This window comes from Streptomyces sp. CNZ287 (assembly GCF_007827615.1).
In genome coordinates this window covers 1-57,671 of record NZ_VISV01000025.1, presented here as the reverse complement: position 1 = coordinate 57,671, position 57,671 = coordinate 1, and the positions used below count along the sequence as shown (strand labels likewise).

The 57,671-nt window shown below is 70.0% G+C and carries 43 protein-coding genes and 4 pseudogenes (1 of these 47 running past the window's edge); 26 read left to right on the top strand and 21 right to left on the bottom strand.

The window, feature by feature from the left end; genetic code table 11:
- A protein-coding gene (locus FB457_RS31850) for a hypothetical protein (protein ID WP_047019631.1) crosses the window boundary here: on the top strand, positions 1-84 show its final stretch. The gene continues 303 nt to the left of window position 1, outside the view; the window shows 84 of its 387 coding nt (coding positions 304-387); the start codon falls outside the window, past its left edge; its stop codon occupies positions 82-84.
- Between the two features lie 99 nt (positions 85-183).
- On the opposite strand, the gene FB457_RS31845 is transcribed toward FB457_RS31850, so the two are convergent.
- The 6 genes from FB457_RS31845 to FB457_RS31820 form a co-directional block, all read right to left on the bottom strand.
- Complete coding sequence (locus tag FB457_RS31845; RefSeq protein ID WP_486589212.1) at positions 184-1,326, bottom strand: glycoside hydrolase family 43 protein; 1,143 nt, start codon at positions 1,324-1,326, stop codon at positions 184-186.
- Positions 1,327-1,518: 192 nt separating this feature from the next.
- The gene (locus tag FB457_RS31840) at positions 1,519-4,443 is read right to left on the bottom strand and encodes a polysaccharide lyase family 8 super-sandwich domain-containing protein (RefSeq protein WP_145784099.1); all 2,925 of its coding nucleotides are present in this window, start codon (positions 4,441-4,443) and stop codon (positions 1,519-1,521) included.
- 39 nt (positions 4,444-4,482) lie between these two features.
- Entirely contained in the window at positions 4,483-5,562 is a 1,080-nt protein-coding gene (locus FB457_RS31835) for a glycoside hydrolase family 130 protein (protein WP_047019633.1), read from the bottom strand.
- A gap of 2 nt (positions 5,563-5,564) precedes the next feature.
- Positions 5,565-6,401 (bottom strand): carbohydrate ABC transporter permease, encoded by an 837-nt coding sequence (locus tag FB457_RS31830; RefSeq protein WP_047019634.1) that lies wholly within the window; start codon positions 6,399-6,401, stop codon positions 5,565-5,567.
- Position 6,402: 1 nt separating this feature from the next.
- Complete coding sequence (locus FB457_RS31825) at positions 6,403-7,419, bottom strand: carbohydrate ABC transporter permease (RefSeq protein WP_047019635.1); 1,017 nt, start codon at positions 7,417-7,419, stop codon at positions 6,403-6,405.
- 14 nt (positions 7,420-7,433) lie between these two features.
- Positions 7,434-8,726 (bottom strand): type 2 periplasmic-binding domain-containing protein, encoded by a 1,293-nt coding sequence (locus tag FB457_RS31820; protein ID WP_486589211.1) that lies wholly within the window; start codon positions 8,724-8,726, stop codon positions 7,434-7,436.
- Between the two features lie 234 nt (positions 8,727-8,960).
- Between FB457_RS31820 and FB457_RS31815 the strand changes: the two genes are divergently transcribed.
- From FB457_RS31815 to FB457_RS31795, 5 genes are all read left to right on the top strand, one after another.
- On the top strand, positions 8,961-10,052 hold the full coding sequence (locus tag FB457_RS31815; RefSeq protein WP_047019637.1) for a LacI family DNA-binding transcriptional regulator: 1,092 nt from the start codon (positions 8,961-8,963) through the stop codon (positions 10,050-10,052).
- Between the two features lie 371 nt (positions 10,053-10,423).
- Entirely contained in the window at positions 10,424-12,613 is a 2,190-nt protein-coding gene (locus tag FB457_RS31810; protein ID WP_145784096.1) for a polysaccharide lyase family 8 super-sandwich domain-containing protein, read from the top strand.
- A gap of 445 nt (positions 12,614-13,058) precedes the next feature.
- Positions 13,059-13,883, top strand: a complete 825-nt coding sequence (locus tag FB457_RS31805; protein WP_145784093.1) for a choice-of-anchor R domain-containing protein — start codon at positions 13,059-13,061, stop codon at positions 13,881-13,883.
- 825 nt (positions 13,884-14,708) lie between these two features.
- Complete coding sequence (locus FB457_RS35525; protein ID WP_186462075.1) at positions 14,709-14,882, top strand: hypothetical protein; 174 nt, start codon at positions 14,709-14,711, stop codon at positions 14,880-14,882.
- Between the two features lie 476 nt (positions 14,883-15,358).
- On the top strand, positions 15,359-15,916 hold the full coding sequence (locus FB457_RS31795) for a DapH/DapD/GlmU-related protein (RefSeq protein WP_047019639.1): 558 nt from the start codon (positions 15,359-15,361) through the stop codon (positions 15,914-15,916).
- Between the two features lie 82 nt (positions 15,917-15,998).
- Here FB457_RS31795 and FB457_RS31790 read toward each other — a convergent pair whose 3' ends face one another.
- Positions 15,999-17,096, bottom strand: coding sequence for a M23 family metallopeptidase (locus tag FB457_RS31790; protein ID WP_047019640.1), 1,098 nt, complete (start codon positions 17,094-17,096; stop codon positions 15,999-16,001).
- A gap of 380 nt (positions 17,097-17,476) precedes the next feature.
- Here FB457_RS31790 and FB457_RS31785 point away from each other — a divergent pair, with 380 nt between their 5' ends.
- On the top strand, positions 17,477-18,421 hold the full coding sequence (locus FB457_RS31785; protein WP_047019641.1) for a S1 family peptidase: 945 nt from the start codon (positions 17,477-17,479) through the stop codon (positions 18,419-18,421).
- Between the two features lie 47 nt (positions 18,422-18,468).
- Here FB457_RS31785 and FB457_RS35520 read toward each other — a convergent pair whose 3' ends face one another.
- The 3 genes and pseudogenes from FB457_RS35520 to FB457_RS31780 all read right to left on the bottom strand — a co-directional run.
- Entirely contained in the window at positions 18,469-18,861 is a 393-nt protein-coding gene (locus FB457_RS35520) for a hypothetical protein (protein ID WP_164492499.1), read from the bottom strand.
- Positions 18,862-18,934: 73 nt separating this feature from the next.
- Positions 18,935-19,087, bottom strand: coding sequence for a hypothetical protein (locus tag FB457_RS35515; RefSeq protein WP_164492625.1), 153 nt, complete (start codon positions 19,085-19,087; stop codon positions 18,935-18,937).
- Positions 19,088-19,221: 134 nt separating this feature from the next.
- Positions 19,222-19,989 (bottom strand): annotated as a pseudogene (locus tag FB457_RS31780) (GH12 family glycosyl hydrolase domain-containing protein); the annotation flags it as partial.
- Positions 19,990-20,414: 425 nt separating this feature from the next.
- Between FB457_RS31780 and FB457_RS31775 the strand changes: the two are divergent.
- Positions 20,415-20,690: a hypothetical protein gene (locus FB457_RS31775; RefSeq protein WP_186462078.1), complete on the top strand. Its 276-nt coding sequence runs from the start codon at positions 20,415-20,417 to the stop codon at positions 20,688-20,690.
- Here FB457_RS31775 and FB457_RS31770 read toward each other — a convergent pair.
- The 5 genes from FB457_RS31770 to FB457_RS31750 all read right to left on the bottom strand — a co-directional run bounded on the left by FB457_RS31770 (position 20,627) and on the right by FB457_RS31750 (position 27,260).
- Positions 20,627-20,878: a GntR family transcriptional regulator gene (locus tag FB457_RS31770; protein WP_367648453.1), complete on the bottom strand. Its 252-nt coding sequence runs from the start codon at positions 20,876-20,878 to the stop codon at positions 20,627-20,629. The two genes, FB457_RS31775 and FB457_RS31770, sit on opposite strands and share 64 nt — an antisense overlap.
- Entirely contained in the window at positions 20,875-22,362 is a 1,488-nt protein-coding gene (locus FB457_RS31765) for an NAD-dependent succinate-semialdehyde dehydrogenase (RefSeq protein ID WP_253911563.1), read from the bottom strand. Before FB457_RS31765 ends, FB457_RS31770 begins: the two co-directional genes overlap by 4 nt.
- A gap of 16 nt (positions 22,363-22,378) precedes the next feature.
- Entirely contained in the window at positions 22,379-25,225 is a 2,847-nt protein-coding gene (locus FB457_RS31760) for an FAD-linked oxidase C-terminal domain-containing protein (protein ID WP_145784089.1), read from the bottom strand.
- Positions 25,222-26,487, bottom strand: coding sequence for an aspartate aminotransferase family protein (locus FB457_RS31755; RefSeq protein ID WP_047019644.1), 1,266 nt, complete (start codon positions 26,485-26,487; stop codon positions 25,222-25,224). Before FB457_RS31755 ends, FB457_RS31760 begins: the two co-directional genes overlap by 4 nt.
- Before the next feature lie 95 nt (positions 26,488-26,582).
- Positions 26,583-27,260, bottom strand: a complete 678-nt coding sequence (locus FB457_RS31750; protein WP_047019645.1) for an HAD family hydrolase — start codon at positions 27,258-27,260, stop codon at positions 26,583-26,585.
- A 564-nt stretch (positions 27,261-27,824) separates the two neighbouring features.
- Here FB457_RS31750 and FB457_RS31745 point away from each other — a divergent pair.
- The 5 genes from FB457_RS31745 to FB457_RS31725 are packed head-to-tail and all read left to right on the top strand — an operon-like array spanning position 27,825 to position 32,540.
- The gene (locus FB457_RS31745) at positions 27,825-28,961 is read left to right on the top strand and encodes a branched-chain amino acid ABC transporter substrate-binding protein (RefSeq protein ID WP_253911564.1); all 1,137 of its coding nucleotides are present in this window, start codon (positions 27,825-27,827) and stop codon (positions 28,959-28,961) included.
- 18 nt (positions 28,962-28,979) lie between these two features.
- Entirely contained in the window at positions 28,980-29,879 is a 900-nt protein-coding gene (locus FB457_RS31740) for a branched-chain amino acid ABC transporter permease (RefSeq protein WP_047019647.1), read from the top strand.
- Positions 29,879-30,991 (top strand): branched-chain amino acid ABC transporter permease, encoded by a 1,113-nt coding sequence (locus FB457_RS31735; RefSeq protein WP_052770597.1) that lies wholly within the window; start codon positions 29,879-29,881, stop codon positions 30,989-30,991. The genes FB457_RS31740 and FB457_RS31735 overlap by 1 nt, the downstream gene beginning before the upstream one ends.
- On the top strand, positions 30,988-31,830 hold the full coding sequence (locus FB457_RS31730; RefSeq protein ID WP_145784087.1) for an ABC transporter ATP-binding protein: 843 nt from the start codon (positions 30,988-30,990) through the stop codon (positions 31,828-31,830). Before FB457_RS31735 ends, FB457_RS31730 begins: the two co-directional genes overlap by 4 nt.
- Positions 31,827-32,540, top strand: a complete 714-nt coding sequence (locus tag FB457_RS31725) for an ABC transporter ATP-binding protein (RefSeq protein ID WP_145784085.1) — start codon at positions 31,827-31,829, stop codon at positions 32,538-32,540. Before FB457_RS31730 ends, FB457_RS31725 begins: the two co-directional genes overlap by 4 nt.
- A 782-nt stretch (positions 32,541-33,322) precedes the next feature.
- Here FB457_RS31725 and FB457_RS31720 read toward each other — a convergent pair.
- The 3 genes from FB457_RS31720 to FB457_RS31710 form a co-directional block, all read right to left on the bottom strand.
- Positions 33,323-33,847: a hypothetical protein gene (locus FB457_RS31720; RefSeq protein ID WP_216725740.1), complete on the bottom strand. Its 525-nt coding sequence runs from the start codon at positions 33,845-33,847 to the stop codon at positions 33,323-33,325.
- Entirely contained in the window at positions 33,844-34,278 is a 435-nt protein-coding gene (locus FB457_RS31715) for a MarR family winged helix-turn-helix transcriptional regulator (RefSeq protein ID WP_047019650.1), read from the bottom strand. The genes FB457_RS31720 and FB457_RS31715 overlap by 4 nt, the downstream gene beginning before the upstream one ends.
- A gap of 383 nt (positions 34,279-34,661) precedes the next feature.
- Positions 34,662-34,997 (bottom strand): hypothetical protein, encoded by a 336-nt coding sequence (locus FB457_RS31710; RefSeq protein ID WP_186462074.1) that lies wholly within the window; start codon positions 34,995-34,997, stop codon positions 34,662-34,664.
- 389 nt (positions 34,998-35,386) lie between these two features.
- On the opposite strand from FB457_RS31710, the gene FB457_RS31705 reads away from it, so the two are divergent.
- A complete protein-coding gene (locus tag FB457_RS31705) occupies positions 35,387-36,562 on the top strand; it encodes a PucR family transcriptional regulator (protein WP_145784083.1) in 1,176 nt (391 codons plus the stop codon).
- Between the two features lie 128 nt (positions 36,563-36,690).
- Positions 36,691-36,847, top strand: a pseudogene (locus FB457_RS31700) (IS5/IS1182 family transposase); the annotation flags it as partial.
- A 543-nt stretch (positions 36,848-37,390) separates the two neighbouring features.
- Here the strand turns inward: FB457_RS31700 and FB457_RS31695 are convergent.
- Positions 37,391-38,662 carry a phospholipase D-like domain-containing protein gene (locus tag FB457_RS31695; RefSeq protein ID WP_145784081.1) on the bottom strand — a complete coding sequence of 424 codons (1,272 nt, stop codon included), beginning with the start codon at positions 38,660-38,662 and terminating at the stop codon, positions 37,391-37,393.
- A 389-nt stretch (positions 38,663-39,051) separates the two neighbouring features.
- Between FB457_RS31695 and FB457_RS31690 the strand changes: the two are divergent.
- The 11 genes and pseudogenes from FB457_RS31690 to FB457_RS36585 all read left to right on the top strand — a co-directional run bounded on the left by FB457_RS31690 (position 39,052) and on the right by FB457_RS36585 (position 53,489).
- Positions 39,052-39,968 (top strand): annotated as a pseudogene (locus FB457_RS31690) (IS982 family transposase).
- 148 nt (positions 39,969-40,116) lie between these two features.
- Entirely contained in the window at positions 40,117-40,302 is a 186-nt protein-coding gene (locus FB457_RS31685) for a hypothetical protein (protein ID WP_047014206.1), read from the top strand.
- A gap of 685 nt (positions 40,303-40,987) precedes the next feature.
- The gene (gene mobF, locus FB457_RS31680) at positions 40,988-42,430 is read left to right on the top strand and encodes a MobF family relaxase (protein ID WP_145784079.1); all 1,443 of its coding nucleotides are present in this window, start codon (positions 40,988-40,990) and stop codon (positions 42,428-42,430) included.
- Between the two features lie 604 nt (positions 42,431-43,034).
- Complete coding sequence (locus FB457_RS31675) at positions 43,035-43,859, top strand: IclR family transcriptional regulator (protein WP_047014205.1); 825 nt, start codon at positions 43,035-43,037, stop codon at positions 43,857-43,859.
- Positions 43,852-45,204, top strand: coding sequence for an FAD-dependent oxidoreductase (locus FB457_RS31670; RefSeq protein WP_047014204.1), 1,353 nt, complete (start codon positions 43,852-43,854; stop codon positions 45,202-45,204). Before FB457_RS31675 ends, FB457_RS31670 begins: the two co-directional genes overlap by 8 nt.
- Before the next feature lie 16 nt (positions 45,205-45,220).
- Complete coding sequence (locus FB457_RS31665; RefSeq protein ID WP_145784077.1) at positions 45,221-46,513, top strand: extracellular solute-binding protein; 1,293 nt, start codon at positions 45,221-45,223, stop codon at positions 46,511-46,513.
- A gap of 137 nt (positions 46,514-46,650) precedes the next feature.
- Complete coding sequence (locus FB457_RS31660) at positions 46,651-47,460, top strand: carbohydrate ABC transporter permease (protein ID WP_253911098.1); 810 nt, start codon at positions 46,651-46,653, stop codon at positions 47,458-47,460.
- Positions 47,457-48,311 (top strand): carbohydrate ABC transporter permease, encoded by an 855-nt coding sequence (locus FB457_RS31655; protein ID WP_486589210.1) that lies wholly within the window; start codon positions 47,457-47,459, stop codon positions 48,309-48,311. The genes FB457_RS31660 and FB457_RS31655 overlap by 4 nt, the downstream gene beginning before the upstream one ends.
- Before the next feature lie 12 nt (positions 48,312-48,323).
- Positions 48,324-50,351: a glycoside hydrolase family protein gene (locus FB457_RS35510; RefSeq protein ID WP_186462073.1), complete on the top strand. Its 2,028-nt coding sequence runs from the start codon at positions 48,324-48,326 to the stop codon at positions 50,349-50,351.
- A complete protein-coding gene (locus FB457_RS31645) occupies positions 50,348-52,792 on the top strand; it encodes a family 78 glycoside hydrolase catalytic domain (RefSeq protein ID WP_107086071.1) in 2,445 nt (814 codons plus the stop codon). Before FB457_RS35510 ends, FB457_RS31645 begins: the two co-directional genes overlap by 4 nt.
- Before the next feature lie 180 nt (positions 52,793-52,972).
- A pseudogene (locus FB457_RS36585) lies at positions 52,973-53,489 on the top strand (hypothetical protein).
- Here FB457_RS36585 and FB457_RS31635 read toward each other — a convergent pair.
- Together FB457_RS31635 and FB457_RS31625 are read right to left on the bottom strand one after the other, a co-directional pair.
- Complete coding sequence (locus tag FB457_RS31635; protein ID WP_145784075.1) at positions 53,422-54,237, bottom strand: IS5 family transposase; 816 nt, start codon at positions 54,235-54,237, stop codon at positions 53,422-53,424. The pseudogene FB457_RS36585 and the gene FB457_RS31635 overlap by 68 nt on opposite strands.
- Before the next feature lie 324 nt (positions 54,238-54,561).
- Complete coding sequence (locus FB457_RS31625) at positions 54,562-57,039, bottom strand: DEAD/DEAH box helicase (protein WP_145784073.1); 2,478 nt, start codon at positions 57,037-57,039, stop codon at positions 54,562-54,564.
- Positions 57,040-57,671: the final 632 nt, after the last annotated feature.

The following is a 57,671-nucleotide window of genomic DNA, read 5'->3' as shown; positions in this document are numbered from 1 at the left end:
CCCACACCGACGCGGAACGACGACGGCGCCGGTGCACCGGGAGTGCCGTCCACCGGGATTCCCCCGTCCACCGACTCCCGGTAGCAGGGCGGTGCGCCCGGGCCACGGCACGAGGCTCCGTCCCGCGTCCCCGCCACGTGCGCGGTCGCACACCGGGGCAGGGCGGCAGAGCCGCCGCACCGCCTACTCGAAGAACTTCAGGCTGTAGCCCACGTTGGTGGTGCTTCCGGGGACGTTGGCGCGCCGGTACGTGGTGTTGCTCCACCAGACCGCCGTCCCGGAGTACCAGAAGCGGTTGGACCACGTGTACGGGGTGCCCTTGGCCACCGCGTGGAACATCGTGGGGAAGCGGTTGCCGGATGGCGGGCCGGCGTTCACGTCGCCCTGCGGAAGGATGAACGTGTGGTGGCCGGGACCGTTGACGTTCACCGTCGGTGTCCAGCCGGACATCATGGACGGGGCGTGCGAGCCGAAGAGGCAGCCGTTGCTCTTGTACCAGTCCCAGACGTAGGTGGGATCGCCGCCGGCCCTCAGCCGCAGGTCGGCGATGCAGTACTTGTCGCTCCAACTGCCGTTCGCGGAGTAGACGACGTGCAACTGGCCATCGGGATCGACGATCGGCTGGGGCGCTTCGTTGATGTACGGGTTGCCCACGACGCGCTCCCACGGCTCACGCGGCTGCGAGATGATGTAGCGCCCGCCGGTGGACGCCGTGGGGCTGCTCATCCGGGCGACGTAGAGGTTCTGTTCGACGTTGGTGTCGCCGGCCCAGCCCGACCACACGAACCAGCGCTGCCCGCCGAACGTGAAGGGCACCCCGTCGATGGCCCACTTGTCGCCGGGCAGGGCGACCTTCACGGCCGCGGAGTATCCGGACGTCGGGTTCGGGGAGCCGATGTGGTACATCCGGTGGGCCGCGCCGCGGCCGGCGGCGAAGTAGATGCGGTACTGGCCGTCGTGGTGGACGATCTCCGGCGCCCAGACCTCGCCCAGATTCGCGGTGTCCTGCCACACCTGATGCTTGGGGGCGGTGGCCACGGCCTCCGGCGTCGACGCCGTCCGCACCGCGATGCCGCCGTCCACCGATTTGGCGGAGACGTAGAGGCTGCCCACCCTGATGACGCTAGGGTCGGCGCCGCCGACCAGGGCACGGCCGAGCGTGGAGGGCGGATCCGCCTTCGCCGCCGTCACTGCTGCCGCCTCCCCCTGGGCCGCCGGGCCGGCGGGTCCGTCGCCGGGCCGGGTGGCGGTGGCGGTCTGTCCGAGGGCGAGTACGCCGATCAGCCCTAACGGGACGGCACCGGCGAGCCAACGGGAAGGGCGCATCACGTCTCCTTCTGGCGTGTACATGACTGAGAGCGCTCTCAACTGTCACAGCGGCGGGGAACCCTGTCAAGGAACGGAGCCGCGGCACTGCGAGCAGGCGCGGTGCGCAGGGTGGAACGGCGCCACCCCGTCGCGGCGTGTCCGCGCAGGGTGGCGCTCGCTCCCACCCGGAGCCGGCGCGGGGATGCCGGGCTAACGTCCGTACACCTCGAACGAGAACAGCGAGTACCCGTACTGGGTGTTGCGCTGCGTCCCGTACATGCGGACGTATCGCGCATCGGCGGAGACGGGGATCGTCTCCACCCCGCCCGGTCCGCTGGTCGTGGAGTGGACGTCGGTCCAGTCGCCGCCGTCGTCCGAGACCTGGAGCCGGTAGCTCTTGGCGCTGGCCGTCTCCCAGTGGAGTTTCACGGTGCCGATGGCCGTCGTGGACCCCAGGTCGACGCTCAGCCACTGCGGGTCCGAGTAGTCGGATCCCCAGCGGGTGGTGTCCTGCCCGTCCGTGGCGTTGGCCGGGGCCAGTTCGGCGACGCGGGTGGAGGAGGCGGTGGCGGGCTTGCCGCGTGCCAGGTCCACAGCCGCGTGGACCTCCAGGCCCCGCAGCGAGAAGCCCCGCCTGGTGTGCCGCTTGGTGAGGTTCAGGCGGACGAACCGCACCGGCTGGGGGGTGATGGCCAGGGTCCGGGTGCCGCCCGTACCCGAGGTGGTCGAGTGGACGGTCCGCCAGCTTTCCCCGTCGGGGGAGACCTCGACGGCGTACGCCTGCGCAAAGGCCGTGTCCCAGTGCAGCGCCACCGCGTCGGCCATCTGCGGCGTCAGCAGGTCGACCATCGCCCATTCGTCGTCCGAAGGCGCCGAGCCCCAGCGGGTGCGGGGGTTGCCGTCGGTGAGGAAGTGGGCCCCGACGGAGGTGTCCTGTTCGGAGGAGGTGAGCACCGGGCGGCGCAGGGCGACGTCGTTCGCCGTTGCGCCGAGGGTGACTCCCGCTCCCTGGCGGTCGCCGTCGGGGAGGGTGGCGGTTCCGCGGGTGACCTCTCCGAACCGGGTGAGGGTGACGGCGACGGTGACGCCGGGTGCCTGCGGGGCGGAGACGGTGATGACGGGCGCGCCGGTTCCCGACTCGTCGAGGATGACCATGCAGGGCACGTCGACGGCGAGGGTCACCCCCTTGCGGATCTCTGCGGTGCCGGGGGAGTAGAAGAGGAGCTGGGAGATGCCCAGACCGTCGTGGCGTACGCCTTGCAGGGACGTGGTGTTGGCGAGCACCCGCACGGGCAGGTGGTGCGCGTATGCCACGGCCTGGCCCTGGTTGACGCCGGGCCGGACGACGTAGGCGTATGTCGCGCCGCTCGGCTCCGTGCCGTGGTCGAGCCAGAGGCCGAACACGTTCTCGGTGACGGGGGCGGGGTCCTGGCCGGTGGCGATGTCGGCCCAGGACCCGGTGACGGTCTCGTTCCTGACGGTCATGGCGACCGGCTCGAAGAAGGCGTATCCGGTGCCGTCGTGGTAGGCCCACGTTCCGGTACGGGTGCGGGTGGCCCCCGGCTCGACGGTGGTTCCGGCGGCGACGACGCTGCCCACCCGGCGTGCCTGGTTGAGCGTGGTCACGACGGGGTTCGGGTCGGTGGAGGTGATGCCCGCGCCGAGTGCGACGAACTCGTCGTCGAAGCAGAAGTAGCCCTTCCGGGCGGTGGTGCCGTACTTCTCCATGTCCAGGGCCGCGGCGCCGTAGAGCCCGTTGTCCACGCCGCCGACGAAGGTGGTCGACTGCCGGTAGGGGTTGCTCGCGTCCAGGGGGACCACGACCGCGGGGTTGGTGCATCCGGGCAGGCGGGACCAGTCCCACACGGGGAACAGGTTGCGGTACTCGTCTCCCCTGCGGGCGATGAACGTGGTGCCGAAGGGGACCCAGTACAGGTAGTTCAGTCTTCGGGGGTTGGAGGAGCGCCACTCGGAGCCGATGGTGCGCGCGGAGACCATCTTGACGGTCACGCCCCAGTCGGGGCGCTTGTGGGCGGCGAAGTCCGAGCGCCAGAAGTACTTGTGGCCCCTCAGCCCGGTGTCGCTGCTCTGGAGGGCGATGTTGCGCCGCAGCCGGGCGAAGTGGCCGGCCTGTCCCGGCAGTACGTCGTCCATCCGCCGGAGGGCTTCGAGGGTGCGCTCGGCGTTGCTGCGGTACCGCGGGGCGGGGTTGAGGAAGACGTTGAACTCGGCGTGGTCCCCGTTGATCATCCAGCGGGTGCCGTCCAGGACCCAGCTCGCGTAGTCGTAGACCGACGCGGGTGAGAAGGCGTAGGAGGTGCGTCGCAGGACGTACAGCCACTGCGCGACGTCGGTGAGCATGCTGCGGCCGTACCCGGCCGAGTAGAGCTGGTCTCCGTGCTGGTGGTAGCTGAGGTCGCTCTGGATGCCGTCGCCCGTGTTGAGGAGGATCGCGCGGGCCATGGCGTCGCGGCCGGAGGCGACGAGGGCGGGGTCAGGCGTGAGCAGACCGCGGAAGATGACGTTCTGCGCGTACCAGACGGCGTTCTGGCCGGTGCCCGACGAACTGCTCTGCAGGACGCCGACGATGTCCGCCGTGCGGGCGGCGTCGAGCTGTCCGTGCAGGAGCAGGCCGATACGCCCCAGGCGGAGCTGGATGCCGATGCCCCGCTCCCACCAGTTGACGTTGGTCGGCTTGACCTGGAACCAGTGCTCGACGCCCTTCGCCACGCCGGCCAGCAGCGCGGGGTCGCGGTGGCGCGGCCCGGCCGGGTTGGCGTACGCGGCGGCCATGGCCTGCATCCGGTCCAGCGCCCGGTACGGCGACCACGCCGCCCCGTTGGCGGCGCTGTTGGTGGCGGAGTAGTCCACGTCGCTCCACGAGCCGTCGGCCCGCTGGGCGGACAGGTACTCCATGGCCTGGCTCTGGTACGTCCATTCCACCCGGGCGGTGGTGCCGTCGTCGAGCCAGTCGTGTGCGAGGTAGATACCGAGCAGGGTCGAGCGGATGTCAGCGAGGTCGCCGGTGGTGCCGGCGAACGCCGGCGGTACGCGGCCCAGCGGGCCGCCGGCCGTGATCAGCGCGGCGAGCGCCGCGCTGGAGGAACCCAGAAAGACTCGGCGTGAAACGGTCACGACGAGACTCCTCTCTGCGAGGTGGGGGCGGGACGGGGGTTACGGGGCGGTGCGCTCGAGTGCTGCGACGCCGATGGAGCTGTCGGCCATCCCGTAGAAGACGTACGGGATGCCTTCGATCTCCTCGACGGCGGTGGGGAAGACGACGTTGCCGAGAGTGCCCTCGGTCTCCTCCCGGATCTGCGGGGACAGCCACGGCTGCGGGCTGCGTGCCAGCACCCGGGACGGATCGAGGGCGTCGAGCAGGATGCCGCCGGCCCGGTAGACGGAGCCGTGGCTCAGTTCGAAGCCCTTGGCGACAGGGCCGGTGACCCCGTGGTGGATGAGCAGCCAGCCCTCGGGAACGCGCAGCGGCGGCGGCCCGGCTCCGATCTTGGCCTCCTCGAACGGCATCTGAGGGCCCGCGACCGGCGCGGCATGGGTGAGCGAGGTGAGCGCGGAGAGGTCGGCGCGGACCGCGCCGGCGTCCGCGTAGGCGATCCAGATCGACGGCCGGGGGTCGGTGACCCCGGCCGGGGCCGGGGCGCCTTCGCCGGGCCGCAGCCAGTCCAGCTCCCACATCGGCCGGTGCAGCATGGCGAAGCAGGGCCGCCCGTTCGGTCCCGGCAGCACCTCGGGGAAGAACACCAGGTCCTTGTTGGGGAAGAAGTTCAGGTCGGTGGAGAGGCCCGGCCGGTACGCGAAGTGCAGCGGCCCCAGGCGCCGCCAGTGGACGGTGTCGTCGGAGACGGCCAGGGCCGGACGGGGGCCGAGAGGGCCGTAGGCGACGTAGGTCATGACGTGCACGCCGAGGTCCGCGAGGAAGGTGATGCGCGGGTCCTCCACACCGGCGTTGCGTGCACCGCGCTCGAAGCCCTCGTCCGGGGCCAGGACCACGCCCTGGCGTTCGACGCCGACCGGGACGCCGTCTTCGATCACGACGCGGGCCCGGGCGATGCGGGAGACGTTCCCGGCCGAGACGATCCGCGGGAAGAGGTAGAGGTGGCCGTCGGGTCCCCAGGCGGTGGCGGGGTTGAGGACGCCCTCGGCCTCCAGCGGGTCGGCCGGATCGGCGGTCATGAGGACGCCGATGCGCTTCAGGGCGTAGGGGAGTGCGGTTTCGGCGTTGAGCTGGGTCATACCTACCCTTTGATCGCGGAGCCGAGGTTGGCGGAGGTGAAGTGGCGCTGAAAGAGCAGGAACAGCACCACGGCCGGGACCGCCAGGACGCACGCGCCGGCCAGCACGGCGCCCATGGGGTTGGCCTGGAAGGTGGAGTTGGCCTGGGAGAAGTTGGCCAGGCTCACCGCGAGGGGCTGCATGTCCGGGTTCTTGGTGATCAGGAACGGCCACAGGAACTCGTTCCACGGGCCGATGAAGGTCACCAGCATCGCGGTGAGGATCGCCGGCCGTACCAGCGGCACCGCGACCGAGCGCAGGATGCGCAGTTCGCCGGCGCCGTCCATGCGGGCCGCGTCGAAGATCTCCCTCGGTATCTGCAGGAAGTACTGGCGGAAGATGAGCACGGCGACGGAGTTGACGGCGAACGGAAGGATCATCCCGGCGTAGCTGTCGGCCAGGTGGAAGTAGCGCACCACCATCACGTAGAGCGGGATCATCAGCAGCTGGAACGGGATCGCCTGGACCAGCAGCACCAGGGCGAAGACGAGGCCGCGACCGCGGAAGTGCAGGATCGCCAGCGCGTATCCGGCGAGGAGCCCGAAGACCAGGGTGCAGGCCACGACCCCGGCGGTCATGATGAGCGAGTTGAGCAGGGCGGTGGTGAGGCTGAAGGAATCGTCGATCCCGGAGAGGTTGGCCAGGGTCAGGTTGGACGGGTCGGGCAGCAGCCCGCCCAGGCTCGTGTCGCGCTTCTTCTGCAGCGCGCCGATGAGCATGTAGTAGAACGGCAGCAGCGCGGCGACGGCGCCCAGACCGAGCGCGCCGTAACGCAGCAGGCGCAGCAGCGTACGGGCCATGTCAGTTCCTCTCCATGACGCGCCGGGAGATGGTGGCGAGGATGAGCACCGCCGTGACGAGGATCAGCCCGATCGCGGCGGCCGCGTCCGGTTCGCCCTGTTCCAGGCCGCGCTGGTAGATCAGCAGCGCCGGGGTGAGCGAGGCGCCGTTCGGGCCGCCGCCGGTGAGGAGGAACGGTTCGGTGAAGATCTGCCCGGAGGTGATCAGCGACAGGAGGATGACCAGGGAGGTCACCGGCCGTACGGCCGGCAGCGTGACCGCGCGGAAGGCCTGCCAGCGCCCCGCGCCGTCGGTGAGCGCCGCCTCGTGCAGCTCGCGCGGCACGTTCTGCAGCGCGGCCAGATACAGCAGGACGTAGAACCCGAGCTGCTTCCACGTCACGTAGAGCGCGATGAGAGGCATCACCAGGTGCTTGTTCGCGAGCCACGACGGTTCCGGCGCCCAGGCGCCGAGCGCGTGGTTGACCGCGCCGGAGCCGTTGAAGAGGAAGAGCCACACGGCGAGGGTGGCCACCGACGCGGTGACGTACGGCACGTAGTAGGAGACGCGGAAGAACACCCGCCATCGCGTGGCCGAGTTGAGCGCCGCCGCCAGCGACAGGGCCAGCACGACGGTCAGCGGAATGTTGATCGCCATGAAGACGCCCAGGTTCCGGAAGGCGCGCCGGGTGTCCCCGTCTCCCAGGACCGCGGTGAAGTTGTCGAACCCGACGAAGGGGTGCGGGACCGACACCCCCGGGGCGGTGAAGAAGTAGTCGTGGAAGGCCATCCAGACGCCGAAGCCGAACGGGATCGCGAAGACGACCAGGACGAAGACCGTGTACGGGGCGGTGAGCGCGAGCCCCAACGGGTGCCTGCCCAGCCAGCGCTCGACGCGGTGTGCCCGCCCGGGCCGTGGCGGCCGGCCGGCCCGGGCGCTCGCGCGGGGAGCGGGGGGCGGTGAGCCCTTGAGCTGCGGCCCGGAGGGCGAGCCGCCGCCGGCCCGCGCCTCCTGCCGATGGGGATGCGGTGCGGTCATGGTGGTGCGCCTCGTCAGCCGTTGGCCTGGTCGTCGATGGTCTGGGCGGCCTCGCCGAAGGCGTCCTCCACGTCCCCCTTGCCGGACAGCACGGTGTCGTCCCACGCCTTGCGGAAGGTCGTCCACACCTCGCTGGAGCCGGGGATGTTCGGCACGTCGACGGCGCGCGGGACGGCGTCGGCGAAGGGCTCGTAGAACGGGTTCTTCTTCAGGAAGCCGGCGGCGACGGTCGTCACATCGGTGCGGGTGGGGAACTGGCCGGTCTCCTCGAGCAGCGCCGCGTCGTTCTCCTCGCTCATGGAGAACTTGGCGAAGTCCCAGGCGGTCTGCTGGTTGCGGCACGAGGTGAACATCCCGACGTTCTTCGAGTCGGCGAACGTCGACGTCTCCTCCGCGCCGGCTGCGGTGGGCAGCGGCACCACGCCGTACTCCACCTTGCCGTCGAACTGCCCCTTGCCCCACGGCCCGGCGATGCCCATGGCGGCCGCCCCGTCGGCGAACGGGCCCGCCCACATGTCGCCGCTGTACGCCTCCGGGGAGGAGTAGCCCTTGGCGTACATCTCCTGCCAGAAGCCGAGGGTCTGCAGGCCGGCCTCGCCGGTGAAGGTGGCCTTGCCGTCCTCGACGAGCTGGGTGCCGCCGGAGTTCGCCAGATACAGCGGGTAGAAGTCGAAGAGCGAGTTGGTGTAATCGCTGGTCGCCGGGGGATACAGCGCGAAGTCCGCCGCCTTGGCGCTCTTGATCGCCTCGGCCGCCGCCAGTACGTCGTCGTAGGTGCGCAGCTTGGGATGCTCCGCGTCCAGCCCGGCCTTGGCGAAGGCTTCCTTGTTGTAATAGAGCATGAACGGGTTGGTCTTCCAGGGCATTTGATACAGCGAGCCGTCCGGGGACCGGAAGCCGTCCACCGCGTCGCCCGAGCGCTGCTCGATGAACGACTCGGCGTCCTTGAACGTCTTGGAGAGGTTCACCAGCCCGCCCTGTTTCTCGAACGCGGAGACCGCGGCGGGGGCGGTGTTGTAGACGAGGCAGGGTGTGTTGCCCGCGGTGATCGCCGCGCCTATGACGTCCTCGGTGGACTTGCCCGCGGGCACCGCCCGGGCGGTAACCTTCTCCTCGGGGTGCTCGGCGTTCCAGGCGTCGACGGCGGCCTTGGCCCACGCCTGCTCCTGCTCATTGGTCGAGTACCAGATATCGATCGGCCCCGCTGTCGGCTTGCCGCCGCCGGAGTCGTCGGATCCGCAGGCGGACAGTGGCAGGACCACCGCCGCGGCCGTCACCAGCACCGCAATGCGCGTATGACGCTTCATAGGGCCTGACCCCTTCATGGTGTGAGGGTGGAGAGATGCCGGACGTGACGGCGGCTGCCCGTCCCACGCCGTCGTCGACCGGTCCCGGCCAGATGATCGAGCCGGGGTGACGGGCGCCATTCAAACCGGTTTAAAATGTGAGCGTCAAGGGACCGCACGAAACGTTCCGGTCATCGGCCGGGCCTCCGCACCCGGAGCCCGCCCGCACCGGACGGCGGCAAGGAGGGGAACAGCATGACCCACCAGCACCCCGAGCCGGGCGCGGCGCAGACCGGCGCGGAGCCCGCGGCGCCGGCGCCCCCGCGCCGGCGCAGCCGCCCCACCATCGGGGACGTCGCGGCGCTGGCCCGGGTGTCCAAGGCGACTGTGTCCTTCGTCGTCAACGGGCGCGCCGGCGTCAGTACGCACGCGCGGCAACGGGTCCTGGAAGCGGCCGCCGAGCTGGGCTGGCAGCCCAGCGCCGGGGCCCGGGCGCTGTCCACCCGGCGCGCCCAGGCCCTCGGCCTGGTGATCCGCCGGCCTCCCGAACTGCTCAGCACCGACCCGTTCTTCCCGCAGTTCGTCGCGGGCGTCGAAAGCGGGCTGTCCCCCCTCGACTACGCCCTGGTCCTCCAGGTCGTCGAGACCGAGGAGGCCGAGCACAACGCGTACGAGCGCCTGAGTCACGACGGCCGGGCCGACGGCGTGTTCCTCACCGATCTGCAACTCGGCGACCGGCGCCCGGCGCTCACCGACCGGCTGGGCCTGGCCGCGTTGATCATCGGCCCGGACCGGCCGGACAGCCCGGTGCCGGCGATCGGTGTCGACGACGCCGAAGGGGTTCGCCGCGCCGTCGGGCACCTGCATGCGCTCGGCCATCGCCGCATCGGGCACGTCAGCGGCGCCGAGGGCTACGTGCACGCCGAGGCCCGCCGGCGCGCCTGGGCGACCGCCCTCGCCGACGCAGGAGTGCCCGAAGGGCCGCTGGAGGCCGGGGACTTCACCGGCGCCGGCGGCGCCCGCGCCACCCACGCCCTGCTCGACCTGCCCGAGCCGCCGACCGCCATCCTCTACGCCAACGACCTGATGGCCATCGCCGGGATCGCCGCGGCGACCGGTCGCGGACTGAGCGTCCCGGGGGATCTGTCGGTGGTGGGATTCGACGACATCCCGCTGGCCGAGTACATCGCCCCGCCGCTGAGCACCGTCCGCCAGGACGTGATCGCCTGGGGCCGTGCCGCGGCGCGGCAACTGGTCTCCCTCACCCAGGGGCATCCCTTCCAGGCGCCCGCACTGCCGCCGGTGGAGTTCGTGGCCCGCGCGAGCACGGCGCCGCCGGCGCGCTGAGCCGGCGGACCCACCGACCCGGCCGCGCTGGCGCCGCGACTGCGGTGCAGGCCGCGGCCTGCCCGCTCCGGCGGTGCGCCGTGCGCCTGCTGCCGGACGTGCCGAGCCGCAGGAAGCCGGTGCGTCAGCGCGGTTCCCGGCACCCCCTGGGCCGCGCGACGCCGCCCCGGCACTCACTCTCGTCGTGCCGCGACTGTTGACGTCCGCGGGGCGTAGCCGGTAACTGTTTACGCATCACTTCAAACCGGTTTAGAAACGGGGCGAACCTACCCCCGGCCGTGACCGAATCAGCACCCGGAAGCGCTAGTCGGCGGACGGGCGCACACCTCCCGGCAGCGTTGTCACCACCGGGTGCGCATCAAGGAGTCCGCATGCCTGAAAACGGAGCCGCACCCCTTCTCGACCGACGCCGAGTCCTGCTCGGCGGACTCGGACTTGCCGCGGGCGTGGCCGGTCTGACGCTGTCAGCCCCGGCTATCGCGCGCGCCGCCGAAGCCGCCGGAAACCGCGCGGCGGCGGACGACATTCAGCTCATCATCGAGCGCATTCAGCAGCGCTTCCTCGCCCAGGGCGACCAGATCAAGCTCGCCAACTTCATCTATCTCGCCCGTACGTCGGAGGCCCTGACGTACGCCGAGTCGCTGCGGGCCGATGGCTCGTGGCCGAATGTGGACTACGCCGACACCACCAGTTCCGCGAACGGCCGGGTCTGGTCGCCTTATCACGCGCTCTACCGCATGATGGCGATGGCACACGCCTACCGCGATCCGGACGCCCCGGGCTACGGAAAGCCGGAGATCGTCGAGGCGCTGAACCGCGCACTTCTGTACTGGGACAGCGTGAAACCCACCAGCACGAATTGGTGGGAGGTCGAGATCGGCAAGTCCATGGCCATGGGCCGCGTGTCGATCTTCGTCGGCGATGAACTCAGCGCCGAGGCACGCGAGGTGGCGTACGCGCACAACACCGGCCGGCTCGACCCGGTCGGGGCGAACGGCTCCTGGCGGACGGAGAACTACCTCTACGAGGCCGTCGCCAAGCGCTCCACCGCCGACATCGAGCAGGGCTACGACACCATGGCGCAGACGATCGCGGTCGACGGCAGCGGCGGCGTCAAGGAGGCCGTGCAGGTCGACTCGAGCTTCTGGGCGCACGGTGCGCAGCTCTACAGCGAGGGCTACGGCATGGCGCTGTTCACCATCGTCGCCGCGTGGGCCGACGTCTCGCGCGGCACGAGCTTCGCCCTCTCCGACGAGGAAGTCGACGCCATCGCCTTCTACATCCTCGACGGGACGCGCTGGCTGATCCGCGGGGAGATCGGGATGATGTACCTCGGGTACCGCCCCGCCAACACCATCGACGGCGTCACGAGTTATGCGGCGGACTTCCTGGAGCCGCTCGACCGGATGGTGCGGGCCGACGAGGGCAACTCGGCGGCGTACCGGAAGCTCGCCGACAACATCCGGGGGAAGACCCGGGAAAACGGTGTCACCGGGCACAAGTACTTCTGGCGCTCGGAGTTCTCCTCGCACCTGCGCGCGGGGTACGGAATCTTCACCAGGATCAACTCCCCGCGCATGGTCGGCAGCGAGTACCGCTCCACCTTCCGGCCGGAAGTCGGCAACGAGATCGACTGGAACGCGCAGGGCGCCACCTCGATCCAGGTCACGAACCGGGAATACGACGACCTCGTACCCGCCTTCGACTGGTTCCACTACCCGGGTGTCACCGCGCCGTACGCCAAGGTGACGTCGACGGCGGGAAAGCGCAACGCCGGCAGCTTCACCGGCGGTGTCTCCGACGGGCGCTACGGAGCCGTCGCCTTCACGCTGGACCGGTCCTCGACCACCGGCCGCAAGAGCTACTTCTACTTCGACGACGAGATGGTCGCTCTCGGCGCGGGAATCACTTCCACCTCCGAACATGCCGTCCACACGACCGTCAACCAGGGCGCGGCCCGGGGCAACGCGACCGTCGGCGGCAAGACGGTGCGCCCGGGGACCGACTCCGCGGCGACCGGTGCCTCGTGGGCGTACAACGACGAGATCGGTTACGTATTCCCCGAAGGAGGACCCCTCAGGGTCTCGAACAAAGGGCAGAGCGGGAGCTGGATCGACCGCGATCCGGTGGCGCGGAATGCCTTCACGCTCTACTTCGATCACGGCCGGGCCCCGGAGGGAGCCGGATACGCCTACATCGTCCTGCCCGGCGCATCTCCGGCGAAGGTACGGGCCTACGCGGCCGGGCCGGCGGTCAGGATCCTCCGCAACGACGAGCAGGTCCAGGCGGTCCGCCACCCGGGGCTGCGGCTGACGATGGCCACCTTCCATGCCGCAGGCTCCCTCGACCTGGGTGCGGGCCGTACGCTGCGGGTCGATCAGCCCGCCGTCGTCATGCTCGAGGAGTCCGGCGGCTCGGCCGTGGTGAGCGTCGCCAATCCCGACCAGCCCGGCCTGACCGTCTCCGTCGCCCTCGCCGCCCCCGGCCGCACCCGCCGGGCCGGCTTCGAGCTGGGCTCCGGCGCGAACCTCGGCAAGACGGTGACGCAGCCCCTCACGTGACCCCGCCGGAGTACCGCCGCCCGGTCCGGCGCGCCGTCGGGCCGGGCGGCGGTCGCTGCCGTAGCGACTTCACGTACACAGTCGCCGCGGGACGTTTGCCGTCGCCGGAGCAATCCCGTATCGCAGGCTTGACGACCCACGAGGAGACGCCCATCCTCGTCGGGTCGGTGGTGTAGTCCAATCTTGCCGCGGTCCACCGGCAGGATCCGCTGCACCATCACGCCGTGTGCCTTCGCAAACCTGGGCACGTGCGGATGCCTGATGCAGCGAGCAGGACGTCAGGGCATCGGCGCCATCGCGGCTCTCCGGCGCCTGAGGCGACACCTGGAGGTTGATCGTGCACAGTGCTTCGACTCTCGTGCCGGTGAGGGCCCCGCCCTCCCGGCCGCATGCATCGCTGGGCGGCGCTGCTCGCGCTGGCGATGGTCCCCGTGGCGCCGCAGGGGTGGCCCCGCGACGCGGCCGCCGCGGCGCCCGCGTACGACGGGCAGCCGCGATTCGACACCGCCTCTTCAGCATCAAGGGCCCGGACAACGCCGCGGCCCAGGAGTTCACCACGGATGACAGCCGGGTGGAGAAGGCGTCCCTCTACCTGGCGAGCCGTGCCGCCTCGGGCACCGTCACGGTGGAGGTCCGGACGGCGCGTGAGGACCCCGGGTCCGCGATCTCGTCGAGCACACGAGACCTCGCGCAGCTCGGCGGCGGGGGAGCGGGATGGCTCGACTTCCCGCTCGGCGCCGACGTCACTCCCGGAACGACCTACTACCTGTTCGCGCAAGCGACCACGACGGAGAGCAAGGCGATCGCCTGGCTCGGCACCAGGTCACCGGTCGGGGGATCGCTCACGAGCTGGAACTACGACCTCCCGGTGCTCGGAGGCTGGCGGGCCTACACCACCCGTACCGCCTTCTTCCTCAACCCGGCCGGCGCCGAGGGCTGCGGGGACCCGGACGCCTGCTACCGCGCCGTGCCCGACCACGTCTTCGCCGCCTCCACGGCGGGCCTGTACTCCAACGGGAAGACCACGGAAGCCATCACCCCCGTGCAGGCGTACGGCTCCGAGTACGTGCGGGACAGCAACGTGCTTCGGCTGCCCAGCGGCCGCTGGCGCTACCTTCCCGCGGGCGGGTCCGAGCCGGTGACGGTGCGCGCGAACGACCCCGGCGCACGGCGCCAGATCAGCGAGTCGCGCGCCTGGCTGAAGCGCGGCACCGTCAACGCAGGACGGGACCGCAACGCAAGGCCGCCGCACGGGCCTTGCTCTCCATGAAGGCGCTCCTCCAGCCCAACGGTGCTTCCGCCGCCGCCTGGTACTCCATCGGGGAGTACTCCTGGCCCCGCGACTCCAGCTACGTCGCCGCTGCGTTCGCGCACGCGGGACACACCGAGGACGCCTACCGGATCCTCACGTACAACGCCTCCACCCAGCGCCCGGACGGCACCTGGGAAGCACGTACCACCCTGGACGGCGCGGGACCGCCCGACAGCCGTCACTCGCAGCTCGACGCGAACGGCTGGGTCCCCTGGTCCACATGGCAGTGGTACCAGGACGCTCCGCGGCAGACCCGCGACGCGGACCTCAAGAAGCTGTACCCGGCGATCGAAAAGGCGGCCGACTACGCTGCCGCGTCCCTGGACGGGGACGGACTGCCGCCGGCTTCGCCGGACTACTGGGAACTCGGCACCGGCACCCCGGACATCGGAACTGCCGCACCGCTGCTCAGCGGCCTCAACGCCGTGGCGGACCTGGCCCGGGCCCTCGGCCACGACGACCACGCGGCGACATGGGCAGAGGCCGCGGGCAAGCTCTCGGACGCGATCGCCGAGCGCTTCGCCCCCCTCGGCTACCAGCGCACGGTGGACGGGCTGCACGGCCGCGACGGCGCGGCCGCTTTCATGGCACCGCCCTTCAACACCGCGCCCGCCGACCTGCCGGACGCACTCGACTCGACCCACGACGCCCTGCTGCGCCCGAACGGCGGTGTCGTCCCCGGCGACGACCGGGCCACGACTGGGGCACGTCGACCTGGACACCGAGTACATCGTTCTTCGACTCGCATGAGCGGGCATCGGCGAGCGGGAGAAGGCCGGCCGCGTGCTCGACTGGGTCCTCTCCAAGCGCAACGTCCTCGGCGAGCTGCCCGAGAAGGTCGACGACGGCAACCCGGCGTCGGTCGTTCCCCTCGGCTGGACGGACTCCCTGTTCGTCCTCACCCTGCTCCAGCTCGACCGCGACGACGCCCTCCCCGTGCCACCCCAGGCACGCTAGCGCCCGCCGTGCCCCTGCCCCTGTCCCCGCTTCGGCCGGGACAGGGGCAGGCTCGGTGACACGGCTGATAATGCAGGGCAGCACCCGCCTGACGCGTACCCCGGCAAAGCGAAGCTTTCGAGACGGAACCTCCCGCCGTCTCGGTGACTGCCCCCGCCTGAGATGATCGGCACGACCGAAGGGTTGAACGCAGAGGTGGAGAGCCTTGATCATTCCCATACTGCTTGGCGTCCTGGCGCTCGTTCTCGGGGGGTGCGCATGTGTGGTGTGGTCGGCACGTGGAGGCGGCCCCCGGTGGGTCCGCGCCGCGGCGCCCCTGATGCTCGCCGCGGGAAATGCGGAGCGCGGCTCCGCGGGCGGCCGGCGCCGCGGTAGCAACGGCAATACCAGCGGCGGCGACTGGATGATCGCTTCCAAGACAGTGGCCGTAGACGGTCGATGAACCCCAGTCACCGGTACGCGGAAGGGATCGTGGCATGCCCGGCGACCGTCTCATGCGCATCCACAGCGCCGAGTTCCGGGCCATGGCCGAGAGGGTCCTGCGCGTCACCGAACTCACTTCCCGCCTGAATATCCTGCCTTTCGAAGACGAAGCGGGCAAGGCGGACCTGTTCAAACAGATCCTCGGCAAGCCTCTGCCGCCGGGAGTGACGATCTATCCGCCCTTCTACACGGACCACGGCCTCAACCTCGACCTCGCCGAACGCGTCTTCATCAACCAGAACTGCACGTTCCTCGACTACGCCGGCATCCGCCTCGGCGAGCGCGTGATGATCGGGCCGAAGGCCACGTTCATCACCAGCGGCCACCCGGTCGATCCCGGGGAGCGGCGGCTGTATCTCACCGGCGCACCCATCAACGTCGCGGAGAACGTGTGGATCGGTGCCGGCGCCACCATCCTGCCCGGTGTCACCATCGGCCGCGACGCCGTGGTCGCCGCCGGCGCGGTCGTGGCCGACGACGTTCCGCCGGCAAGCCTGGTGACCGGCAGCAAGGCAACCGTGCACCGAACGTGGGTCTCGGGTGAGGAATGACGCTCTGCCAGGAGCTGCGCCCCTCGGAGCCCCCGCCACGTGCCGTGCGAGGGCCCCAAGGGTGTGAGTTGCTGAACGGCTGTCAGCTGGTGCGGTTGTAGATCGCTGTGCCGGGGCAGCCGGAGTAGCCGAGGCGGGTTCCGCAGCCGGTGTACTGGCTGGAGCCGTTCCACCAGGTCCAGCCGCCGATGGTGCGGCCGTTCAGCCAGGTGTACTGGCCGACGAGGTTCGCGTCGTACGTACGCAGGCTCCAGTGCACGTGGGCGCCGGTCGCCGAACCGCCGGCGCAGACATCGGTGCCTATGGTGCCGAGCAGGGCGCTGGACCCGATCGATGTCCCGTTGTAGTAGGTGGTGTTCCACATGTGGTAGTAGTCCGTCGAGAAGCCGCCGGGGTGGATCACCCTGGTCCAGCCGCCGCCGGCACCGCACATCGAGGTCGCGGTGCCTTCACGGGACGATCGGACCCGGCCGCTGGCGTTGCCGCCGGCGAAGTCGAGGCTGCTCCAGTAGCCGGTCCCGCCGGTGTGGGAGTGCGGGCCGCCGGTCACGGTCATGTAGTAGTCGGGCATCCAAGGCAGGAGCAGCCCGCCGGTGTTGGCGGTGGCCCTCGTCGGAGACGCCGTCTTGTCCGGGGTCGTCCTGCGCTGCGCGTAGTCCGTCATGGCTCTCCGCTCGGCCTTGCCGACCAGCGGTGATGTCGCCACGTGGGCGGCGAACTCGCGGTCGCCCTCGAGACCGGCGACCCAGCGCCCGTTCTCGCGGTGGGCGAGGTAGAGCCAGCCCTCCGGCTGGCCGTGGGCCTTGCGCGAGGCTTCGACGTACGCCACACCGCGGGCCCATCCGGGCGAGACGGTGCGGACGTCGACGACCACCTTGCGGCCCTCGGCGGCGAGTTTGCTGACGGCCTTCGCCGGGGCGAGGCCCTTGGCGTCGTGGGACCGGGAGAGGACATCGGCGGAGACGGCGTCGATCAGCGCTTTGCGGCCGGCGCCGAGACGGTCGGCGACCTTGTCCGGCATCTTCACGGTGACACCGGCGGACGGCGACGTGGCGGACGCCGGCGTCGCGCGGGGTGTCGCGGAGTCCGGGGAGGTGGCCAGCGCCGAGGGCGCGGTGGCGACCAGCCCGGTGATGGCGAGAGCGGCGAGGGTGGTTCTCACGGACAGCTTGGAGAGCAAGGGTGGTACCCCATTTCCGTTCGCGAGGCCCTGTCGGGTGAACAGGTCAGCGGATTCTGACACAGCACGGTCACGCTCTGCGAGGCGTTGAAGTCACGGAATTTCCTGAATGAGCGACCAATTGGACCCTTGCATGTCATTTCCGGTTAACCAGCCGGCTTGCTGCCGGCTCGCCGTGGTTGCGCGAATTACCCTGACGCCTGCCACGGCCTGAGAGGCCGCTCTCTCGGACCGGGTGGCGGGAACCGTGCAACGGGCGGGGCGGTGGCCTGAAGAGGGCCTTGGCAACACGGGGTGCGATGAGAGAATTCCTATTGTCAGGGACATGTCGTCACATGCGGTACGTCCCACCCGGTTCCGACTCCTCGTAGGAGGAAGACGTGAGCACCGAGCGCACCAACCCCCTCAGACGCACAGCCCGGCGCTTCCGGCGGCCCGTGACCGCCCTGACCGCCCTGGCCGTGCTCGCCCTCCCGGCGGGTCTGGGGCTGGCCGGCCCGCAGGCGGCGCAGGCCCAGCCGCGGACGTTCAGCACCGGCGAACTCGCGGCGGCGGGCGACGCCGTCCTTGCCGCCGACATCGCCGGAACGGCCTGGGGCGTCGACCAGGCGACGGGCACCGTCCTGGTCACGGTGGACGAGCGCGTGTCGGCCGCTGAGATCGCCGAGCTGCGCAGGAGCGCGGGTGCGCAGGCCGGCGCCCTCACCTTCGAGCGGACCGCGGGTACGTTCCGGCCGTATCTCCAGGGCGGCGAGCCGGTCTGGAGCACTACCGGCCGCTGTACCGCCGGCTTCAACGTACGGGTCAGCAACGCCGACTACTTCGTGACCGCGGGCCACTGCACCGCCGGCTTCCCCACCTGGTACACGAACTCGTCGCGCACCACGCTCGTCGGCCCGACCGCGGCGAGCAGCTACCCGGGCAACGACTTCGGCATCGTGCGGTACACCAATCCCGCGGTGCCCCGGCCCGGGACGGTCAACTGCAACGGCACGATCATCGACATCACCGGCCCGGCGAACCTGGTTGTCGGCCAGAGCGTTTCGATGGCCGGCGGCGCCACCGGCTGCCACGGCGGGGGCATCACCGGCATCAACGTCACGGTGAACTACGGCGACGCGATCGTCAGCGGGCTCATCCGCACCACCCTGTGCTGCGGGCCCGGTGACAGCGGCTCTCCGGTGTTCACCCTCACCGGGGACGGCACGACGGCGCTGGCCGTCGGGGTGCTCTCGGGCGGCTCCGGCAACTGCACCTCAGGCGGTACGTCCTTCGTCCAGCCGATCAACGAGATCCTCACGGCCTACGGCGCCGTCCTCACCTGACCGGACGGGTTCGCAGCGCCGCGGGCGCCGGGTCCGGAGCGGCGTTGTCAGATGACCACCTGGACGCCGGGGATGTCCAGGTGGGTGACCGGCGTGCCGTCCGGGCGGTGGCAGCCCTCGGTGATCACCCTCTCGAGGTTCCCGAACCTTGAGAGGGCGCACCGGTCGGGCGAGAACACACAGTGGTAGAGCTGGAGATGTTTCAGAGCAGGGGGGCCTCCTTGCGCCTCGGCAACCCAGGCGCTCACATCGCCCCCGACGAGGGTCAGGTTCGTCAGGCCGGTCAGGCCGTCGAGTTCTCGCAGTGGATGGACCGCTGCGGAGTCCTTGTAGTGCAGCGTCAGAACCTCCTCCCGCAGCCCCTCCACCCTCACCCGGGCAGCCGCCTCCCGCTCCTCCAGCATTCCCAGCACCGAAGCCACCGCGCACTCCTCGGTCATGAAGCGGACAGAAGACGCCGCATGCCTCCCTCACTCCGAGTGAAACCATGCCTGACCAGCGGAAATCAAGGGATCACGTTCGGTTGAGATAGGGCTTCTCATGCAGCTCGATCTGCGTTTGGCGGTTCTCTTCCTGGCTGGCGTCGGTGTCCTCGTTCTTGATCTCGTCGCCGGACTGCTGGCGCTGGGCGGTGAACGAGCCCTTCGAGTGCCTGGAGGTCAGCACCCGAACGCCATACCTTAGGCGCTTTCCGCACCGACCGCCCTCACGCTGAACTGAGCCCGCTACCGCCGGGCGGTCGCGCGCGTACCACTCGACGAGGACGGACGTACCGGGAACTCCTCCGGGCGCGCCTGTCAGTTCACCGAGGCCGAGAACGAGTTCACACCGAGGCCGGTGCCACCCTCCCAGGGTTCGAAGCCGGCCTGAACGCTGGTGAGATACCACTGGTCCGTGGCCAGCCCGGCCCCGATCGCATGGTCGATGAAGGCCGTCAGGTCGAAGCTGAGGCTGTTCACCGCGGAGGGGGCGACGAAGGAGATCACGTCATTCGAGCCGTTGCTGCCGGTCCACACCTCCCACGTGCGGCCCGCGACCTCGGCGGTGCCGGTCTGCGAGCCGATGGGCTGGATCGGTCCGACGCGGTTGAGCCAGATCATGATCTCGGTCTGACTCACCCCGTCCGTCTGCGGCTCCGGGTCCAGCCAGATGTCGAACGAGGCGTTGTAGACGGCATTGTCGACGAAGGTGTACGAGATGTCGCTGGGCGCGTTGGAGATCGCCCCGATCTGCCGCGGCAGGTTGGTGCCCGGCGAGCAGTTGGTGTAGTGACAGCCGAGGAAGACCGACGGATACGACTTCGGCGCACCGTTGGTGGGGGTGCTGCCGTCCGCTCGCGTGATCTGGAAGCCGCTGTCAGTCGTGTTGATGCATTGCGTCTGATCCGTTCCCCAGGCATTGTTCTGCACCACGTACTTGTCCTGGATCGTGGTAGTTCCGTACTTCTCGCAGATCTCCGCCTGAGCGGCCGGGGACGCCTCTGCGGTCGTCAGAAAGGCGGCCGTGGACCCGAGGGCGACGAGCGCTGCCACTCCGAGAGCGTGTATGCGTGATTTCCGTGAGCTCATCCTTGGTGCTCCTTCAGGTGGGGGGTATGGGAGCGCTCCCAGTCGTAGGGACGATAGAAGGCCTCGCGGCGGTTGACAAGACTCAGGACCCGTACGTGCCACCGGGCATGCCGATGACGTGGCCGTCCTCCACGAGCCCGGATCCGGACGCGCGGCGAGAGGCGGGTCCGGAACGAGCGGGCTCCAGGGCTCTCGGCTGCAGCGACGCGCGGCCTGAGGGCGTCGGTCGGACCCGGTTGGCGCTGGGTCTGCCGTGCCTCGCCGTGGTTGCCACGCCGAGGATGGCTTTCCTCGTGCGGCGCCTGCACGGCCCCGCGCGTCCCGGATGAAGCCCGGCCTGTCAACCGGTCGGGAGCATTGACTCGTTCGAGCGGACTGGCGCCGTGGCGGGCGCACGAGCGTGTCGCGGCGTGCAGCCCCCCGGCATGAAGAAGATCAGTAACGGCCTGCTGGCCGTACTCGCACCCTTTGCGGCGATCCTGACCGGCCCGGTCGGACCCGCCGCCGCGGCGCCGGTCGCCGAGCGGGCCCGGGTGACGGACCCGGTGACCCTCCCGGCTCCGGCCCCGGCGCGGGTGACGCTCCCGGTGCGTACCGCGACCGAGCAACTGCCCGTCGCCGACGAATCCCGGGAGGGCTACGACGGGACCTGTTCCGCCACTGGATCGACGCCGACCGCGACGGCTGCAACACCAGGATGAAAGTCCTCCTGGCCGCGGCTGACTCCCAGACGGGCCCCGAGCTGCGACTCGGTCATTCTGCTGCCCGGCACGAACGCGCCGGAGACGATCTGTTCCCGCAGCCGGTCCGCGACGAGCGCCGGAGTGCTCCGCGGGTTGACGGGGGTGAGCTCGTCGAGCCCTGGCTGCGACACCTTTGCCGTATTCATGACGCCGAGCGGTCTCGCACGGGTGCAGCGATGTACTTGTACTCCAGGAACTCCTCGATGCCGACCCGTCCGCCTTCCCGGCCCAGGCCGGACTGCTTGACCCCGCCGAAGGGGGCGGCTGGGTTGGAGACTAGGCCGGTGTTGAGGCCGACCATGCCGACCTCCAGGCGTTCGCCGACGTCCAGGGCGCGGTCGAGGTCCTGGGTGAAGAGGTAGCCGACGAGTCCCCAGTCGGTGTCGTTGGCCAGGCGTACGGCCTCGTCCTCGTCGTCGAAGGCGATGACCGGGGCGACGGGGCCGAAGATCTCCGTGGTCAGCATGTCGCTGTCCGGGCTGACCTGGGCCAGGACGGTCGGTGGGTAGAAGTGACCGGCGTCCTGCGGGGCGACGCCGGCGGCGACGACCTTGGCGCCCTTGGCCACCGCGTCCTCGACAAGGGACTTCGCCTTCTGCTTACTGGCGGCGTCGATGAGGGGACCGACCTGGACACCGTCGCGGGTGCCAGGACCGACGGTGAGGGCGGCCATGCGCGAGGCGAGGCGCTCGGCGAACTCGTCGGCGACGGAGCGGTGGACGAACAGCCGGTTGGCCGCCGTGCACGCCTCGCCCATGTTGCGCATCTTCGCCATCATCGCGCCTTCGACAGCGACATCGAGGTCGGCGTCCGCGAAGACGATGAAGGGGGCGTTGCCGCCCAGCTCCATGGACGTCCGGATGACCGTCTCCGCGCACTGGGCGATCAGCAGCCGGCCAACGGCGGTGGAGCCGGTAAAGGACAGCTTGCGGATGCTGCCGCCGCGCAGTGCCGGTTCGACGACCTCCGCGGCCCGGGTGGTGGTGACGACGTTGAGGACGCCGTCGGGCAGCCCGGCCTCCTGGAGGATGCGGGCCAGCGCGAGACTGGACAGGGGGGTCTGGGGAGCGGGCTTGAGGATCATCGTGCAGCCGGCGGCCACCGCGGGGCCGATCTTGCGGGTGCCCATCGCCAGGGGAAAGTTCCACGGGGTGATCAGCATGCAGGGGCCGACAGGCTGCCGCATGACCATGATGCGGTGGCGGCCGTCAGGCGTAGTCGTCATGCCTCCGTCGATGCGGACGGCTTCCTCGGAGAACCAGCGGAAGAACTCGGCGGCGTACGCCACCTCACCGCGCGCCTCGGCGAGCGGCTTGCCCATCTCCAGGGTCATCAGCATCGCCAGCTCGTCGGTGCGCTCCAGGATCAGCTCGTAGGCACGGCGCAGGATGTCGCTGCGCACCCGCGGCGCGGTCCGCGCCCAGCACTCCTGGACGGCGACCGCGGCCTCGACCGCGCGGGCGCTGTCGGCCGCACGGCCGTCGGCGACCTCACATAGCTGTGTCCCGGTGGCGGGGTTCTCCACGGCGAAGGTCCAGCCGTCTGCTGCCGGGACCCACTGGCCCGCGATGAACAGCTGCCTGGGCACCTCCGCGATGACGTCCGTCTTGGTGTCCTTGGTGTTGGCCATGACGTGTCTCCAAAGCTCAGGAAAGCGAAGGGGATTGGGGGTCGTCCAGCAGTTGTGCCAGGTGGGTGGCGCCGGGGCGGTCGTCACCAACGAGGTGCTCGATCTGCATCTGGCAGCTGAACCCGTCGGCCAGGACCGGCGTCTCAAGCGCGGCGGCTTCCAGCCGGGGGCGCAGCGCCTGGTCAGCGACGGCGACCGAGACGTCATAGTGCTCGTTCTCGAAGCCGAAGTTGCCGGCCGCACCGCAGCAGCCGGTGGCCTCAGTGACCTTCTCGACGCCCAGGTCACGCAACAGGTCGCGCTGCTGTCCGGCGCCGAAGACGGCGTACTGGTGGCAGTGGGTCTGAAGCACCACCTCGTCGGGTACCTGCCGGGGTTTCCACCCTGCGGCGACGCGCTCGGCCAGCGCTCCGGTGAAGGTCTGTACCCGGACAGCGACCCGGCGTGCCGCGTCGCTGTCCACCAGCTCCGGCAGATCCTTGGCGAGGGCGGCGGCGCAACTGGGTTCCGTGACCACGATCGGTCCCTCGGTCGCGTCAAGGGTGGCGGCCGTACGGGCCAACATGCGCCGCGCGATGCCGATTTGACCGGTGGTGATCCAGGTTAGGCCGCAGCAGACGTCCCCTCGCGCCTGGGTGGGCAGCCCGGCGTCGGCGAGAACGCGGGAGGCGGCTCCGGCCAGTTCGGGACGGAAGGCCCGCGTGAACGAGTCCACCACAAGGACCGCCGCAGGTGCCTGCGCCGTCTCCGCCACACCGCGCCGCCATGCGCGCCGCCCGTGGAACGCGGGCAGGCTCCGTTTCGGCGTCACTCCGCCCAGGCGGGCGATCCACGGCCCGAAGCGGCTGCCCATCACCGCGTTGACCAGCCTCGGCATGCGTCCGGCGAGCGCCGTCCACAGCGGGAGCCAGCCAAGCGAGTAGTGCGACAGAGGGCGCGGGCGCCACTTGTAGTGGTGGTGCAGGAACTCCGACTTGTACGTCGCCATGTCGACGCCGACCGGGCAGTCGCTGGAGCACGCCTTGCACGACAGGCACAGGTCGAGCGCCTCACGGGTCTCCCGGGAGCGCCAGCCGCCGGGCAGCGCTCCGCGCAGCATCTCCTGCAGCGTCCGCGCCCGGCCTCGGGTGGAGTGCTGTTCGTCGCCGGTGGCCCGGTAGCTGGGGCACATCACGCCGCCGGTGTGGCTGCGGCAACGGCCCACGCCCACACAGCGGTTGGCGGCGGCGGTGATGCCGTCCGGGTCTTCCAGGAAGGCGAACACCGTCGAGAGTGCGGTGGTCCGGCCCGTGCCCAGGGCGAGGTCCGCGTCCAGCGGGCGGGGGTCGACAAGGATGCCCGGGTTGAGCAGGCCCTCGGGGTCCCAGGCGTGCTTGAAGGCCGCGAAGGCGTCCAGCATCGGCCGGTCGTACATCACGGACAGCAGCTCACTGCGGGCCCGGCCGTCGCCGTGCTCGCCGGAGAGAGTTCCTCCGTGCCGTACGACGAGTCGGGCAGCGTCGGTGAGGAAGGCACGCATGACGGCGCGGCCCTCGTCGGTGTCGGGACGGAAGTCGAGCCGAGCGTGGGCGCAGCCGGCGCCGAAGTGGCCGTACAGCACGCCGGTGAGCCGGTGCTCGGCCATCAGGGCGCGGAAGTCGCGTAGATAGGCGGCCAGTTGGCCGGGGGCGACGGCTGCGTCCTCCCAGCCGGGCCAGGACGCCCTGCCATCGGTCAGCCGGGCGGCCAGGCCCGCGCCGTCCTCACGTACCCGCCACAGCGAGGCGCGTTCGGCCCGGTCGGTGATCAGCCGGCCGGAAACCATCCGGCCCGCGGTCTTCAACTCGTCCAGGAGTCGTTCGGCCTCGGCGGTGACCTGCCGGGGGTCGTCCCCGTCGAGGTCGACGTACAGCCATGCCCGGCCCTCAGGCAGTCTGGTCACCGAGGATGCACCCCGGCGGTGGCGCATGGTGGCCACGATCGCCTCGTCCAGGCCCTCGACGGCGGCCGGGGAGAACTTCAGGATCAGCGGGACATCCTCGGCCGCATCGACGACATCGTCGTAACCGAGTGCGATGAGCAGCGCGGTCGGCGGTTTCGGCATCAGCCGTACGGTGGCGGAGACCACCGTGGCGCAGGTCCCCTCGGTGCCGGCGAGGACCCGTACGACGTCGAAGCCGTTCTCGGGCAGCAGGTGCTGGAGCTGGTAGCCGGAGACCTGGCGCGTGATACGGCCGAGGTTCAGGCGGATCGCTGCAAGGTTGGTGTCGACGATGCCGCGCAGGGCGGAGGTGAGCTCGGCCACTCGCTCCCGGCCCGCCTCGTCCACGGCGTGGAGGCCGTCGCGGTCGGCGACCACACGGGTGCCGTCGGCCAGAACCAAGTCCAGGGTGAGAAGGTGCTCCCCGGTACGGCCGTAGCGCACGGAGTGGTTGCCGCACGCATCGTTGGCGATCATGCCGCCAATGGTGCAGCGGCTGTGCGAGGACGGGTCCGGGCCGAAGACCAACCCGTAGGCGCCGGCGGCGTTCTGGAGGTCGTCCAGGACGATGCCGGCCTCGACGCGCGCGGTCTGCGCGGAGGCGTCGATGTCGAGGACGCGGTGCATGTGACGCGACAGGTCCAGGACTAGGCCGGTGCCGACGGCGTTCCCAGCCATGCTGGTGCCCGCACCGCGGGTGGTGACGGGTACGCCGAGTCGGTGGCAGACCTGGTGCGCGCCGTAGACCTCGTCGGCGTCGACGGGGAACGCCACGGCCAGCGGCGGCACTCGGTAGTTGGACGCGTCGTAGGCGTACTGCGCGCGCCGCCCGCCGGTGGTGTCGATCCGCAGGGACGGCACCTCCCGGCGCAGCGCCGTCACCAGCTCTTCCACGGCGATCACGAGGAGCCTGCCGTGCCCGTTTCCACGGCGGCCCGCCAGGCGGCGAGGCCCTCGTCGACAGCCGTCTCGTCGATGACCAGCGCCGGGATCATCCGCACGACGTTGTTCCAGGGACCGCACATCAACAGCAGCAGCCCCTCCTCGGCGGCGGCCTGCTGCACCCGCGCGGCGGTAACCGGGTCGGGAGAGCCGTCGGCGGTGACGAACTCGTTGGCGAGCATCAGGCCCAGACCGCGGACGTCGGCGATCCCCGGAGTGTCGGCGGCGACCTCCTCCAGGCCGGCGCGCAGCCGCTGTCCCATGGCGTCAGCGTTCTCCACCAGCTTTTCGTCGCGGATCACGTCGAGGGTGGCGACCGCGGCCGCGCACGCGACGGCGTTGCCGCCATAGGTGCCGCCCTGCGAGCCGGGGAGGACCTTGCTCATCAGCTCCTGGGAGGAGGCGATGCCGGACAGCGGGAAGCCGCTGGCCAGCCCCTTGGCGATGGTGATGACGTCCGGGCGGACATCCTCGGCGTGGTCGTGGCCCCAGAAGCGGCCGGTGCGGCCGAAGCCGGTCTGGATCTCGTCCATCACCAGCACGATGCCGTGCCGATCGGCGCGCTGGCGCAGCCCGCGCAGGAAGGCGGGGTCGGCCTGGATGTAGCCGCCCTCGCCGAGGACGGGCTCGACGGTGAAGGCCGCCGTCTCCTGCGGAGCGGTGACGGTCTGGAGCAGGTAGTCGAGCTCGCTGAGCGCGAAGCGGGTCGCAGTCTCCTGGTCCCAGCCGTAGCGGAAGGCCGTCGGGAACGGGGCGATGGCGACACCCGACATCAGCGGCGAGAACCCTGTGCGGAACTTCGTGCCGGATGTCGTCATCGACGCGGCGGCGACGGTACGTCCGTGGAAGCCTCCGTGGAAGACGACGATGTTGGGACGGCCGGTGGCCTGCCGGGCCAGCCGCAGCGCCGCCTCGACGGCCTCACTGCCGGAGTTGGAGAAGAACAGGCTGTCCAGGCCGGCGGGCAGCACGTCCCCGAGCCGCTCGACCAGTTGCCGAAGTGGCCTGTGCATTACGGTGGTGTACTGGCCGTGGATGAGCTTGCCGACCTGCTCCTGCGCGGCGGCGACCACACGCGGGTGGCAGTGACCCGTGCTGGTGACGCCGATGCCAGCGGTGAAGTCCAGATAGCGGCGGCCGTCGGCGCCGTAGAGGTAGACGCCCTCGCCGCGCTCGGCAGTGACGGGGGTGGCTTGGCGCAGGTGCGGGGACAAGCTGGTCAAGGCGGACTCCTTGTACACGGCGTGCGGGGCGGGCTGAGGGCGTGCCGGGCCCCGGGGGCACGTGGACGGCGCCCGGCATGGATCGAGCGCGAGGGTCAGCCGTTGACATACTGGTGGACCTCGTTGACGGTGGCCGTCAGATCGGTCAGGTCGCGACGGACGGCGTGCGCGATCGACGGGTCGTTCTTCTCGTCGAGACGGTTGATCCACACCCGGGAGATGTCGAGCTGGCTGGCCGGCACCATGTCGTGGAAGTAGCTCTGCGCCACATGCACCCAGCGGTCACGGGTGACTCCGAGGGACTGCTCGAAGTGCTGGAAGTGGTTGTGGGTCGGTTTGTAGGCGCCGGAGTCCTCGGCGGTGACGATCGCGTCGAACTGGATCTGCAGGCGGCGCTGGGTCTCGCCGATGATGACGCGGTCGCAGTTAGTGAGCAGGGCGAGGTTCCAGCCGGCCTCCTGGAGCTCGCGCAGGGCCTGGCGGGTCTCGGGGAAGACCGGCCAGAACGGGATGCCGGTCGTCAGCACGCGGGCGTCGTCCTCCACCAGCTCGATCCCCACTTCGTCCGCCGTCCGCTGCAGCGCCTCCGCGAGGACCTCGCTGTAGCGCATGCCGGGGTGCTCCGTCTGCACCGCCGGCTCATGACGGTTGTAGACGTCCAGCAGCTCCCAGCCCCTACCGGGCGCGACCATGTCGATGCCGGTGGCGATGCCGTGACGCCAGTCCACGAGGGTGCCGAAACAGTCGAAGGTGACCCAACGCTTCTCGCTCATTGATCTTTCTCCGGTTCTCGGGAGTTCTCGGACGGGAGGAGCCGGGGGGCCGTGACCACGAGCCGACCGGCGTTGCCAACAGTCGGATCGTTTACGATTCCGCGGCGCGCGTCTTTCGGCAGTCGTCCAGAAAAGTCGGCGCCGGCTTTCAACACGTGCACATGGTTCGCCGTCGCGCCAGCGCTCTACGGTCCTCCGTACCAGCGGCACCTCGCGAAGCCGCCGCCGCCGGCCGAGTGAACGTCGACCGAACGGCAACCTCACGGGTCAAGGGCTGTGCGCCGCCAAGCGCGTTCGCCTGAACCCGAACTCACACGTTCATGTTCGAGGCGTGTGTGACGGGCGGACCGTCACCTCGCATGTGCGTCCCGGACTCCATGTGGTCACGGGTATCCCACCCGCCTCTGTCGAGAGGCCCAGCCACCGGCACTCGACGATTCCTGGCCCGGAGTCCCCGTCCCCTGGAGCGGCAGAAACATGAGTACCCCGAACACCCTTGAGCCTAGAACCGAGAGAACAGCGACCACGGTCGCCTCGTCGGCACGTGGCGTTCGCCGCGGCGCTGTGGCAACGACCGTTGTCGTGCTCGGATTGAGCCTGACCGCATGTGGCGGCAACCTCACATCCGGAGGCTCCACTGACAGCGACTCCGGGACCAAGGGCACCATCAAGCTCGGCATGCTCACCCCGCTGAGCGGCAGCTCCGCTGCCATCGGCCCGAACATGCGGCACGGCGCTCAGCTCTCCGTCGACGAGATCAACGCCAAGGGCGGGGTGGACGGCCGCAAGCTCGAACTCACTGTCGAGGACGAGGCGTGCGACCCGAAAACGGCCGCTGCCGGCGCCGCGAAGCTGGTCAGCGCCGGGATCGACATCTCCGTCGGCGGCTACTGCTCCTCGGCGACCCTGCCCACGCTGAGCATCTTCAACAAGGCGAACATCCCGGTGATCATCCCGGTCGCGAACTCCACGGACCTGGTCGCCCAGAAGCTGCCCAACGTGTTCCTGATCAACGGCACCGGCATCCAGCAGGCACAGGCCGCGTCGCAGTTCCTCAAGGATCAGGGCGCCACCGGTGTCGCGCTCCTGGACGACAACACGTCGTACTCGACCGACATCGCCAAGCGGACCGAGCAGGATCTGAAGTCGCTGGGCGTCAAGGTGGCTGGCCATCAGTCGGTCACCGCGGGCGAGTCGGACTACTCCGGAGCGGTCAACGCGGTCATCAGGGCGAAGGCGGACTTCGTCTATTGGACGGGGTATTACCAGGAGGGCGGCCTGATCATTAAGCAGCTGAAGGCGGCGGGCTACCAGGGCAAGTTCATGGTCGCCGACGGCTCGGTCGACCCCAAGCTGATCGAGATCGCCGGCCAGAGGAACGCGCAGGGTGTGTTCGCGACGATGACGCAGACGCCTCAGACCGTTCCAGGTGGCGCTGCCTGGGCCAAGAAGTACAAGGCCAAGTTCGGCTCCGCGCCCGGCCCGTACTCGACTCAGGCGTACGACGCGGTGCGGGTCGCGGCCGAAGCGGTCAGAGAGTCCGGTTCGACCGACGGCCAGGCGGTGATCAAGGCGCTGGAAGCGATCGACGACTTCGAGATCTTCTCCGGCTCGCTGAAATTCACGTCCGAGCACACGCTCATCGAGGGTGGTTTCCACATCCTCGTCGTCAAGGGCAACGGCTTCACGCTCAACAAGTGACCTGAGGCCGTGTAACACATGAACCACTTCATCCAACTCGTGCTGGACGGCCTGTTCGTAGGGTCCTTCTACGCTCTTGTCGCACTCGGCTACTCGATGGTCTACGGGATCATCAAACTCCTCAACTTCGCCCACGGCGACATCTACATGCTCGGCGCCTTCGCCGGCTTCACCGTGCTCAGCGTTGCCGCCGGTGCGCTGGGCAGCGGGATCGCCGCGCTCGTCGTAGTCATGCTCATCGCGATGGTCGCGACCGGTTCCCTCGGTATCGTCCTGGAGCGGGTGGCCTACCGTCCGCTGCGCAACGCACCACGTCTGTCCGTCCTCATCACCGCGATTGGTGCGAGCTTCGCACTCGAATACGGCGTTGCGGTCGCGTTCGGCCCAAATCCGGAGGTGTACACGCTCGAAGTCGGCAACGGCGCACTGAACATCGCGGGTGCACGGCTCAGCGACGCGCAGCTGGCGATGATGGTGATCGCGGTCGCGCTGATGGTGGCTCTCGACACCCTGGTCCGCAAGACCCGCTCTGGCCGGGCCATGCGGGCGATCGCGCAGGACCCCAAGGCGTGCCTGCTGATGGGCATCAAGGTCGACAACGTCATCTCACGGACCTTCTTCATCGGGTCCGCGCTGGCTGGTGCGGCGGGCGTCATGGCAGGCGCTTACTACGGGAAGATCGACTTCCTGATGGGCTTCATCATCGGGCTCAAGGCGTTTACCGCGGCGGTCATCGGCGGCATCGGGAACCTGCGCGGCGCCATGCTCGGCGCGATCGTGCTCGGTCTGCTGGAGTCCTTCGGCGTCGCGTTCTTCGGCAGCGAGTGGCGTGATGTCTTCGCCTTCGGCTTCCTCATCCTGTTCCTGACCGTGCGCCCGACCGGGCTGCTCGGCGAGCGCGTCACGGAGCGTGTGTGATGAACGACGAGACGACCCTGAACCCCGCCGAGGAGCCCTCGGCATACGTCCGCGCCGTGGAGGAACGCGCACCGGCGAACGTCGCACTCGCCGGGAAGGGAGTCGGGAGCCCGAAACCGAGCCGGGCGACGCTGTCGTCCGTGGTGTCGGGCGCCCTCGGCAGCAAGTGGCTCGGCCTTGTCCTGGCCGTCCTCACGGTGGCATTGCCGTTCGTCAACTCGACGACGTACCTCATTCAGATCGCCACGGGCGCCCTCATCTTCGTGATGCTCGCGGTCGGGCTGAACATCGTGGTCGGGTTCTGCGGACTCCTCGACCTCGGGTACGCCGCGTTCTTCGCGATCGGCGCGTACACCTCGGGCGTGCTGGCGACGAAGTTCGGCTGGCCGATGATCGCGACCATCCCCGTGGTAGTGGTAGTCGCGGTCCTCGGCGGCATCTTCATCGGCGGGCCCACGCTCCGGCTGCGCAGCGACTACCTGGCCATCGTCACCCTCGGTTTCGGGGAGATCATCCGCATCACCGCGAACAACATCGACTTCACCGGCGGACCGAACGGCCTGTACGGCATTCCCGGCTTCGGCGACTTCGGGCTGCGCTCGGACATCGTGGTGTACTGGGTGTCCGCCGTCGTGGTCTGTGCGGCCGTTCTCTTCTCCAGCCGACTCGGGCGCGGCAGGCTCGGCCGGGCGTGGCGCTTCGTCCGCGAGGACGAGGACGCCGCCGAGGCCATGGGTATCCACACCTACAAGGTCAAGTTCGCGGCATACATCGCCGGTGCGGTCTTCGGAGGCATCGCGGGCGTGCTCTTCGCCGCCCAGCAGACGGCGATCTCCCCGCCTAGCTTCAACTTCCTGTGGTCGGCGCTTATCCTCATGGCCGTCGTCCTCGGCGGTATGGGCTCCACGCCCGGTGTCGTCCTCGGCGCCCTGATCATCTCCCTCCTGCCGGAACTGCTGCGCGGCGCGGAGAACTGGCGCTACCTCATCTTCGGCCTGCTGCTGATCGTCGTCATGATCTTCCGTCCGCAGGGACTGCTGCCCGCTCGCACCGGTGAACCGAAGCGGTGCGAACGGCGAGGGCCGACCACCACCCAGGAAGGTGCATCGTGAGCCAAGTGCTACTCGACGTCCGGGACATCGCGGTGCAGTTCGGCGGCGTCCGCGCCGTCGACGGCCTGACCTTCGCCGTCCACGAAGGTGAGGTGCTCTCGGTCATCGGCCCCAACGGCGCTGGCAAGACGAGCGCGTTCAACTGCATCACTGGCTTCTACCGGCCCTCCGCGGGCTCGGTGACGTTCGCGGGCACGGACATCACCGGGAAACGAACGGCTGCTGTCGCCGCGAGCGGGATCGCGCGGACCTTCCAGAACCTGCGGCTGTTCGGGGATCTGACCGTGCTCGACAACGTACGCGCCGGGATGCACGTACGGATCAAGCAGAACGCCTTCGACGCGATGCTTCACACCCCTCGTTACCGGCGTTCCGAGGATGCCGCCACCGACGAGGCGAACCGGTGGCTCAACTTCGTGGGCATGGAGTATGACCGCGCCGCCCAGATCCGCAACCTCCCCTACGGCGAGCAGCGGCGGGTCGAGATCGCCCGCGCCCTGGCCCGGGAGCCGAAGCTGCTCCTGCTGGACGAGCCGGCGGCCGGTCTCAACCACGGGGAGAAGGCTCAACTGCTCGACCTCATGCGGCGTATCGCCGGCCTGGGGACCGCCGTGGTCCTGATCGAGCACGACATGGGCCTGGTGATGGAGGTGTCCGAGCGGATCGTCGTGCTTAGCCACGGCAAGGAGATCGCCGACGGCACACCGGCCGAGATCCGGTCCAACCCGGCCGTGATCGAGGCGTACCTCGGGGCCGACGACGGGGAGGCACATATGGAGGTGGAACGCATCGCGGCCGAGGCGAACCCCGGTGGCCCGACCACGGAGGTGCAGCGGTGAGCACGGTCCTCGACATCAAGGGCCTGGAAGTCGTCTACGGCAAGGTGGAAGCCCTCAGGGGCCTCGATCTCACCGTCGGCGAGAACGAGATCGTCGCGCTGCTCGGCAACAACGGCGCCGGCAAGTCAACGACGGTCTCCACCATCTCCGGCGTGGTGCGGCGCCGGGCCGGTTCGATCACGGCGTACGGAGACGACATCACGGTGGCGACGCCCTGGTCGATCGTCCAACGCGGGATCGTGCACGTGCCGGAGGGCCGGCGGATCTTCTCCCGGCTGACGGTGCACGAGAACCTCCAACTCGGCGGCTACACCGTGAAGGACGGCGCGACGATCGACAAACGGATCAATCGGGTCTACGAGTTGTTCCCGCGCATGGCCGAGCGCCGCAACCAGCAGGGCGGCACCCTGTCCGGCGGCGAGCAGCAGATGCTGGCCATCGGCCGGGCCATGGTCGGGGGACCACGGCTGATCATGCTGGATGAACCGTCCATGGGGCTGGCCCCCCTGGTCGTGGCCCAGGTCATGGACGCCATCGTCTCGATAAACCAGGCGGGAACATCTGTGCTGCTCATCGAACAGAACGCACGGGCCGCCCTCAAGATCGCCCACCGCGGCTACGTCATCGACTCGGGCCGGGTGAAGGTGGCTGGAGCAGCCGATCAACTACGGGCCGACCCGCAGGTCGTGGAGGCGTATCTCGGGGCGTGACACTGCGCTGACCCGAGCCGGGCATGTACGCAGTCCTGCGGACCGCGCGGCGGCCAACAGCCGTGCGGCAGGCCGCTTTGGATGGGTGACCCCGAGCGATCGCTTCGTGGATGCGCTCGGGGCCGGTGTCCCGGGAAGGAACCAGCGCCAGTCGCCGCCGGCCGTCGGAGTCGGTGCCTGCTCGCCCGCGGCGGTGGCGTCGGCGGAGACGGCCCACTCGATCGCCGCCAGATCGCTGACGTCCAGGGCGCCCAGCGCCCGCGAGGCGGTCGGGCCGATGGGTACCGACCAGCGGCACGATGTCCTCGTCGACGTTGCCAGGCATACCCAAAGTGGTTCACTGCGGAGCAGTATGGCGGCGGGAACTCTGCTCGCCGTATACGGGACCCGTGATGGAGCTTAGCCGCTCAACTGGTTGCACCAGCGGTGCACCGGATCGCTGCGCGGATCCGTGGCGCGCCGGCCGGGGGTGCGATGCGCCAGGATCAGCGCGATGGCTGAGCCTTCCACGAGGAGCCACGGTCCGGGCCACCCCCCTGCAGGCCGTGCAGCAGATAGAGGAAACCGATCTGGGCAAGCAGGATGCTTCCGCCGATCCGCACGGTGGCCGGGAGCAGAAACAGGCAAGCGACGACTATCTCCACAATAGCGAACCCGCGGGCAAAGGTGTTGGGAGGACTATCGCGGCGTGCGCGCTGACGCCAAGGGCCGCCAGTCCGGTGACCCCGTGCAGAACCACGCGGGAGTAATGCTGTCGCTTGTGCGGTGACACCTGAGGGTCCTCAGCTGTGTGCGGGGCTGTCGGGGGTGTCGCCGGTGCCGCCCGGCTGGGCAGTGGGGTCGGCGTACCAGGGGAACCCGGCAACATCGGGTTCAATCCAGCCGGTGCGGGCCTGAGGGCTGGCCAGAGTGGCGGAGTGGTAGAAGCGATTGAGGAGTCTTTTGTCGAGCAGCGCGGGGTACTGATCGGTGAAGGCGTCGAAGTCGGGGGCGTCGGACTGGTCTGCGTGGTAGCCCACGAGTTCAACCCAGGCCCGGCTGACGGTGGCGTTGTACTTCTGCGGGGCGCCTGCGTAACGGGTGGTGCTCTGGATGCCGTCACTGACCACGTCGACTGCCGCGCTGGTGCCGTAACGCCGGACGGCCAACCAGGTCAGCTGGAGATGCTGGCGGTGACCGAACCGCTCGGCTGTCGCCATCACCTCCCCCATCAGCTCGGAGAACGGCGAGCCCTTCTCATCAGCACCCTGACCGGCGTGCAGATGCGCCCTGTGGCCCGAGTGCGGGCCGTGGTCGTGTGCGGTCATGACCCTTCCTTGGCCAGTGCGTCCAGAACCGCATAGAAGCCAGCGATTGCCTCGGCGGGCAGGCCGTCGAGTGCGTGGTTCTCCAGGGTGGCCAGGGTATGGGTGATGACGGCGGCCGCCGCGTGCCCGGAATCGGTGAGTTCGATGAGCACGGACCGGCGGTCGCCGGCGCGCGTGCCGCGAGTGATGTGGCCACGGCGCTCCAGCCGGTCCAGCACGCTGGTCAGCGTGGTGGGGCGGGTACCGACCGCGGCCCCCAGCTGGGAAACGGTGCGCCCCTGGCCGTCGGCGAGGTTGGCCAGGGCGTTGATCTCGGAAGTGGTCAGGTCGAGGTCGACGAGTTCGGTGGCGATCAAGTGCAAGGTGGCGTGAGTCGCGCGCTGCAGGCTCAGCAGTGCAGACCGGCTCGATGGTTCGAATTCGGACTTCATGATTTCGGATCTTACGATATCGGATTAATTACTGTCAAGCGCTCCCCTTCCTGGGTTCTCGTGCGGCCGCGACGGACTGTCCTGGCCGCCACCGACCCGGTCCGCGGCATTGTCGCGGCGTCGGCGGACTTCTCAGCCCATACTGGTCAGTGCTGCGCGCTCGCGTTCGGTGAGTTCGGGTCGACGGGCGTATCGGGCCAGGTCAATGGGGCAAGGTCAGGGTCAGGAAGGGCCGTGGCCGTCTCGGAAGCGGCCGTTGATACCGCCGCGGTCACAGCGCGACCGTCCCGGTCGCCTGCTCGCCGAGGCGGGCCAGCTGCGCACCCGCCAGAGGATGCCCCCCTTGCCGCGGACCTTCTTCAACTCGGCGGTGAGATGCTTCTTCATCCGTCGCTCGGCGCGGGCGTTGATCTTGTGGACCAGGGGCGACCAGTGCGTCGGTGATCTCCGCCTGACGAGACGAGCACAGCGCGGCGAGCAGGGTGATCCGTACATCCTCGCTCGTGTCGCGGAAGTCCGAGGAGTACATCCTGATCGCCCGCGCCCGCCAGGCAGCCACCAGTTTCTCCGAGCACCGCAAGCAGTCCGTCGGGCAGCCCGAGCTTGCGCACGTCGTTGAGCTTGGTGATCTCCGTGAGCAGGGAGTTCAGACCCACCGCGCCAGGGTTGCGCTTGAGTGTGGCCAGCAGGGCGGTCCCCGCCTCGTTGTCCTCGGTCACCAGGGACAGCAGCAAGGTGTCGCGGGCTGGGAAGCTCACTGATCGCCGCGGTCTTCGTCAAGGACGTTCCTCAGGGACGGCGGGACCTCGGCGGCCCCGGCTCCCTTGGACGGGGAGGGGCGCCGGGAGTGGCCAGGGAGAGTGCGTTGAAGGTGGTTTGATCGGTACTGACCAACATCAACGGCGCCGTGCTCCCCATCGACAACGGCTGGGTCGGCCGTCTGACACGACCAGTGCACGAGTGGTGCCCTGCCCCTCGGAGCCGGGGCATCCATGCGGTCGTGCGCAATGGAGCACCCTCGTGGTGTCAGTCTGTCTGACAGTATGTTCCCAGCGGTGGGAGGAACAGACGCCGTTCTCTCGCTCTCGGAACGTTGTGGGAGGCCGCCGTGCTACAGGAGCTGCAGGACGTCATCAACGGCATCTCTGCCGAGGTCGGTGTGCCCACATCACTCACCGACACCCGGCTGAACTCCCTCGTCTTCGGCCCCCACGACGATGCGGAGATCGATTCGGTGCGTCGACAGGCGCTGCTTCTTCGGTCGACCCCCGAGTGGGTACGCGAGTGGTTCGGCCGCTACAGCATCCCCACGGCCACCGCCCCGGTCCGCATCCCGGCGGACCCGGAACGCGAGCTGGCCAGCCGGGTCGTGGTCCCCGCTCGCTGGGCATCCACGACCTGCGGGTACATCTGCCTCCTCGACGTCCACCAAGAGCTGGACGAAACCCGCATGACTGCGGTCGTGGAAGCCGCAGCTGAGGTGGGGCGGGTCCTGTACCTGCATCAGCAAGCCCGGCGCAGCGACGCCGACCTGCTCGTCGATCTTGTACGGGGTTCGGCGGCCGTGCGCGGCAAGGCGGTCGATCGTCTGAGTGAGCAGGGCCGGTTTCCTGTCGGCTGGCCGGTCGCCGTCGTATTCCTGCGGCCTGTGGGCGGCGGGGCCGGCACGGACGCTCTGGAGCACTGGCTGTGGCGTGATCATGGCGGTCTGTCTCGGAGGGCCCTGCGCTGTCTCGACGCGGAGGGAGCTGTGATCCTGGCGGCGGTCCCGCCGACCGCGGAGTCCGGGCACAAGGAACGCATCGTCGATCACCTGCTCACTGGTGGCGACGATCTCCCCGAGTTCGTCATCGGCATCGGTGACCCGCAGTCCGATCTGCATGACGCCCATCTGTCGTACGAACATGCTCGGTTGGCCGCGCGGGCCGCGACGGTCTGGCCGGAGACAGGGCCGGTGTGCTCGTGGGACCGGCTCGGCGCGCTGCGCGTCTTGATCGGTACCCCGGACCATCTCCTGCGGGATCTGATGGACCCGCGGGTGGCCCTGCTGGCGGAGGCCCAGTCTTCCCAGGCGAGTCTGATCGACACCCTCGAGACCTATCTCGACTCGGGCTGTGACAACCAGACCACCGCCGCGCGTCTGCACGTGCACCGGGGCACCGTCTACTACCGCCTGGAGAAGGCTGCCTCCTTGTGCGGAATGGATCTGAGCGACGGACTGGACCGGCTCGCCCTGCATCTGGGCATCAAGCTGCTGCGGCTGATCGAGTCGAAGGCCGGCTGAGTGCACCGGCTCTGAACGATTGCCGTACGGCGGGGTCCGCTCTTCGCAACGTGTGTCCGTGGTCCGTGCAGGACGCGGTTCCTCAAGGGTGTCCCGTAGGTGCTGGTCACGGGTGAGGTGATCTTGCCGTGGCTGGTGTGATCACGGCGCCGGAGCCGTCCTGGATAGCCCCGTTCACCGGGCCGAGCCCGCGCCATTTCGGCAAGCTGATCACCGCGCTGTGGCGTGAGGGTGCGGATCCGGTGTGCAAGGGGCCAGCCGTGGAGCCTGCCGCTTGATGATCGGCGTGGTTTTCAGAAGTGTTTCCGAAGCCGGAGAGACCAGGTCAGGGCCCCGGGGTTTGCAGGATGTGGTGGCGTGCCGCACCACGGAGAACTACGGCGTTGTCCCGGGGGCAGTCGGGGGCGTTGTGTCGGCCGGGCACTCGAGGAGGGTTCCGCCTTCCCATCTCAGGTTGTTCATGGAGGTCCAGCCCTGCGTGGTCGTCCCGGCCAGGCGGCCGTAGACCCAGAGGTTGCCGTAGTGGTTGTAGACGTGGCACTAGAAGTAGAACTTCGCGCGCTGGGGACCACTCGCCACGTTCTCGTGCTCCATGGCAGGGGCTGCCTTGAGGTTGTAGGTGCCTGCGAAGTGGCCTACTCCGTCCGAGACGTTGGAGATCGTGACGCTGTCACACGGCGCCTGTGCGCTGGCGGACTCGGCGCTCGAGGTGAGAGTAGATCCGGTGAGCAGGGCAGCGGTTGCGAATAGCGCTGAAAGTCTCTTCTTCATAGGTGGCAGACCTCTCCCTTGGGGTGGAAGGTGTTGCGAAGAGAAGGCGGGGGACTGTCACTTCGATGCGCTCGGAAGTTGAGTACAGGCGCTGTACAACTGACCGAACCACTCCCAGTACCGGGCGTACGTGTCCTCGCCGACAAGTTCAAGCTCGATGTCATCGCTGCGGGGCATCTGGGTGAAGTTGGCGCTCCCGGTGATGACTCGGGAAGTGGGTGTCCCGTTGTACGGGCCCTTGAACATCGTGATCTTCGTGTGCGGCTTTTCCCCGTCCCTGCGGCATACGATGAGGTCGATCGTGGGAACGCTCCGCAATTCGGCTTCGATCTCCGTGCCGAGCTCGCCCCCGATGATGACCGTGATCACACATCCCCTCCGCGCCAATTCCGCCACTTTCTCTGCGATATTGGTGCGGTAATTGGTCCAGTGCGTGAGCGCGAAATCTATCCTGGTGACGTATCTGTTGCCGTCGGGGCCGGGGTACTCGCATCCATTGATCCGGTCGAGGACCTGCCGCACGGGGTCGTCGGTGGCGCTTGTCTGCTTCCGGTGCGGGTAGAACCCGACGCGGTACTTTCCTGCGGCGTAAGACTGGTAGTAGTGATCCGTAGGGGATCCAGCCGCCCGCTCTTGCAGATCCAGGAAGTAGTCCCGGTAGCGGTTGTAGATCTGGTCCTCCGGCGTGCCCGCACTCTGGGTTGCCAGCGTGTACGCGTCGTTGAACGAGACGTTTATGTACCAGTCGTGCAAGTTCGACGAGGACTGGAAGACCGCGTTGCGATAAGTGGTGCCGTCCACCGACAGATTCGTGAAGAGGGCGAACTTGTTGTGCAGATAGCCGGCGCCATCGACGTTCGGTCCTCCTGCGATGCATCCTCGATTGTCCGGGCATCTCATGGCCCAGGAGTCTGCGGTCACATGATTCCCGAGAGCGATTCCTAGCCGATCATAGGTCTCCTCGTGCTCGGCCAGCGCAGAGTCGATGATGACCTTGATCTCCGCGCCTCTGATCCTGGCCTGGGTCAGCGCGCTGAGGACATCCTCCCCCGAAGTGTTCTCCGTGACCATCCACTGGTGCATCGCCAGATGAACCTCGCTGTCCGGTGTCGTGGACTGGAACAGCCGGATGAGCTGGTCGATGACGGCCCTCCGCGCGGACGACCCCGCCGGCGCCGTCGGATCGTTGAAGACCGGCCCGTTGATCACGGGTGGCACGGTCTGTGCGGCCGCTTCGCTCTGGCTCGACACGGCGGGAGTCGCACTCAACGCGCCCCCAGCCATCACCGTGGCCGCCAATGCCGCGACCCATCCCCTGAGCTTGCGCACTGTGTCCCTCCTGACTCGTGAGCCACGGAACCCGGCGACGCCCGATCCGATTAGCCCGGGCATAGCGCGCGAAACGACGATCGGCAGCATGCCATTCACAAGGCAAACAGCTGATACTAATACAGGCCCATTTTCTGTACACCTGCGTCTTGCCGCCATATCGATGCATCCAGTGTGTGGCGTCCGAGGCGGTGCACCAGTTCCTGCACGGCGTCGCGCACTTGCTCGGGCAGGTTCGCGCGCCAGCCCACGCCCTGGCCCGCACAATCGCCTTGATGACAGCGGCTGGGAATCGGCTATGAGGTGCACCAGGACATGCGCGTCGAGCTAGATGAATGAATCCAAGGGATGGTCTGCGGACATGAAGCGAGGGCGTCCAATGTCGGTGTGTGAAGACAGACCTGGACACCCTCGCGACAGCACTCTGTGCCCGGATCGACGATGAGTTGAAGGCTTCGCCGTGGTTGGCTCCGACCCGGCCGGCAGTCGGGATCGCGCCTACGCTCAGCGACGCCGAGTTGCTCACTCTCGCGGTGATGTCCGCGCTGCTCGGCTACACCTCCGAGCGGCGCTGGCTGCGCCGGGCCGACCGCGACTTTCGGCACCTGTTCCCCTACCTGCCCGGCCAGTCCGGCTACAACAAGCGCCTGCGGGCCGCGTCGGGCCTGCTCACATGCGTGATCCGTATCCTGGCGACCGACACGGCGTTGTGGGGCGACGATGTGTGGGTGGTCGACTCCTCACCGGTCGGGTGCGGCTGCTCGCGGGAGACGGCCAAGCGCTCGGACCTGGCCGGCTGGGCCGAGTACGGCTACTGCGCGTCGCACTCGCGGTACTTCTGGGGCCTGCGGCTGCACCTGGTGTGCACCCTGGGCGGGCTGCCGGTCCTGTTCGCGATCACCGGCGCCAAGAGCGACGAGCGCGAGACGCTACGCGACATGCTCGACACCGCGCCGGACGTGATGGCCACCCACCCCGGGCAGACGATCATCGGAGACAAGAACTACTACGGCCGCGACTTCGAGCACGACATCGCGGAGCGTCACCTGACACTGCTGCGACCGGCCCGCAAGGGCGAGACCAAGCCGGCCGGGGCACACCTGTTCAAGCCGCTCCGGCAGGTGATCGAGTCGATCAACCAGACCCTCAAAGGTCAGCTCGACCTGGAACGACACACGGCGGCAAGAGCCCGGCAGGGGTGACGGTGCGGATCCTGACACGCATCCTGGCACTGACCGCGGCGATCTGGCACAACGACAAGACCGGTCAGCCGGTGAAGCGATCACTGATCGCCTACGACTACTGACCGCAACGACACCCCTTGGACTCATTCATCTAGGCGAGTGCGTCCTCCAACTCGTCGTGCTGGTCCCGCAGACCGTCCAGACGGCGGACCTTCACCTCAATGCCGAGGTCCATTCTCCCGCAGCACCAGGTCCGGCCGGGGTCCTGCATTGCGCTGGCCGAAGTCGAACAGCACCCGCGCGGCCGCTGACGTCGCTGGCGCCGCGGAGGCGGAGCTGCGCGACCTCCCCGGCGCCGGGCTCGGGCACGCCTACTTTCAGGACCGCTGCCGCCGCGCGGCCGGCCTGGAAGTGATGGTCACCGACATCGACCACCTCCACGTCGACTTGAGCTGAGGCCCGGTTTCTCCTGGACAACCAGCGGCCGGATACGCCAGTCGCGGTGCCGATCAAGGGTGCCTTTCAGCTTGCCCTTCGGCTCGCCCCTCTACGTGCCTCTCGGGTTGCCTTTCCGGTTGCCTTTCCGGTTGCCTCACAAGGCGCAGAGGAGACGAGGAAGGTGCACGTCAGCGCCCCGGTCAAGGGGGCGCCGGGGCGCCGACAACTTCTCTATGAGGCCCTCTCGCGAGAGGTCCGGACCCGGTGCCGCCGTCCGCGGCGGCCGCCGTCGGCGCCGCGCCTTGAACACGGGGATGCCACCCCGGGCCTTCTGAGGGTGCCGGTCCGCTTGCCGATCCGTCTACCGGTCCGGGTACCTGCCAGACGGGCACAGGGCCCGTCGCATCTTGGGACTGGTCGACCGGGCTTTGTCCTCTTCCGGCGTGGCCTCCGACTTAGCCCCGGGGAGAGGGGCACCGATCAATCCGCCAGCCGGCGGCCGGCCCGGACCGGCGTGCGGCCCGGTTGTCCTGGTGCTTGCACGCCCGCTTCCTCCCGCACCAGAAGGGGGGCCGGTGGCTGCGCCGGCGGGCCGCCCCGCGGATACCGCGGTGCGGGACGGCGGACCGGTTCGCGGCCCGCCCGCTGGCCCTCGTGCCCGCTGCCGCCGTCGCCGCGATGTGGTCGGTGCTGGTCTGGGGTGATGTTGAGCATCGCGCGAGTGGGCGCCGGGTCGGTGTGGCGCTACTACCTCCCCGTCACCGCGGGCGTTCGCCGTCCGCGCCGCGCCCGTCCTCCTCCCTCCGGGCAACTGCGGTTGCCGCTGCCCGGCGTCGGCGATGTCGACGGTGGCAGCGGCCTGGCGGGCGGGGTGCCGCCGCCCGGGGTGTGGACCGGCCGGGCCTGCCCGGCCCTCGGCGTCGCCGGCGTCGCGACCGAGCGGGAGCTGGAGTTGCTGTTCGGCCAGGGCCTGTACCCCCGTGCCGACGCCATCACCGCCGAGTGCCTGGCCGCCGGCCACAGCCCGGCCGCCGTACGCCAGGCGGTCAAGCTTGGCTACGCCGTCCGCGAGCGCACCGGCAAAGGCGGCTCCGTGACGGCCTGGGACATGGTGCTGCGCCCACCGCCGTCGTTCCACCTGCTGTGGGCCCTGGCCGACGACGCAACCCGCCGAATCCTCGAGGACTGCCACCTTCTCGCCGGCGACGACACCCTCGCATCGCTGGAGGAGCGCGGGCTGATCGTGCGCTCCGGCCGGGGCAGCACCGTACGGCGCCGCGCCCGCCCCGGGGTGGCCGCGGTGCGTTTCCGGCACTGGACGAACCGGCACGGCATGCCGCTGCTGCACGACCACTGCCTGATCAGTACCCGGGTGCAGCGCCCCGAGGGCGACTGGTCGAACCTGCACGGCCGCGCGCTGCTGGAACAGGCGGTCGCCGCCGGCACCTTCTACACCCAACGGGTCCTGGAAGAGGCGTGCGAGCGCCTCGGGCTCGCCCTCGTTGAACGGGAGACCACCCGCGGCTTGCGGACCGTACCGGAGATCGCCGGCATCCCCGAGGACCTCATCGCCTGGACCGGCACCCGCAACGAGCAGATCATGTGCCGCCTCGAAGATCTCGCCGCCGAGTACACGGCGCTCTACGGGTACGAGCCCGGGCCGCGGGCTCCGGGTCAAGCTGATGGCCCGGGCCGCCAACGAGACCCGCCCACGCAAGCAGCCGGCGGTGCCGCTGCCGGTGCTGCGGGCCCGCCGCCGTCCGCGTTCGGCGCCGAGCGCATCGACCAGCTGCTCGCGCTCGCACGCCGCGCGGCCGCCGCGATCCGGGCCGCCGCCCGGCCGGTGGTCGACCTGGCCGGTGCTGCCGCCGATGTCGCCGCCGTCGTCTACGTCCACCGCGGCCGCTTCCGCCGCCGGCACCTGCTCGCCGAAGCCCGCCGCCACCTCACCCACGAACTACGCGGCCAGCGCGCCGAGCCCGGCCTTGACGAACGCATCGTCGCCGCCGCCCTCGCCCACTGCTGCGCGCTCACCAAACCTGCCGGGCCGCTGGCCGGCGAGCACACCGCCTACACCCTCACCCTCGCCGACCAGATGCCCCGCCGAACCGCCGTCCGGTGCCCGTATCACCGCCTCCCGCCATGAGTGGGCTCGCCTCGCCAGCCTGCGCCTCCAGGGCATCACCACGAGCGGGCCCGGCAAGAGCACGTACGAAGCCGCCACACCAGGCGCTCTTCTTCCGGCCCCCGCACGCCAGCAGGAAGCCTCCAGCTCCTCCCGAGAAGTTGGCGCCCGATGGGGTGCCAGGGGCCGCATTTCATTCCATCTCATGATGATCACCCCCTCTCAGACACTCCCGGCCGCCCCCTGCGCGCTCGCGCCCATGGCCCGCGCGCACCTGGCCTGATTCCGGCCCCCACTCATCCGCCGGTCCGACCCATAGCCGTCCGGCGAGGGCTGCGCATCCGACCGCCCGCCGGTCCGCCGCGCCCCATCTGCCCCGATCCCTCGCGCCGGGAGAACGGCCCAAGGACGTTTCTGCGTGCGCCCGGCCGGGGAGCACACCCCTCCCGGGCGCAGCGGCCAGCGCCCGCCGCCGGCGGGTGAGTTGCTGCCCAGAGCAGCCTCGGAACGGCCCCGGGCTCTCTTGAAACGTTTCGGTCCGACCTCTTGTCGTGCAGGGGGCGGGGTGCCAAGGTGTGTCCCTGCGACAAAGTCGAACTGCCTTCTATTTTATAGAACGAGGATCATGAGCGACGACGAGGTGCGGCCGAAGCTCCAGCGGGCCGGAGCTGTCAAGAGCCCGATTCAGACGATCGACCGGGTCGCCGCCCTGCTGGAGGCGGTGGCTGGGGCCGGCCCCGCCGGGATCGCGCTGACGCAGGCCACCGATGCGGTCGGGCTGCGAGCCTCCACGGGCCGCACCCTGCTCTCCGCGCTGGTGATGCACGGGCTGGTCGTGCAGATCGAGTCCTCCCGCCGCTACGTACTGGGCCCGCGCTTCTTCGAGCTGAACCGCACCTACACGCTCCAGAACGACCTCGGTGCGGTGGCCGCCCCGGTGCTGCGCGAGCTGTGGGAGACAAGCCAGGAGACCGTGCAGCTGGCCACGCTCCAGCACGGCCGCCGGGTGGACGTGAGCGTGCTCGTCGGACCGCAGCTGCTCAACATCAACCCCACCACCATGCGCTCGGCGTCCGAGCCGGTCGAACCGCTCATCCACACGGCCGCGGGCAAGGTGCTGCTGGCCGGACTGCCGGAGGCCGAGCGCGACCGGCTGCTCGCCTCCGGGCGTACCGCCTTCGACCGGGAGACGGTGCTGGCGGAACTGACGGCGGTGGCCGAGCGGGGCGTAGCGACCAACCACGAGGAGGAGGTCACCGGGGTCTGCGGGATCGCCGCGCCGGTGCGCGACCACAGCGGACGGGTCGTCGCCGCGCTCTGCCTCGGGTACCCCTCGGCCCGGCGCTCCCCGGCCTACGAGGAGCGGCTGCGGGCGGCGACCACCGCGTCCGCCGCCGAGCTGTCGGTCCTGCTGGGCGCCCCGGACGACGAGCGGGGTCACCGTGCGTGAGGACCTCGACGTGCTCGTCGTCGGCGGCGGCCCCGCCGGTATCTGCGCTGCGGCTCAGGCGGCCGGACTGGGCGCACGCACCGGCCTGGTGGAGAAGAACGGCGCGCTGGGCGGGACGACCACGGTCGCCGGCGTCGCGCTGCCGGGCCTCTTCCACGCCTGGGGGCACCAGATCATCGCCGGGATCGGCTGGCGGCTGGTGCGCGAGGCCGCCGCGGTCGGCGGCACCGCGCTGCCGGACTTCTCCCGCTGGGACCTGCCCCACTACCGACTCCAGGTGCCCGTCAACCCCGCCGTCTACGCCGCGCTCGCCGACCGCACCGTCCTCGTCTCCGGGGCCGAGCCGCTGCTGCACACGATGGTTGCCGAGGCCGAGTGGACCGACTCCCGGTGGCGCGTGGTGCTCTGCGGCAAGGAGGGCTTGCGCGAGGTGTGGGCCGGCCGCCTCGTGGACTGCACCGGCGACGCCGACGTGGTGGCGCTGGCCGGACTCGCCCGGCGGCGCAATCCGCGGCAGCAGCCGGGCACCCTGATGGTGCGATTCGGCGGCTACGACCACCTCGCTGTGGACGATCTCGATCTCGCCGCCCTCGACCGGGCCTACGACGCGGCGCTGGCCGAAGGCGTCCTGCGCGCCGAGGACTTCCAGTCGGCCGTCCATCCCCTGGGCAAGCTGCTGCGCCACCGCGGGGAGAACGCCATCCACGTCACCGGCGTGGACGGCGGTACGAGCGACACCCGTACCCAGGCCGAACTCGCCGGTCGCCGGGCCCTGTTGAGGATCTTCCGGTTCCTGCGCGCACAACCGGGCCTGGAGGGGCTGACCATCGACTCCTGGGCGGTGGAGACCGGCATCCGGGAGACGTTCACCATCGACGGCCTCGCCCGGGTCACCGTCGACGACTACCGCGGCGGACGTCTGTGGGACGACGCCGTCTCCTACAGCTTCTACCCCATCGACGTGCACCGCTCCGACGGCGACGGCGTCGACATCCGCCCCCTGGACTACGGAGTGCTGCCGACCATTCCCCGGGACGCCATGGTGCCCCGGGACGGCCCGGGGGCGCTGCTGGTCGCCGGGCGGTCCGTGGCCGGGGACCAGGAGGCCAACTCGGCCTACCGGGTTCAGGCTTCGTGCATGGCCACGGGCCAGGCGGCCGGTACGGTCGCCGCCCTCTCCGCGGCGACGGACACCCCCGTCCAGGACGTCCCCGTCGCCGCGATCCACCGCACCCTGCGAGCCACCGGCGCGATCGTCCCCGGGGACGTCACGGTCGCCCCGCGGCCGCCCACCGGACCGGTCGGTCCCACCCCACCATCCCGCCCAGCCCCGCCCCGCCGGTGAAGGAGAAAACGGAAAAATGAGCACCAGCGTCCGAGCCAGACGGCGCCCCCGCGTCCGGGTCGCACTCGCAGCCGCAGTGGCCGCCGTCCTTGCCCTGCCCAGCTGCGGATTCGTCCGGTCCGGCGACGAAGCCGGCAAATCCACCACCCTGTCCGCCTACACCAGTCCGGAGCAGAACACCGGACTGAAGGAGTTGTACGCCGCATACGAGAAGCAGGAGGGTGTCACCTTCGACGCCTCCCACGCCGCGGCGGAGGAGCTGAACCAGCAGCTGCGCGTCCAACTCACCTCGGGTACCGCGGCCGACGTCATACGCGTCTCCCCGGGGTACTCCAGCCCGGTCTCGGCGGGCGTGCTCGGCCAGACCGACGAGCTGGCCGACCTCTCGGACTCCGCGTGGGCGGACCGGCTCGACGACAGCACCGCCGTGCTGGCGCAGGCCGGGGATCGCACCGTCGCCTACCCGGTGGGCCGCAACGCCATCGTGGCGGCCTACAACAAGGAGGTCTTCGCCGAGCTGGACCTGGAGGTGCCCACCACCTGGAGCGAACTCCTCGACGCCTGCGAGGCGTTGAAGAAGGCGGGCAAGACTCCGATCGCCGCCGGGCTGGTCGAGGGCATCTACCTCCAATTCTACGTCTACGCCCTGGCCGGGACCCTCGTCCACGCCGAGCAGCCCGACCTCGACGAGCGGATGCGCGCGGGGAAGACGAGCTTCGCCAAGGAGCCCGCGTGGACGGAGGTCTTCGACAAGCTCACCAAGCTGTCGGAGTACTTCACCCCTCACGCGCTGGGCACCCCACCCGACCAGGCCCAGCAGGAGCTGGCCCGCGGCAAGGCGGGGATCACGCTGCTGGTCTCGGCCGGGCTCCCCCAGCTCTACGACTACGCACCCGACGGGGCTGAGACGTTCGGCCTCTTCGCGCTGCCCGCCGATGAGGACCCCGGGGCGACGATGCTCCCCACCGCCCCCGACTTCCTCGCTGTCAACGCCGCCTCACCACGGGTGGCGCAGGCCAAGAAGTTCCTCGACTTCCTCTCCCGACCGAAGAACGTGGACCGCTACGCGAAGACCCTGGGCGTCCTGCCCGGCCTCGGCAAGACCCCGGATGCGAAGGACTCCCCGCTGGCCGAGGTGCTCCCGCTGGTGGAAGAGGGCCGTACCGCACCCTACGCCAACTACCTGTGGTCCAACGGAGACACCCAGCAGACGCTGCTCCAGTCCGGGCAGCAGCTGCTGGACGGGAAGATCGACGTCCCGGAGCTGCTGCGCAAGATGGACAAGCAGTACGCGAAGGGCGCCCCGTGACCGCCTCCGCACCGCCTCGTCCGGCCGCGGTCGGACGAGGCCGCCGGCGGCCGGACAGGGGGCGGGGCCCGCGCAGCCCCGGCCGTGCCGGAGCACCCTATCTCTTCGTTCTCCCGGCGCTCCTGGTCTACGGCGTCGTGGTCCTCTACCCGACGGTTGCCGGCGGGCTGTACGCGTTCACCGACTGGACGGGCCGGGCCGGCGGCGCGAACTTCGTCGGCCTGGACAACTTCCGCCAGCTGCTGACGGCGGAGTCCGCGCGCTCCGCCCTGGTCAACACCCTGCTGATCGCCGCGGCCTGCACGGTCGTCCAGACGGCGGCCGGGCTCGGCCTGGCCCTGGCGCTCAACACCCGGCTGCGCAGCCGCAACATACTGCGCACCCTCTTCTTCGCCTCCGCGCTGCTGCCGCCGTTGATCATCGGCTTCCTGTGGCAGTACGTCCTCACTCCCACCGGTCCGCTCAACACCGCCCTGGACGAGGTGGGCCTGGGCGCCCTGAAGCAGAACTGGCTGGGCGACGGTTCCATCGCGCTCGGCTCGGTGATCGCCATCATCATCTGGCAGAACGCCGGACTGACCATGGTCATCTACCTGGCCGGCCTTCAGGGCGTCCCGGCCGAACTGTACGAGGCCGCCGCCATCGACGGCGCCGGGGTCTGGCAGCGGTTCCGCTCGGTCACCCTGCCGCTGCTGCTGCCGGCGACCACGATCGCGCTATCCCTGACCCTCATCGGCAGCCTGAAACTCTTCGACCAGGTCTTCGCCATGACCGGCGGCGGCCCCGGCTACGCCACCGAGACGCTGGCGGTGGTCATGTACAAGGAGGCATTTGTCTCCGGCGAGTTCGGCTACAGCGCGGCCATCGCCCTGGTGCTCACCATGCTGGTCTTCGCCTTCGCCATGGTGCAGCTGCGCACGCTGAGACGCTTCGAGGTGGACACATGAGCGCCACGCACCGCCGCACCGGCATGCGCGGCACCCGCCGGGCGCGCGCCGCGCTGGGCGAGCTGACGATGATCGGCGCGGGGGTGCTGTTCGCATTCCCCTTCTACGTCTTCCTCAGCATCTCCCTGAAAACCCCGGACCAGGTCGCCGCCGACCCGCTGGGCCCGCCCTCCGGGCTGCACCTGGACAACTACACCACCGCCTGGCGCGAGGCCGCGCTCGGCCAGGCGCTGTTCAACTCCACCGTCGTCGCCGTCATCAGCGTCGCCCTGCTCGTCGCGCTGGGGTCGCCGGCCGCCTACACTCTCGCCCGCCGTGCCAGCCGCGTCAGCTACGCCACGTACCTGCTCTTCCTGCTGGGCATCATGATCCCGCTCCAGCTGGGCATGGTGCCGCTCTACCAGCTGATGCGCGACGCCAACCTGCTCCAGACCTACACTTCACTGATCATCTTCAACATCGGCAGTCAGCTGCCGATAACGGTCTTTCTCTACGCTGGCTTCACCCGGGCGCTGCCCCGGGAGTACGAGGAAGCCGCCCGGGTGGACGGCGCCGGCACCCTGCGCACCTTCCTCGCTGTCGTCTTCCCGCTGCTGCGCCCGGTCACCGGCACCGTGGTGATCATCTCCGCGATCAACGTGTGGAACGAGTTCCTCACACCGCTGCTCTACGTCGGCGGCAGCGCCCAGCAGACACTCCCCGTGGCCATCTTCGCCTTCCGCGGCGAGTTCAGCACCAACTGGGGCGTGATCTTCGCCGGCATGGTCCTCGCGATCCTGCCGATCCTGCTCGTCTACTTCCTCCTCCAGAAAACGATCATCAAGGGCTTCGCCTCCGGGCTGAAGGGCTGAAAGGACACCACCATGGCCGAACCCACCACACCGTCCTGCCTCCCCGCCGGCCGCCTCTCCCGTCCCGCGGCCGGGACGGGCCGCTTCATGCCCGGACTCTCCCGCCGCACCCTGCTGGTCGGCGCGGGCGCCGCAGCGCTGCTCACCGCCACCGGCGGGGCGATACCGGCGACCTTCGCCGCGCAGCCGCCCGCCGACCAGCCCACGGCGGCCGAGGCCGGCCTGCCCACGATCGCGCCGCTGCCCGCCGGGGCGCCGGACCGCAGCCTCTTCAGCCACCCAGAACAGCGGCTCGCGCCCTACCTCGTCACCCTGGCACCGATGGTCAACGAGATCGTCACCGACGGCTCCGAGCAGCACGGCTGGATGGCCGGGGGGTGGTGGCGCACCCCCACCGAGCCCTTCAACGCCCGCATCCAGGAACATGTACGCACCCTCGCCTGGTTCGCCACCACCGAACGCCCCTGGAACCCGTACCACGGCGATCCCGCGCTGCTGGCCCGGCTGGACGCGGCACTGGGCCACTACCTCTCGCTCCAGCACGAGAACGGCTCTTGGCCCGAGTACGCTCCGGACGAGCACTCCCGCGCGGCGACCGCCTTCGCCCTCGGCTACCTCTCCAAAACCCTCCAGGACCTGCGGCGCACCGGGCACCTGCCCGAGACGCAGCAGGCGATCGCGGCCGCGCTGCGCCGGGCGGTCACCTGGTTCCTCGACCCGGGCAACACCGGGGTCTGGCAGCACGGGCCCATTGAGTTCGTCAACCAGCCCATGGCCGGTCTCGCCGGGGCCTCCCTCGCGCTGCACCTGGATCCCGCCCCGGCCCTTCGCGCGCAACTGCACGACCGGATCGCGGACATCGTCGCCCGCGGCCAGAGCCCCGCCGGGTACTTCTACGAGCCACGCGGCATGGACATCGCCTACAACCTCAACGTCACCCTCTCCGAAATCGTGGAGATCCTCGACCACCACGACAAGCCCGAACTGGTCGCCATGGTCGAGCGGCTGGCCGACTGGCTCGGCTACAACCTGGTCCGCGAGCCGGACGGCGCGGGCTTCATCGCCAACACCGCCGGCTCCGCGCGCACCCCCATGTACTACCTCGACGACGTCACCGCCGAGCCCCAGCAGCGGGATCTGGGCTCCTGGTTCACCCCGCTCGTCCCGGCGATGGCCGCGTTCTACCCCACCGCCGGGGACCGCACCGCCCAGCGCGCCGCCTGGGCCGCCGACCCCGCCCCCGTCCCGCAGCAGGAGCGTGGGGCCACCAACCCGCGCATCCTCGTCAACATCCCCTACGGCGAGCGCTACCCCTCCGCCGCCGCCAAGGCCGCCGCCATCGCCACCCTGCCCTACCTCGCTTCCCGCCGCTTCACCGAGCTGCGCCGCGACCCGGGCGGCGAGGACTACCTCTTCGTACGCCGCCCCGGCTACTACACGATGGCCCACTATGGCCCGCAGGCGACGAGTCTCGTCCGCTCCGGGCCCTCCCTCATCTGGCACCCCGACGCCGGCACGTTCGTGCACAGCGGCCACAACAGCAACACCGACTGCTGGGCGACCGTGCTGCCGAACGGCGCCACCGACGCCGCCTCGGACCTCGCCGTACGCTACTTCGACGGCGACCCGGCCGACGGCGCGGAGCTGACCGGGAAGGAGGTCGCCGGCGTCCGCGACCTCGGCCTGACCTGGCGCAGCCCGCAGGGCAATGTCACCGGCGCCGCCCTGCTGAGCGACCACTCCATCACCCGGCGCCTCACCATCGTCGGCGAGGCGACCGAGCAAGTACCGTTGGTACTGCGCGCGAACGACCAGTTGGTCTGGATCGGTAGCGGCCCGGTGCGCATCGGCAGCACGGTCAACGCCAGCGGCCTGCGCCTCCGGCGAGGCCGGGTCACCCTGGACATCCGCTGGGAGAAGCCGCTGCAGGCGAGCGTGACGGCGCTGGACCGGACCTACTTCGCCGACGCCCGCGCCCAGGCCCACGTTCTGCGCGTCGCGCACCCGCCCACCGCCGTCTTTCACTACCGCCTGCAATGAGCGTGAAGGTGGGCGGGCTGACCGTCGAGCACACCGCCGAGCCCGTCGGCATCGATGTCGTGCCCCGGTTCGCGTGGCTCGTCACCGACACCACCGGGCGGCCGGTCGCGCCCCTCGCCCACCGGCTGCTGGTGCGCGACCGCGACGGCGTGCGCTGGGACAGCGGCCGGGTGGAGACCACCCGAACCACCGAGATCGTCTACGGCGGGCCGCCCCTTGCCCCCCTGCGCCGCCACCGCTGGACGGTCCAGGTATGGGTGGGCGGGCGGCGGCTGACCGCCGACTCCACCTTCGTCACCGGGGTGGTGGACGGCGACTGGCACGGCGCTTCCTGGCTGGCCGGCCCCGAGGGCGCAACGGCGGCCCCGCTGCTGCGCCGCCCCTTCACCCTGCCCTTCGAGCCCGTCGAGGCGTACCTGGTGGTGGCAGCGGGCGGCTGGGCCCGGGTCGAGCTGGACGGCACGCCCGTCCAGCCCTACCTGCTCAGCCCGGGGTTCACCGACTACGACGTCCGTGTCCAGTACGTCGTCAGCGACGTGACGGCGGCGCTGCGGGCGGGCCGGCACGCGCTCGGCGCCGAACTGGGCCGTGGCTTCCACAGCATGGCCCGGCGCAACACCTGGGACTGGCACACAGCGCCGTGGCACGGACCGCCCCGGATGCGCCTGCTGCTCCTGGCCCGGGACGCGGCGGGCGCCACCTGCGCGGTGGTCTCGGACGGCTCCTGGCGCACCGTCGACGGCCCCACCCGGGCCGACGACCTCTACGCCGGGGAGGACTACGACATCCGCCACGAGCGGCCCGGCTACGCCACCGACGACCACGTCGAGGATGCGGCCTGGCGCCCGGCCCGCGTGGTGCCGGGCCCCCGCGGCCGCCTCTGCCACCAGCGGCAGCCCCCGATCGGGGTCACCGAGACCCTCGCCCCGGCATCCATCACCGAACGGGCGCCGGGGCACTGGGTGTTCGCCTTCCCGCGGGTGCTGGCCGGCTGGGTACGGATGAAGGCCCCCGCCGCCCCCGGCCGCGGCCCGACGACGGTCGAGCTGCGGCACGGGGAACTGCTCCACCCGGACGGCACCGTCCGCGCCGAGGACGACCGCGGCTACTACGACGGGCGGTTCCAGACGCACCGAGTCACCCTCGACGACCGGGCGCTCGACTGGCGGCCGAGCTTCACCTACCAGGGCTTCCAGTACGTGGAGGTACGGGCCCCCGGGCTGACCGGGCCGCCCGCGCTGACCGCGGAGGCGGCCCGCACCCTGGTCCGCCGCACCGGCAGCTTCGCCTGCTCGGACCCGCTGCTCACCCGACTGCACGAGCTGACCTGCCGCACGGTGGCCAACAACCTGCACCACCTGCCCACCGACACCCCCGCCTACGAGAAGAACGGCTGGACCGGTGACGGGATGCTGGGCACCGAGCTGTTCCTGCTCAACTTTGACGCTCACGAACTGGTGGCCAAGTGGCTCACGGACGTCGCCGACTCCCGGCACGGCTGCGGCGCCCCGGCCGTCATCGCCCCCTTCGGCGGCTGGCGCATGGACTGGTCGCCCGCCCCCACCTGGCACGCCGCGCTGGTACTCGGCCCGTGGTGGCTGCACCGCTACACCGGCGACCGCCGCATCCTCGCGGAGCTGTGGCCCGACATGGTCTCCTACCTGGAGTTCGAACTGGCCCGCAGCCCCGGCGGGTTGGCCGACACCACGCTCGGCGACTGGGTGAGCCCGGACACCGACCCCGGGGGCGGCAACCCGCCGGAGGACCGCCAGGTCGCGGCCACGGCATTCCTGCACGCCATGGCGCTCGCCCTGGCCGACACCGCCGACGCCCTCGGCTGGCCGGCTGAGTCCTCACGCTGGCGGCGTACGGCGGCCCGGGTCCGCACCGCGTTCCGGCGCACGTTCGTACGGCCCCCGGGCGGCGGGGACGGGGCGCCGGTAGTTGCGGGCCGGGGAGACGCCGGCTTCCGCCAGGCCCACCACGTGCTGGCGCTGGCCCTGCGGCTGCTGCCGCCCGCGACCGCGCGCCGGGCCGCCGACGCCCTGGCCGCCGACATCCGCGCCCGCGGAGGCCACCTGGCCACCGGCGCGCTCGCCACCAAGTTCCTGCTGCCGACCCTCACCGCCTACGGGCACCTCCAGCTGGCGCACACCGTCGCCACCCGGGTCACCCATCCCAGCTGGGGCTACTGGGTCGAGCGCGGCGCGACCACACTGTGGGAGCACTGGAGCGAGGAATCCCGCTCCCGGGGCCACTACTTCCTGGGCACCCTCGACGACTGGCTCTTCCACACCCTGGCCGGGCTGCGCCCCACCGAGCCCGGCTGGGGCCGCACGGCGCGCGCCCGGCCGCAGCTACCGGAGGGCGTCGACTGGGTCCGCGCCTCGGTCCGCACGCCCTACGGCGTCCTGCGCTGCGACATACATCGGCGGCCATGAATCCATGCCGGGGAATGATGCGTTCCTTGATGCGTTGTTGACCGTTCGTCAAATCCATAGAGGTCGTTCTCTTTCCGAATCTCGTGTGACGTTTTCGCTGGTCAGGTATGAAGTAGCCGCTGCCGCGGGAGCCTGGGCTTGTTGCCGGGCGAGAGGTCGTGGAGGTGGCGGATGCCGTCGATGCGGGCGGTTTTGGAAACGCGGCAGAAGGCCGCAGCCGCGCAGGTGAAGCAACTCGAAGCCGAGTTGGATCGGGTGCGGGCGGCTCTGGCGGACGCCGAGGAGGTGCACCGGCATCGGGCGATCGGCCTGGAGCAGTATCTGGAGGCGCTGGCCGATCAGGACGCACCCGCCGACGTGGCCGGTGGGGTGTCGCGGAGGAAAGCCGGTCGGACCGCGCCGGGCGGTGCCTCACCGGCGACACGCGACCGAGGTGAAAGAGCTGTCGCCGGACTATCAGGCGTTGTTGGCCGCCGCGGATGGTGCGGGAGACGACGGGCTCGGTGCCCGGCAGGCGGCGGTGGTGCTGGGCTGGGACAGTGCATCCGCCTCCCGTGTCGAAGGAGCGAGGGCTCGGCTGAAGCGGCTGGTGGAACGAGGCTGGCTGGTGGAGCCGAATCCGGGCAGGTTCACGCTGCTGCCCCCGCTGCCGGAACAGGACGCCGCTGGTCCCGGGCGGCCAGGCGGCGGCTCATGAGCATGGTCATCGACCACAGGACGACGGCTTCACTGGTGTCGGTGCGCCGCTCGTAGTCACGGACCAGGCGCCGGCTGCGCAGGCACCAGGCAAATGATCGTTCCACGACCCAGCGGCGGGGCAGCACCTCAAAGCCGCGGATGTCGTCGCTGCGACGGACGATGTCGAGAACGACTCCGAACTGTGCCGCACTCCAGTCGACGAGGTGGCCGGTATAGCCACCATCGGCCCAGACGCGTGCCAGCCGCCCGAAGCGGCCCTTGGCCGTCGGCAGCAGGATGCGGGCGGCGTCCCGGTCGGTGGTCGACGCCGGTGTGACCAGCACGGCTAGGAGAAGCCCAAGGGTGTCGGTGAGCATGTGGTGCTTGCGTCCGTTGATCTTCTTGCCGGCGTCGAAACCCCGTGAGGTGAGGGCGACGGTGGCGTCCGCCTTCACCGACTGCGAATCGATGACCGCCGCACTCGGCTCCTCCTGGCGGCCTTCGGCATCTCGGACGGCACCGCGCAGGCGGTCATGCAGCTCGGCCACGAGTCCCGTATCCCGCCAGCGGGCGAAGAAGGCATACACCCGTGGCCAGGGCGGGAAGTCCGAGGGCATCGCCCGCCACTTGATGCCGTTGTCGACCAGGTAGCGCACCGCGTCGATCATCTGCCGGTGGCAGTAGCCCTCCGGCCGCCCACCCCGGCCGGCCAGCCATCCCGGCACCGGCAGCAGGTCCCGCACCAGGGCCCACTCGGCATCGCTCATGTCCGAGCCGTACCGGGGCCGGCGCCCCGGACGGTCGGCAGCGTTCCCGAACCTGTGGGCGAGACAGTCACACCCAGGAGTGGACCAACTGGACCCGGCAACCGTGACCACGCGACACTTCGACAACAGGGCCTCTTGCTCCTCGCTGGACTCGACATCCGCGAGCTACCAAGAGGCCCTTCTTCCATGCACCCGCACCGGCAGACTCACCCAGACCAGGCCCCTGTTCGAACCCCACCGACCACCCGAGCGGATAGAGAACAGCCAGTTAGACCCGGCGCAGCCAAACCGTCACCCGAGGATCCACCACCCGCTCCGGCGTCCTCATGTCCACCTGAGTCCGAGTTCGTTCAGGGCTTCGGCGCGTTCCGGCGTCAGCGTCCCGCGGCGGCTCTTGACGTTCGACAGCCAGACCCCCAGCCGAACGCTCGCTTCTTCTCCGGTTACCGGGTCGACCACCTGTTCGGTGTGCTTCCGGCTCACTGCGTCGAGGGTGCCTTCGCGTTCCAGGTACTGCCGTGCGGCGGCCAGGCCGCGTTCGAAGGCTGCGGCCCTCGCTCCGCCCTTCGGGGGCGCTGTGTGCCCGTCTGCGGGCCGTAGGGCGGCCGCGACGCCCAACTCCGCGAGCCGGTGCTGCTGTTCGGTGTTGAGGCCGTCCCAGCCCTCCTGTTGCCGCTTGAGCCACCGCCCGACGTCCTCACCCCCGACCCGTACGCCGACCACCAGCTCTTCGAGAGAAGCCCCACCGTCCAAGCAGGTGCGGACCTTGACGTAGTGGCGCTGCCAGTCCACGGTCCAGCCGAGCTCGCGCGGGTTCCATTCCGGGTCGATCTCCGCCAGGTCCGCGCGCCGCTGGGCGGCCTTGATGGGGTCCTTGCCCAGCCCGCCGGGGCGGCGGAGGTTGGTGAGCCACTGCCCGACCGGCTTCCCTGCCGCCGCGGCGCCCTGGGGAGCGCACAGCGTGCCGTGCTCGGCGTAGTACGCCCGGGCGGCGGCGAGGTTCTCCTCCCACGCCAGATCCGGCGCCGACCACACCATGCCGATCTCATCGAGGCGCCGGCGGCGGTCCCGCCCCTCGCCATCGTCCATCCGCCCGGCCGCGTACTCCGTGCGCTGGTCCGAGATCCACCGCCCAGTCGGGTAGTCGCTCCCGGGCTCCCGGTACGTCAGCGGCACCCGAACGTGCCCGTGCTCGCGCTGGAACCGCACCGCCGCGGCGAACCCCCGCGCCCAGGTCTCACGCACCGGGTTGATCACCTGCATGTCCACGAACCGCCGGATCGCCTCCGGGCTCCGCTTCGAGGAGAAGCGGAGCAGCAGCCGGTGCTCTTCCTCGTCTTCAGCCGGCGCCGTGCCGATCGACTCGGACGGCTCCACCGGCGACGTGTGGTCCTGCGGAACCGCGAGCATTTCGACCATCTTGGAATCGTGCGCCCTGAGCGCCTGCATCACATTCACGAGAGGCTTGTACGAGCCGGAGGCGTACATTTCCTCCGGGCTTTCCCCGTTCTCCAGGAATACCGGCACGATGATGGTCGCCATTTTCCCCTGACGCGGTTTCTGCCGCAGCGCCCGGCCGATCGCCTGGACGATATCCACCACCGACCCCTTCGGGTCGATGATGGCGACCGAGTCCACCGCTGGGACGTCGACGCCCTCGCCGAGGACACGGCAGTTGGACAGCACAGCCTGCCGGACCGGCCGGCCGTGGCGGTCGATGCGGTCGCCGAACTGGCGCAGGACCTCGCGGCGGTGCTCGGCTTCGTGCTCGCCGTGCAGCCAGTCCGCCCACACCAGCCGCCGCGCCGGGTACCGCTCGGGATCCATGGCGTGCAGCTTCGCGGCCACGCCCGGCAGGCCGGCCGCCCATGCTTCGGCCTCCATCGTCCGATGATGAAAAGTGATCATCGTCTTCAGGTCGTGCTCGGCAGCGGCTTCGAGGACCGCGGTCTGCAGCGCGGCCATCCGCTTGCCCCGCACCTGCTCGCTGCGCTTCTCCTCCCCGCGCAACTGCCCGTCGGCCAGCTCCGGATCGCGCAGCTCGGCGACCACGATCTGAAACTGCGCCAGCAGCTCGAGGCGCACAGCCTCGGCGAGCGGCAACTCGTACACCGTCGGCCCGAACACCGCCGGATCGTCCATGGACGCCGCCATCTCCTCCGGCAACGCCTCCCGCACACCCTCCCGCACCTCAACCGCCGGCCGCGCCTCCCAAATCCGCGGCGTAGCCGTCAGGTACAGCCGCCGGTCAGCCGGAAGCAGCGCCTGGTCATGCACGTCGGCCCACGCCTTGCCCATAGAGCCGGAGGTGCGGTGGGCTTCGTCGACGACGACCAGGTCCCAGCGATCGAGCTGCTGGCCGTACGCACCCTCGTGGGCCTCGATGAGCACCGGCAGGCTGGAGTACGTGCCGAACACGGTCACATGGGACTTGCCGGCCAGCCACAGGGCGAGCTGGATCGGATTGGTCGTCACCCGCACGCCGGCGTTCCACAGCACCGGGTCGTCGGTGAGCGAGCACACCGCCACCGACATCCCGTCCCGCCCCTCGGCCTGCCAGGCCGCCACGGTCTGCGACAGCAGATCCAGGGTGGGCACGAGGACCAGGACGCGGCCGTACGGAGCGATGCGCATCGCCGCGTGCGCCGCCGTGATCGTCTTACCGGTACCGCACGCGGACACCACCGTCGCCCGCAACCCGTCCGGCGGGAAGGACTTCCCAGGCTTCGGCTCCAACGCCCTTACCGCGGCGTCCGTAGCTTCCACTTGATGCGGACGAAGAGTGCTCGGTCCCGTGTGCATCAATTCCTCCCCTGAGGCGAGAGCGTATGCTGCTGGAGCTGCTGAATTCGGATCTATGGAGGCGATGTTGGAGCCTCGCGCCCGGCGATTCGATCAGCCGCTGACAGGGCTCCGGAGGTAGCGGCTATCGCGGGATTCTACATGAAGCATCTGAACGATGCACTGCGCTGGTAGTGCTTCCCTCGATCGGGTGGGAGTGGCACGCTCTTCGCGTGCGGTCCATCGAGCAGGTGACGATCACAACCGGCTGGACCTGGAGCCTCCCCGGGCCCAGTCAAGGCATCCGCACGGGGGCACGGCGAGACTCTGCGGCTCCGACCCCCGTCGTTCCTGATCTGCCGTCAACTAGGGGTGTGGCCTGGTTTTCGGGACTTCACATGGCGCATCACTTCCGTGCCCGCCCCTTCCAGCCCGCCGTCTTTTCCCGCGAAGCGAAGCGGAGTGGGTAAAACCCGCGGAGCGGGTTTTCTTGTTCACGCGGAGCGTGAATGCCAGCGTGAAACGCTGGCTCCCATACCGCGGAGCGGTATGGGTCGTTCAGGGGCTGCGCAGCAGCCCCTGAACGACCCAAACCGCTCCGCGGAATGGGAGCCAGCGTTGCACGCGGGCATTCACGCTCCGCGTGAACAAGA

What these genes read in the sequence shown, in the direction of transcription:
- FB457_RS31740 (WP_047019647.1), top strand. Translation starts at nt 28,980, where the DNA reads ATGAACCACTTCATCCAACTCGTGCTGGACGGCCTGTTCGTAGGGTCC.
- FB457_RS31625 (WP_145784073.1), bottom strand. Translation starts at nt 57,039, where the DNA reads ATGCACACGGGACCGAGCACTCTTCGTCCGCATCAAGTGGAAGCTACG.
- FB457_RS31675 (WP_047014205.1), top strand. Translation starts at nt 43,035, where the DNA reads ATGAGCGACGACGAGGTGCGGCCGAAGCTCCAGCGGGCCGGAGCTGTC.
- FB457_RS31645 (WP_107086071.1), top strand. Translation starts at nt 50,348, where the DNA reads ATGAGCGTGAAGGTGGGCGGGCTGACCGTCGAGCACACCGCCGAGCCC.
- FB457_RS31820 (WP_486589211.1), bottom strand. Translation starts at nt 8,726, where the DNA reads ATGAAGCGTCATACGCGCATTGCGGTGCTGGTGACGGCCGCGGCGGTG.
- FB457_RS31795 (WP_047019639.1), top strand. Translation starts at nt 15,359, where the DNA reads ATGCCCGGCGACCGTCTCATGCGCATCCACAGCGCCGAGTTCCGGGCC.
- FB457_RS35520 (WP_164492499.1), bottom strand. Translation starts at nt 18,861, where the DNA reads ATGACCGAGGAGTGCGCGGTGGCTTCGGTGCTGGGAATGCTGGAGGAG.
- FB457_RS35510 (WP_186462073.1), top strand. Translation starts at nt 48,324, where the DNA reads ATGGCCGAACCCACCACACCGTCCTGCCTCCCCGCCGGCCGCCTCTCC.
- FB457_RS31835 (WP_047019633.1), bottom strand. Translation starts at nt 5,562, where the DNA reads ATGACCCAGCTCAACGCCGAAACCGCACTCCCCTACGCCCTGAAGCGC.
- FB457_RS31825 (WP_047019635.1), bottom strand. Translation starts at nt 7,419, where the DNA reads ATGACCGCACCGCATCCCCATCGGCAGGAGGCGCGGGCCGGCGGCGGC.
- FB457_RS31715 (WP_047019650.1), bottom strand. Translation starts at nt 34,278, where the DNA reads ATGAAGTCCGAATTCGAACCATCGAGCCGGTCTGCACTGCTGAGCCTG.
- FB457_RS31830 (WP_047019634.1), bottom strand. Translation starts at nt 6,401, where the DNA reads ATGGCCCGTACGCTGCTGCGCCTGCTGCGTTACGGCGCGCTCGGTCTG.
- FB457_RS31815 (WP_047019637.1), top strand. Translation starts at nt 8,961, where the DNA reads ATGACCCACCAGCACCCCGAGCCGGGCGCGGCGCAGACCGGCGCGGAG.
- FB457_RS31665 (WP_145784077.1), top strand. Translation starts at nt 45,221, where the DNA reads ATGAGCACCAGCGTCCGAGCCAGACGGCGCCCCCGCGTCCGGGTCGCA.
- FB457_RS31765 (WP_253911563.1), bottom strand. Translation starts at nt 22,362, where the DNA reads ATGGCCAACACCAAGGACACCAAGACGGACGTCATCGCGGAGGTGCCC.
- mobF (WP_145784079.1), top strand. Translation starts at nt 40,988, where the DNA reads ATGTTGAGCATCGCGCGAGTGGGCGCCGGGTCGGTGTGGCGCTACTAC.
- FB457_RS31845 (WP_486589212.1), bottom strand. Translation starts at nt 1,326, where the DNA reads ATGCGCCCTTCCCGTTGGCTCGCCGGTGCCGTCCCGTTAGGGCTGATC.
- FB457_RS31810 (WP_145784096.1), top strand. Translation starts at nt 10,424, where the DNA reads ATGCCTGAAAACGGAGCCGCACCCCTTCTCGACCGACGCCGAGTCCTG.
- FB457_RS31635 (WP_145784075.1), bottom strand. Translation starts at nt 54,237, where the DNA reads ATGAGCGATGCCGAGTGGGCCCTGGTGCGGGACCTGCTGCCGGTGCCG.
- FB457_RS31775 (WP_186462078.1), top strand. Translation starts at nt 20,415, where the DNA reads ATGAAGAAGATCAGTAACGGCCTGCTGGCCGTACTCGCACCCTTTGCG.
- FB457_RS31770 (WP_367648453.1), bottom strand. Translation starts at nt 20,878, where the DNA reads ATGAATACGGCAAAGGTGTCGCAGCCAGGGCTCGACGAGCTCACCCCC.
- FB457_RS31735 (WP_052770597.1), top strand. Translation starts at nt 29,879, where the DNA reads ATGAACGACGAGACGACCCTGAACCCCGCCGAGGAGCCCTCGGCATAC.
- FB457_RS31655 (WP_486589210.1), top strand. Translation starts at nt 47,457, where the DNA reads ATGAGCGCCACGCACCGCCGCACCGGCATGCGCGGCACCCGCCGGGCG.
- FB457_RS31750 (WP_047019645.1), bottom strand. Translation starts at nt 27,260, where the DNA reads ATGAGCGAGAAGCGTTGGGTCACCTTCGACTGTTTCGGCACCCTCGTG.
- FB457_RS31720 (WP_216725740.1), bottom strand. Translation starts at nt 33,847, where the DNA reads ATGACCGCACACGACCACGGCCCGCACTCGGGCCACAGGGCGCATCTG.